Raw genomic sequence first — 57671 nt, 5'->3', positions numbered from 1 at the left:
GGAAAGCCATTCCAGGGCTTAACGGAATTGAAGTAGATGTTGAGGCATCTTATAAAAAGATGAAATCAGAGAAGAGGTTCAATGAAGATAAGCTTGTATTTAAACAAATTGAACCGAAGGTGAAGCTAAAGGACCTCCCTCCGTCACCTGTATATAAAGGCCATCCCGATAAACCGATGGTCAGTTTCATTATCAATGTGGCATGGGGAAATGAATATTTGTCCGGTATGCTGGCAACTTTAAAGGAACATAATGTGTCAGCAAGTTTCTTTCTTGAAGGAAGATGGGTAAAGAATAATCCGGAACTTGCCAGAATGATTATGGATGCAGGACATGAAGTGGGCAACCACTCGTACACTCATCCGGATATGAAGGTGATCTCTTCTGCTAAAACAAGGGAAGAAATCCAAAAGACAAATGATGTGATTGAAGCCACGATGGATGAAAAACTGAGTAAGCCCATTACATGGTTTGCTCCTCCAAGCGGCAGCTATAGAGATGAAACAGTGAAGATTGCTGCTGAGAAGAACCTCGGCACTGTTATGTGGACTGTTGATACAGTGGATTGGAAAAAGCCATCCCCGGATGTGCTGATAAATAGGGTGTTATCAAAGGTTCATAATGGAGCACTGATTCTGATGCACCCTACTGACTCCACCGAAAAAGCACTCGATAGACTTATTACGGGGCTTAAGCAAAAGAACCTTCAGATTGGAACTGTATCCGAATTGTTAAGCGAGAAGAGAATCCAGAATCGGGAAAATAATAATCAGGATTTTGGAAAAAATAACAATAATAATATAAACTAATGGACGTATGTCTTTGGGTTTCAGAACAGGAGGAATTTACTTGATCAAGAAATATACATGCCAAAACGGAGTAAGAGTCGTACTAGAAAACATTCCAACCGTCCGTTCTGTTGCGATCGGAGTATGGATCGGAACAGGTTCACGAAACGAGATTCCCGAAAATAATGGAATCTCTCATTTCCTCGAGCACATGTTTTTTAAGGGAACGAAAACAAGATCAGCCCGGGAAATTGCCGAGAGCTTTGATAGCATTGGCGGCCAGGTGAACGCATTCACCTCAAAAGAATATACATGTTATTACGCAAAAGTACTCGATACCCATTCTGACTTTGCTCTTGAAGTCCTTTCTGATATGTTTTTTAACTCCACGTTTGTGGATGAGGAACTGAACAAAGAAAAGAATGTTGTTTATGAAGAAATCAAAATGTATGAAGACACGCCTGATGATATTGTACATGATCTTTTGAGTAAGGCAATCTATGAGAACCACTCTCTTGGCTATCCGATCCTTGGCACTGAGGGAACGCTAGCCACGTTTAATGGTGAAACATTAAAGCAGTATATGCATGAAACCTATACACCTGAAAACGTTGTGATTTCCATTGCCGGAAATATCGATGAGTCTTTCATCAAAGAAGTAGAAAAATATTTTGGATCCTATGAAGGCGGAAATAGAGAACGCCCAGAGCAGAAGCCAGAATTCCATTCAAACCATCTTGCCCGTAAAAAGGATACCGAGCAGGCACATCTTTGCTTGGGGTTCGAGGGGCTGCAGGTAGGGCATGAGGATATATACAATCTGATTGTTTTAAATAATATTTTGGGCGGAAGCATGAGCAGCCGCTTATTCCAGGATGTCAGGGAACAAAAAGGATTGGCATATTCTGTTTTCTCTTATCATTCTGCCTTCCAGGATAGCGGTATAGTGACGCTATACGGCGGAACAGGCGCTAAACAGCTGGATGTACTGTTTGATACGATTCAGGAAACTCTTGCCACTCTTAAAAAAGAAGGCATCACAGATAAAGAGCTGAATAACAGCAAAGAACAGCTTAAAGGAAGCTTGATGCTTAGCCTTGAAAGTACAAACAGCAGAATGAGCCGCAATGGCAAAAACGAACTTCTGCTGGGCCGCCATCGTTCTATGGATGAAATTGTAGAAGAAATCGATGCAGTTTCCATGCAAGGCGTGAATGACATGGCGAATTCCATTTTCACAGAGCATTACTCTGTGGCTTTAATCAGCCCGGAGGGAGAACTTCCGAAAAACCTTTAATAAATTTGATGTGTCCCGATTGCAAAACCGGAAATCAACATGAGAGAAACAGCCTGTATTCTGCAGGCTGTTTTCTTTTGTCTTGGACTTCTAAAACTTCTCCCAGAACGATAAAAATATAGAGAAAGAGAAAAGAGGAGGGCAGAGGATGAGATTAAGTGAGCTGAGCGGAAAGGAAATCGTGGATGTGAAGCGTGCGGAACGGCTTGGGGTGCTTGGGCAGACAGATCTTGAAATAAATGAAAAAAGTGGACAGATCCAGGCATTGCTCATTCCTTCATTAAAGTGGTTCGGCTTCAAGCGGCAAGGAGACGAAATTCGGGTATCATGGCAGCATATAAGAAAGATAGGCAATGACATGATCATTATTGATATTCCGGAAAATGATGGTCAGCAGGAATAATCTTGAAAGAAGGGCCGATTAGGTCCTTTTTGTTTTTTGGAATCTCATCTCCTTAATGTCTAAAAATTTCTTTCCACGCTGATCCATTTTCTTTTAAATGGAAAACTCACCTATTGCCCCCTTCATACATAAGATGTTGAAGTAGTTCAATACAACAATTCCCTTATGGTTATTAGATGAATTGCCGGCCAAAAAAACGCCACATTTCGTTTAAGATAAATCTGCTTGTGCAATTGCTGTCTCGTGCCGCAGCTGTTGTATAGTGGCGATGCCGGTGCGAGGATATTTTTTACCAGGAGTCATGCGGTCATTGGCTTCAAAAATAAATGCTTTCTTAAAAAGAAAGAAAAAAGAAGGTGAGTGTTGCATGCTGACAGGAACCCAAATAGCAGTCATCGGCGGTGATGCAAGGCAGCTCGAAATCATCCGGAAACTGACTGAGCTTGATGCAAAGCTCTCATTAATCGGATTTGAGCAGCTGGATCATGCGTTCTCTGGTGCGGTAAAAGAAAAAATAGATGAAGTGGATTTTTCCCATATAGACGCGATTATTTTGCCTGTTCCCGGCACGGGCCTTGAGGGGCAGATTGAAACAATTTTTTCCAATGAAAAGGTGACTCTTGAAGAGGAAATTCTCTCGCAGACTCCAGCACACTGTACAGTTTATTCCGGCATAACCAACTCGTATTTAACAGGAGTTACCAAGTCGGCAGACCGCCGTCTTGTTCAATTATTTGAAAGAGATGATGTAGCCATTTACAATTCAATTCCAACAGTAGAAGGAACTATCATGATGGCGATCCAGCATACTGATTTCACCATTCATGGATCTAATATAGCCGTAATCGGCCTTGGCAGAGTTGGAATGAGTGTAGCAAGAACCTTTCGTGCACTGGGTGCAAAAGTAAAAGTAGGCGCGAGAAAAAGTGAACACATTGCCCGGATAACAGAAATGGGTCTTACCCCATTCAACCTGAAAGAGATTGAAGATGCTGTAAAAGATGTTGATATTTGCATAAATACTGCTCCTCATTTAGTTGTAACAGCGTCCGTCATTTCGAAAATGCCTACACATACGCTTATCATTGACCTGGCTTCAAAGCCCGGAGGAACCGATTTTCGCTATGCGGAAAAACGGGGAGTGAAAGCGCTGCTCGCACCAGGCCTGCCTGGAATCGTTGCTCCGAAAACAGCGGGGCAGATACTGGCGAATGTTCTTTCTCAATTGATTATGGAAGATTTGCAAAAGAGAAAGGGGAATACAAAATGAGTTTGAAAGGAAAAAGAATCGGATTTGGTTTAACAGGATCACATTGCACATACGATGCAGTGTTTCCGGAAATAGAAAGGCTCGTTCTTGCAGGGGCTGAAGTGCTTCCGGTTGTAACCTTTACGGTAAAGAGCACTGAGACTAGATTCGGGAAAGGGGAAGACTGGGTTCAAAGAATTGAAGATCTGACTGGAAATAAAGTGATCGATTCAATTGTGAAAGCGGAACCGCTGGGACCTAAGATACCTCTAGATTGTATGGTGATTGCCCCGCTAACTGGAAATACCATGAGCAAATTTGCCAATGCCATGACCGATTCGCCCGTCCTGATGGCAGCAAAGGCAACTTTAAGAAACGGCAAACCAGTTGTGCTCGGAATATCCACCAATGATGCATTGGGTTTAAACGGGGTAAACTTAATGAGACTAATGGCTACGAAAAATATTTATTTTATTCCATATGGCCAGGACGATCCTGTAAAGAAGCCAAATTCAATGGTGGCAAGAATGACAGCATTATCTGATACAGTGATTCATGCCATGGAAGGCAAGCAGCTGCAGCCTGTTTTAGTGGAAAGATATAAAGACGAAAGTTAGCCCCCTATTTTTTCTAGCAAAAATTTTTAGTCCTTTAGTGAACGAATATGTTAGAATAAAGGTTATTAAGATAACCAACCTCCAAGCTGTGTTTAATTTAATATTAACACCTTGGAGTAATGACAATATGCTGATAATATAAATGGAAGCCTGCCATCTTCAAAATCAGGCAGGAAAACGGCTGCCAATTGTATTTGGCTGCCGTTCTATTGAATTTTGGGCATATTGCTTTTTCACTAAAAAACTAATTTTGCTAGAAAAATATAATGGTACTGGAAGGGGAAAAGAAATTTGGAACAGAAAAAAGGATTTCATGTCGCGGTAGTTGGAGCAACTGGTGCAGTTGGTCAGCAAATGATTCAAACACTTGAAAATAGAGAATTTCCAATCTCTGAATTAACACTTTTATCATCAGCCCGTTCTGCAGGCTCGAAGGTAACATTCAATGGACAGGAGTATACGGTTCAGGAAGCAAAGCCAGAGAGCTTTAAAGGCGTGGACATCGCATTATTCAGTGCCGGCGGAAGCGTATCCAAGGAACTTGCTCCACATGCGGTTGAACATGGTGCCATTGTGGTAGACAACACAAGTGCATTCCGTATGGATCCAAATGTGCCTCTTGTCGTACCTGAAGTAAATGAAGACGACCTTCATACACATAATGGCATTATCGCCAATCCAAACTGTTCTACGATTCAAATGGTTGTAGCACTAAAGCCGGTTAAAGAAAAATACGGTTTGAAAAAAGTGATTGTTTCTACTTACCAGGCTGTTTCAGGTTCAGGAGCAGCTGCAGTTCAAGAGCTGAATGAGCAGACAAAAGCCATTATAAATAATGAAGAGTATGAGCCTGCAATTCTTCCTGTTAAGAGCGATAAAAAACACTATCAGATTGCTTTCAATGCGATTCCGCAAATTGATAAGTTTCAGGATAATGGCTACACTTTTGAAGAAATGAAAATGATCAATGAGACAAAGAAAATCATGCATATGCCAGGGCTGCAAGTGGCTGCTACATGTGTGCGTCTCCCGGTGGCAACCGGACACTCAGAGTCCCTTTATTTTGAAGTGGATACAGACGGCGTTGCTGCAAATGAAATAAAGAGCCTTCTTGAAAGTGCACCAGGTGTTGTCCTGCAGGATGATCCGGATAATCAGATTTACCCAATGCCTGCTGATTGTGTCGGTAAAAATGATGTGTTTGTCGGCCGTATCCGCAAAGATTTGGATGAGGATAAAGGCTTCCATATGTGGGTGGTTTCTGATAATCTTCTTAAAGGGGCTGCATGGAATTCCGTGCAGATCGCCGAAAGCTTAATTAAACTTGGAATAGTGAAATAGTTAACGTATTCTCTTTATGTTGAGAGGTTAGAGGTGTTTTAATGAATATCATCGTTCAAAAATATGGAGGCACATCAGTTCGCGATGAAAATAGCCGCGAACATGCGCTTAAGCACATAAAAAAAGCGCTGGCTGACGGATATAAGGTTGTTGTTGTTGTTTCAGCGATGGGCAGAAAAGGCGATCCTTATGCAACAGACACACTGCTTTCGCTTGTAGAAGGCAATAACAGCAAGATCAGCAAACGCGAAACGGATCTGCTTTTATCCTGCGGTGAAGTCATCTCAAGTGTCGTTTTTTCAAACATGCTGAATGAACATGGAATCACAGCAGCAGCTTTAACAGGGGCACAGGCAGGATTTAGAACAAATAATGATCATACAAATGCAAAAATTATCGATATGAAGTGCGACAGACTATTGAAAGAGCTTGAGAATCAAGATGTCATCGTCGTTGCAGGTTTTCAGGGTTCTTCTAAAACCGGTGATGTCACAACGATCGGAAGGGGCGGCAGTGATACCTCCGCAGCGGCTATTGGCGCAGCCCTAAATGCCGAGTGGATTGATATCTTTACTGATGTGGAAGGCATCATGACTGCTGATCCGCGCATAGCCGAAAATGCACGCCCATTATCAGTTGTCACTTATACGGAAGTCTGCAATATGGCGTATCAGGGTGCTAAGGTTATTCACCCTCGTGCTGTCGAAATTGCCATGCAGGCCAAGATTCCGATCAGAATCCGCTCAACATACTCCGATAGTCTCGGAACACTTGTCACAACTTTGAATAAGAACAGGCGCGGGACAGATATTAAAGAGCGCTCCGTAACAGGAATTGCCCACGTATCCAATGTGACTCAAATAAAGGTTCTTGCGAAGAAAGATCAATATGATCTTCAGTCTGAGGTCTTTAAAGCGATGGCAAACCAGGGGATCAGCGTCGACTTTATCAATATATATCCAAATGGCGTCAACTACACGGTTACGGAAGAAATGACTGATAAAGCGATTAGTATTCTAAAGGGCCTGGGTCACGATCCACTGGTTGAAAGAGAGTGCGCAAAGGTTTCGGTTGTAGGTGCAGGAATGCAGGGTGTTCCTGGTGTGGCTTCACGAATTGTGACAGCATTGTCCGAGCAGGGAATTCGTATCTTGCAATCTGCAGACAGCCATACAACAATATGGGTTCTGGTGAAGCAGGCAGATTTGATAAAGTCTGTTAATGCATTGCACGATGCTTTTCGCCTGGAAGAAGATTTGGCAGAATATGAGAGAACAGACATTTAATCTAAGAAAAATATCATGTTTAAAAAGGGGAAGAAAGCCCTTCAGCGGTTAACGACGGATTTGCATCCTATTCGGCAGATCCGCCCGTTTCTTCCGGTCTTTTAAACATCTGCAAGGAGTGTAAACATGGTTCTATTTGGCCGAGTATCAACAGCAATGGTAACGCCATTCGATCATAAGGGACATATTGATTTCCCTAAAACAACACAGCTTATCAATCATCTTATTGAAAACGGTACAGATTCATTGGTTATTGCCGGAACTACCGGCGAGTCGCCAACATTGACCAAAGAGGAAAAGCTGGCATTATTCAAACACGCAGTGAAAGTGGCTGACAAACGTGTGCCTGTAATTGCAGGCACTGGGAGCAATAATACGTACGAATCCATTGAATTAACGAAAAAAGCAGAGCAAATTGGTGTAGATGCCATCATGATCGTTGCACCTTATTACAATAAGCCAAATCAGGAAGGGCTTTATCAGCATTTCAAGGCAATTGCAGAAAACACGAGCCTCCCAGTAATGGTTTACAATATTCCTGGACGCTCTTCGGTCAATATTCTGCCTGAAACGATCATCCGCCTTTCGGAAATTCCAAACATTGCTGCAGTTAAAGAAGCAAGCGGAGATCTGAATGCTATGGCAAAAATCATTGCCAATACGGATGAGGACTTTATGCTTTATAGCGGTGATGACGGCCTTACTCTTCCATGCATGGCAATTGGGGGAACTGGAATCGTGTCTGTGGCTTCCCATGTGATTGGCAATGAAATGCAGGAAATGATCACAGCTTACCTGAATGGTGAAAATGAAAAGGCTGCAAAAATCCATCAGAAAATTCTTCCGATCATGGAAGGCCTTTTTGCTGCCCCAAGCCCAGTGCCTGTAAAAACAGCGCTGCAGCTTAGAGGGCTGGATGTCGGATCCGTCCGTCTTCCTATGGTTCCGTTAACAGAACAGGAACGCAGCGCAGTTGCTGCCCTATTTAAATAATTCCGTGCTTGCCAACCAGTGTTTTGCTGGTTGGTTTTTATTTTTGTTAATAAGCCGTCTTTCGAGCTTCCATGAAACCAGAAATATAATGCCTTGAGATGAATGGCCATGGAGCCCGCATGAAGCCCAAAATCAAAAGCTGAAAGTGGAAATGGTCGTCATGGGTCTTCCAAGTACCCTAAACCAGAGCCAACATTTTTCTACAATGAAACTCTTTAAGTTTATGAGAAGGCAAAAGTATCTTGCCCGCCCTATTAAGCCCTATGTATAAATTTGGTTGTCATGGTTTTATGACTTCAAGTATAATATGGATAACTGATCTTGATCGGCTGAACATGCATGGGAGGATACGTACATTGAAAAAGAGACAGAATGAAAGCATCAAGCTAGCAGCACTCGGAGGAGTCGGAGAACTTGGGAAGAATATGTATTTGGCAGAGGTGGACGAGGACATATATGTAATCGATGCCGGATTAATGTTCCCTGAAAATGAAATGCTCGGAATTGACATCGTGATACCGGATATTACATATTTAGTTCAAAACAAGGAAAGAGTGAAAGGAATTTTTCTGACACATGGGCATGAGGATCATATTGGCGGCCTGTCTTATGTGCTGACAAAGGTCAATGTTCCTGTTTATGGGACAAAGCTAACTCTGGCGCTGGCCAAAGCCAAAATGAAGGAACAGGAATACAGAGGCAAAGCAAAGTTTATTGAAATAAATTCAGATACCAAGGTTGAATTTGATTCGGCAGATGTAACTTTTTTCAGGACTGGCCATAGCATACCGGATAGTGTCGGAGTGGCTATCCATACTTCCGAAGGTGCGATTGTATATACAGGAGACTTCAAATTTGATCAGGCAGCGACTGCCTTATACAAACCTGAAATCGGCAAAATGGCGCGCTTAGGGGAAGAGGGGGTTCTTTGCCTGCTATCTGACAGTACAGAAGCAGAAAAGCCGGGGTACACCAACTCAGAATCGAAAGTGGCCAGAGAGATGACAGCTGCATTCTATGCTGCTAAGGGGAGAGTCATTGCAGCTTCCTTTGCTTCTGACTTAATCCGCATACAGCATATTTTTGATGCGGCCATGGAAACGGGCAGAAAAGTGGCAGTGGTCGGGAGAAGTCTGCAAAAGATCTTTGATATTGCCATGCAGCTTGGATATTTGCAGGTCGGAGAAGATGTGATAATACCTGTCGCTGAAATCAGCAAATACAGTGATGACCAGATCGTTGTTCTTACCACAGGTAATCAGGGGGAGCCGATTGAAGCCCTTCAAAAAATGGCGAAGCAGTCTCATAGACAGGTGAATATCAAAAAGGATGATACCGTTTTACTGGCCGCATCTCCATTAAGGGGAACAGAGGTATTAATTTTTAAAACGATTGATATGCTGTATAGAGCTGGTGCTGAAGTCATCCCTGGAAAGGGAACTTTTAATACCTCCAGCCATGGCAGCCAGGAAGAACTTAAATTTATGATAAATCTGATGAGTCCGAAATTCTTCATTCCAGTTCATGGGGAATACCGTATGCTGAAAGCGCATGCTAAAATTGCCAGGGACTGCGGAATATCAAGCGGACAAATTTTCATCCCTGATAAAGGCGATGTAGCAGAAATTAAAGATGGTGTAATCGTTCCCGGAGGAAAAATCCCTTCAGGAAATGTGCTGATTGATGGAATCGGTGTCGGCGACGTCGGAAATATCGTATTAAGGGATCGAAAGCTGCTTTCGCAGGATGGAATCTTATTAGTGGTGGTCACTCTTAATAAAAAGGAAAAGAAAATATCAGCTGGCCCTGAAATCATTACAAGAGGTTTTGTATATGTCAGGGAATCAGAAAAGCTTCTGGAGGAAGCTGTAAAAATAGTAAAGGAAGCGGTAGAGCAAAACCTTGCCAGAGAATCCTTTGACTGGTCCGGCATTAAGCAGGATATGCGTGACAGCCTGAATCAGTATCTGTATGAAAAAACAAAACGAAGACCAATGATCCTTCCAATTCTGATGGAGGGATAACAAATAAAACACAGCCTGGAATTCAATGCCAGGCTGTGTTTTTTGCCTTCTGTCTTCAGCAATAAAACGCATGAAAAAGAATCCCGCGTTCATACTAACAATATATTGCTTGAAGGGAGAAATAAGGATGGAAAACGATATGAAAAATAACCGCAATGAGGGCGGGGAAGGGCAAGAACAGCCAAAAGAGGATAAACCATCTGCTCTTATGGAGAAGATTCAGCAGCTTGGACAAACGAATGTGCCTCAGCTGTCTCAGGATTCCAAAATTCATTGCCTGACCATTGTCGGACAAGTAGAAGGACATCTTCAGCTTCCGCCGCAAAATAAAACAACAAAATATGAACACTTAATTCCTCAAATTGTAGCGATTGAGCAAAACCCAAAGATAGAAGGTCTTTTGGTCATTTTGAATACAGTAGGCGGTGATGTGGAAGCCGGACTGGCAATATCAGAAATGCTGGCATCTTTATCAAAGCCAACCGTCTCCATTGTCCTTGGAGGAGGCCATTCCATTGGTGTGCCTATTGCTGTTTCATGCGATTATTCATTTATTGCAGAGACGGCTACGATGACCATCCACCCTATAAGACTGACCGGCCTGGTAATCGGTGTGCCGCAAACTTTTGAGTATATGGATAAAATGCAGGATCGGGTTATTAATTTTGTAACAAAGCATTCAAATATTTCCGAACAGAAATTTAAAGACCTGATGTTTGATAAAGGCAACCTAACCAGGGATATTGGGACAAACGTGGTCGGCAGGGATGCTGTTGAATATGGCCTGATTGATGAAGTTGGCGGGGTAGGGCCTGCGCTGGCAAAGCTGAATGAGCTGATAGATATGAATAAACCTAAAGAAGAAGTGATGGTTCAATGATCATTTATACAATGATGCCCCAAGAGCTTATTTACCAAAATGAGCAGGATGATTTTGGCAAACAGAAAATTGTGTCTTATGAAGGAATCCCGCTCTTAGTTGAAATGAACTCAGGACAGGAATGCCGAATCTTAAGAATCATGAGCAGCGACCCCTCCCATTATATGGATGAAAGATATACTCCCGGGTCCATGATCACCTTGACGCAGTTAAGCTGAGAAATACATTCAAAAAACAACTTAATTAAGAATTGATATGATATAATAAAAGTAACTTTAGAAGCAGCCAAAAAATGGCTGCTTCTTCTTTCATAGCAGACATGATGTATTACATAATGGATTTTTGATGATGCTGTTAATAAGAACAATGATAAGGTGATAAAATGGCCAAAAGAAAGAAAAGAAAATCTAAAAAGAGCGAAACACTGAAACGGACAATGAAATTTGAACTTATTGCGCTGATCATACTGGCACTTGCTGTAATATCAATTGCTAAACTGGGAGCGGTCGGCAAAGCAACCGTGCTTTTTTTCCGTTTCTTTATGGGAGAATGGTACATGCTCAGCCTGATAGGATTAGTCATATTTTCAGGTTACCTGATGTGGAAGAGATCTCTTCCCTATCTATTCCACACAAAATTAATTGGCATTTATCTCATTATCAGCTCCCTGCTGCTGTTAAGCCATGTCACATTATTTCAGCTTCTCTCAAATGGCGGGAAGTTTGATGATCCAAGTGTGATAGCCAATACATGGGAACTATTCCGGATGGAGGTCCGGGGAGAAACAAGCACAACCGATTTAGGCGGCGGAATGCTGGGGGCAATTTTTTTCGCACTGTTTTATTATCTTTTTGATGAAGCAGGTTCAAAGATTGTGGCCTTTTTATTAATTATTATCGGTTTCGTTCTCATTACAGGAAAAACGTTCGGAGATGCTGCCGGAAAAATGATGGCCGCAATGCTGAATTTCTGTAAAAACCAATGGGCAGCTTTTATAGATGATATGAAAGAATGGAAACAAAAAAGCAGGGCAAGACGAGAAGAAAGACAGTCAAGAAGAGAAGAAGAACAGCAGGCTCTCCAGCACGAAGAAGAACCAGAGACTGTTATTACCATCAATAATACTGCTGAACCGGCGCCAGAACCGATTATTTCAAGCTTTGCCGAAAGAGCTTATCAGGAGGATCCTCAGGAAGCGGCTTCTAATCAGGTTCAGGAAGCAGCAGAGACTGAACCGGAGGATGAGAATGCGCCGCCAATTACGTTTACTGAAGTGGAAAACAAAGACTATGAGCTGCCGCCAATCAGACTATTGAAATTGCCAAGGCAGACGGATCAAAGTGGTGAGTATGAGCTTATCCATGCGAATGCTGCTAAGCTCGAAAGAACATTTCAGAGTTTTGGGGTAAAAGCGAGAGTGACACAGGTTCATTTAGGACCCGCTGTTACAAAATATGAGGTTCATCCCGATGTTGGGGTAAAGGTAAGCAAAATCGTTAGTCTGAATGATGATTTGGCACTGGCACTGGCAGCCAAGGATATCCGGATAGAAGCACCAATTCCCGGAAAATCCGCCATAGGAATAGAAGTTCCTAACTCTGAAGTAGCCATGGTTTCTCTTAGGGAAGTTATTGAATCCAAGCAAAATGACAAACCGGACTCGAAGCTATTAATCGGGCTTGGCCGTGATATTACCGGAGAGGCTGTCCTTGCAGAACTCAACAAAATGCCCCATCTTCTTGTTGCCGGTGCAACAGGAAGCGGGAAGAGTGTGTGCATTAACGGAATCATTACCAGCATTTTGATGAGGGCAAAACCGCATGAAGTAAAATTAATGATGATCGATCCAAAAATGGTGGAATTGAATGTATATAACGGGGTGCCGCATTTGCTGGCGCCGGTAGTGACAAATCCGAAAAAAGCAGCTCAGGCGCTGCAAAAAGTCGTCAATGAGATGGAAAGGCGCTATGAGCTTTTCTCCCATACTGGGACAAGAAATATCGAAGGCTACAATGAGTATGTAAAAAAGCATAATGCCGAAGAGGAAGCACAGCAGCCCCTTCTGCCGTACATTGTAGTTATAGTGGACGAGCTTGCAGATTTAATGATGGTAGCGTCTTCCGATGTCGAAGATGCCATCACGCGCCTTGCTCAAATGGCAAGGGCAGCGGGCATCCATTTAATCATCGCAACCCAGCGTCCGTCAGTAGATGTTATCACAGGTGTGATCAAAGCGAATATACCATCAAGGATTGCATTTGCCGTTTCATCCATGACGGATTCCAGAACCATTTTAGATATGGGCGGTGCTGAAAAACTTCTGGGAAGAGGAGATATGCTCTTCCTGCCTGTAGGTGCTTCCAAGCCAGTCCGTGTACAGGGTGCCTTCCTGTCTGATGAAGAAGTAGAAGAGATCGTGGATTTCGTCATCGGTCAGCAGAAGGCACAATATCAGGAAGAGATGATTCCAGAGGATATCCCTGAAGCGTCAGGAGAAGTGGATGATGATCTTTATGAAGAAGCTGTTGAATTGATTCTGGAAATGCAGACTGCTTCTGTTTCCATGCTTCAAAGGAGATTCAGGATCGGCTATACCAGAGCTGCAAGGCTGATTGATGAAATGGAAGCAAGGGGCATTGTCGGTCCATATGAAGGCAGCAAGCCAAGAGCTGTGCTGCAGGGCAAGCCTTCGGAAGAAGCAAGTTCCTAAATGTTATAAGAATGACACATTAAAAAATGGCCAGTCTTCGGACGGCCATTTTTTAATGTATTTGAAAGATATAGGGCAAAAAAATGACGTCAATAAAAAAAGGTATGGGAATATGCCATACTACTAAAAACGCTTACATAAAATGAAGAGGTATGGTACTTTCAACTCATCACAAAATAGGATTCATTGTCAGTTACTTTTTCAGCAGAAATCTTGAATGTAATCGTTTTCAAAGTAGTATTATACCAGAAAAAAGGAATTGGTACAGAGGGATTCACAAACATTTTGTTCTTTTCACCTTTTTTCGACAAATTGATAAATTTCTATTTCTTTATTGGGTAAAAAGTGTTATAGTATTTTCGATTAGTAGGAATGATTGAACATCAGAGGTCTGATGTCTTGAGAACTGAAGTTGGAGGAACCCTGCATGTCTATTAAGTCAGATAACCGGCATTTATATTTGCAAGTCATCGATCGATTAAAACAAGACATTGAAGATGGAGTTTATAAAGAAAAAGAAAAACTTCCGTCTGAATTTGATCTTGCCAAACAGCTTGGTGTTAGCAGAGCTACACTGAGGGAGGCATTGCGCATTCTTGAAGAAGAAAACGTAATTATCCGCCGTCATGGTGTAGGCACCTTTGTCAATGCAAAGCCGCTTTTCACATCAGGCATCGAACAGCTTAATAGTGTCACAAATATGATTTTGCAGGCAGGGATGAAGCCGGGAACCGTTTTCTTAAGTTCTGTAACTATGGGACCGACTGAAGATGATATCCGCAGATTCTCATGTTCGTTAGACCAGGAGATTGCCGTGATTGAGCGTGTGAGAACTGCAAATGGTGAACCGGTCGTTTATTGTGTGGATAAAGTTCCTGAGGATATTCTCCCGGACACATTTTCCCACGAACAAGAGTCGCTCCTCAACATGCTTGAAGAAGAGGCAAACCGGAAAATCACCTATGCTGTTGCCCAAATCGAGCCTATTGGCTATCACGAGAAAATTTCACCTATTCTGGAATGTGACCCTGAAACTGCATTGCTGGTATTAAAGCAGATGCATTTCGATGAAGCGGATACACCGATTCTCTATTCGGTCAATTATTTCAGAGCTGATAAGTTCAGTTTCCATGTCCTCAGAAAGAGAATCTAGCTTTTGGGGGATATACGAAAACACAATTATTCCGCTAATGCAAAAACAATTTCTTAGGGGGTACCAACCTTGAAAAAGCGTAAATTCGGATTGGCGCTATCTTTAGTTCTTGCTGCTGGAACGATTCTGGGTGCTTGCGGCAAAAGTGAAGAAAAAGGCGGAGAAACAGCTGGCGGAGACGAAAAAGAAAAAGCATTCTCTGTAGCGATGGTAACAGATGTCGGCGGTGTAGATGATAAATCATTTAACCAATCTGCCTGGGAAGGATTACAGGCATTTGGTGAAGAGAATGAACTTGAAAAAGGAAAAGGCGGATTTGACTATCTTCAATCACAGTCAGATGCTGACTATTCTACAAACCTTAATACATTAGCTCGTCAAGATTTTGATCTTGTTTTCGGTATCGGATTCTTAATGGAAGGTGCAATCAATGAGATTGCCCAGCAGCAAAAGGATGCGCATTTCGGAATCGTTGACGCGGTTGTTGATCAGCCAAACGTAGCAAGCATCATGTTCAAAGAGCAGGAAGCTGCATTCCTTGCAGGTGTTGCTGCAGCAAAAGCAACTAAAGAAAACAAAATTGGTTTCATCGGCGGAATGGAGATTCCGGTTATCGAGCGATTCGAATCTGGATTCCTTGCTGGTGTTCAAGCGGTAAACCCTGATATTAAAGTAGAAGTTCAATATGCTGGAGCATTTGATAAAGCTGAATTAGGTCAGACAATTGCTTCTAAAATGTACTCTTCTGGCGTAGACGTAATCTTCCACGCTGCTGGCGGAACAGGCAACGGTCTATTCAAGGAAGCTCGTGACCTTAAAAAGAAAGACCCGGCAAGAGAACTTTGGGCAATTGGTGTAGACTCAGACCAGACAGCTGAAGGTGTAGTTGAAATCGATGGCAAAGAGCACAATGTAATCCTTACATCTGCACTTAAGCGTGTAGACAATGCTGTTAAGGACCTTTCTACAAAGGCAAAAGACGGCAGCTTCCCTGGCGGAGAAACGACTACTTACGGATTGGCTGAAGACGGTGTAGGCCTTGCTACTATCAATCCGGAAGTATCTACTAAAGCAGAAATCGAAGGTGCAGTTAAAGAATGGCAGGAAAAGATCAAGAATGGTGACCTGACTGTTCCATCTACAAAAGATGAACTGGCTTCTTTTTCAGCTGAATAATTAACTTACAAGGAATAAGCAGGTTGCACTGCGGCCTCTTATTCCTTTTTTAAAAATTAAAAGTTTAATTGAAGGACAGAAAAAATTCTGTATTTCACTTAGATTTTTAATGCAATAATCATATTTTTCTATTCATTAAGATGAGCTTGGCATTTTGGCCAGGTTTTTCTAAGAATTGCCAAGGTCTGACCTCTTACTACTAATGATTTCCATATATTTTGAGCAAGGAGTGAAACAAATGGATTATGTAATTGAAATGCTCAACATCCGCAAGGAGTTTCCTGGAATCGTTGCAAATGATAATATCACGCTTCAGCTGAAACCAGGTGAAATTCATGCGCTGCTTGGCGAAAATGGTGCGGGCAAATCAACATTAATGAACGTCCTTTTTGGCTTATATCAGCCTGAAAAGGGTGAAATAAAAGTTAAAGGAAAGCCGGTGCGCATCACCGATCCAAATATAGCAAACGACTTGGGCATCGGGATGGTCCACCAGCATTTCATGCTAGTAGACCGTTTCACCGTCACTGAAAATATTATTCTAGGAAAAGAAACGACTAAAGGCGGAAAAATAGATATTAAAAAGGCTGAGAAGGAAGTCAGGGAAATTTCTGAGCGATATGGACTTGCTGTTGACCCGCAGGCGAAAATTTCAGATATTTCTGTAGGAATGCAGCAGAGGGTAGAGATTTTAAAGACCCTTTATCGGGGAGCAGAAATCCTTATTTTTGATGAGCCTACTGCAGTTCTTACTCCACAGGAAATTAAAGAGCTTATTCAGATCATGAAAACCTTAATCCAGGAAGGCAAATCTATTATTTTAATCACCCACAAGCTGAAGGAAATAATGGAAGTTTGTGATCGAGTAACGGTCATCCGCAAAGGGGTCGGCATCGGTACGGTTAATGTCAGCGAGACGAATCCTAATGAACTTGCCAGTTTAATGGTGGGAAGGGAAGTTACTTTTAAAACGGATAAAACAGTATCGAAGCCACAGGAGCAAGTGCTTGAAATTCAGGATTTAAATGTAAAAGATTCCCGGGGGCTTGGCGTGGTTAATAAGCTTAACCTTAATGTACGGGCCGGGGAAATTGTCGGTATTGCCGGTGTAGATGGAAATGGACAGTCTGAGTTAATAGAAGCTATTACAGGTTTGAGGAAGTCTGAAAGCGGTTCAATTAAATTGAATGGCAAAGAAATTATTAATATGTCACCGCGGAAAGTAACGGAGACGGGCGTAGGGCATATCCCTCAGGACCGTCATAAGCATGGACTTGTACTTGATTTTCCAATTGGAGAGAATATGGTTCTGCAAACCTATTACAAAGCTCCATTCTCTAAAAAAGGTGTTCTGAACTTTAAAGAAATCTACAGAAAAGCAACAAAGCTGATTAAAGAATTCGACGTCAGAACCCCAAGTGAATATACACTTGCTAGGGCACTTTCCGGAGGTAACCAGCAGAAAGCCATAATCGGACGTGAAATTGACCGCAATCCAGATCTCCTGATCGCTGCTCAGCCGACACGCGGATTGGATGTCGGAGCAATTGAATACATTCACAAGCGTCTGATTGAACAGCGTGACCAGGGGAAAGCTGTGCTGCTTATTTCATTTGAATTGGATGAAATCATGAATGTCAGCGACCGTATTGCTGTTATTTATGAGGGTGAAATTGTAGCAGTAGTTGACCCGAAACAAACAACTGAACAAGAATTAGGTTTATTGATGGCCGGTTCTAAACGGAAGGAAGCGGGTGGCGAAAACCATGTCTAATCGCATGAAGAATATTGTCGTGCCTCTAGTTGCCGTTCTGCTCGGCGTATTAGTAGGTACAATCATAATGATAGCAACAGGGTATAATGCCGGATCTGCATTTAATGCCCTATGGAACGGTGCTTTTGGAGAAATCTACTACACTGGTGAAGTCGTCAGACAGGTCACACCTTATATTCTTGCCGGTTTGGCAGTTGCATTTGCTTTCCGTACAGGCTTATTTAACATCGGTGTTGAAGGGCAGCTGATCGTCGGATGGCTTGCTGCTGTTTGGGTAGGGGTTGCATTTGAACTTCCAAAGTTCATCCATCTGCCGCTGGCAGTTCTTGCAGCTGCAGCAGCGGGTGCACTATGGGCATTTATTCCGGGATTGCTGAAAGCCAAGTTTAAAGTCCATGAAGTAATTGTCACGATCATGATGAACTATGTGGCATTGCATGTAACCAACTATATAATCCGTACGGTCCTTTCAGACAAAAGTGACCGTACTGAGATGATTGCAGACTCTGCATCACTGCGTTCCCCATTTCTTGAGGGCTTAACTGACTATTCCCGTCTGCACTGGGGAATTTTAATTGCTTTAGCTTGTGTGTTTATAATGTGGTTCCTATTAGAAAAAACATCAAAGGGATACGAATTGCGCTCCGTAGGCTTTAACCAGCATGCATCTGAATATGCAGGCATGAGCGTCAGCAAAAACATTATTCTTTCAATGGTAATCTCAGGAGCATTTGCTGGTCTTGCAGGTGCGATGGAAGCTTTGGGTACATTCGGATACGCAGCCATCAAAGGCGGATTTACCGGAGTAGGGTTTGATGGTATTGCGGTTGCCCTTCTGGGCGGTAACGGTCCAATCGGAATTATTTTTGCAGCATTGCTATTCGGAAGCTTGAAGGTCGGCGCCTTAAACATGCCGCTTGAAGCTGGAGTTCCAAATGAACTGGTGGATATTATCATTGCTCTTATTGTGTTCTTTGTTGCAGCAAGCTATATGATTCGCATCTTTATTGACCGTATCAGCAAAAAGGGGGTGAAGTAAGTGGGCTTAATGGAGATCCTGTTAATTATTATTCCATCAACATTGCTTTGGGCAGCCCCGCTTATTTTCACTGGTTTGGGCGGAAACTTTTCAGAAAGCTCCGGTGTTGTAAATATTGGTTTAGAAGGCTTGATGGTAATTGGAGCATTCACTGCCATAGTCTTTAACCTTACGTTCGTAGATGTATTTGGCAGCATGACCCCATGGGTAGCATTATTGGCAGCTATGGTTGTAGGAGCACTTTTATCCATCCTGCATGCTGTTGCTTCCATTACGTTTAGAGCAGACCAGGTAGTCTCAGGTGTTGCGATTAACCTTCTGGCAATTGGAGCTGCACTGTTCCTGGTTAAATTCATTTATGGAAAAGGCCAGACGGATATTATTCAAAAAGGGTTCAGCAAGGTGGATATACCATTTTTGAGCGATATACCCGTAATAGGAAAACTGTTTTTCTCAAACACATACTATACTTCATTTGCAGCGATTGCCGTGGCATTTCTTGCCTGGTTTGTGATGTTTAAAACTCCATTCGGGCTAAGGCTGAGAGCGGTTGGTGAACACCCAATGGCTGCAGATACAATGGGTATTAATGTTACCCGAATGAGATACATTGGGGTATTAATCTCCGGTGCCCTAGCAGGAATTGGCGGCGGTGTGTATGCACAATCCATTTCTTCAGATTTCGGCCATGCAACGATCAGCGGCCAGGGCTTTATGGCATTGGCAGCATTGATCTTTGGTAAATGGCATCCGCTTGGTGTTATGGGGGCGGCTCTATTCTTTGGGTTTGCGCAAAGCTTGAGTATCATCGGCTCGAGCCTTCCATTCCTTGAGAATATTCCAAATGTATATCTTCTCATTGCACCATATGTTTTAACGATTCTGGCATTGACTGGTTTCATAGGACGCGCCGATGCTCCAAAAGCATCTGGCACTCCATATATAAAAGGAAAGCGCTAAACAGCAAAGCCTCATTTCATTTAGAAATGGGGCTTTTTTCAGCGCAAATCTTATCCTATTTTAATTTGTGATTCATTGAGGCAAATGTGTTAATATTTTGTTAATTAGATAAGAGATTAGAGGTTTGATTATGCGTTTTTCCTTATATATGGATGATTATGAAACAGAAAAGATTTTTTCCTATTTGCGCTGGCTTTTTTTTGCCGCTGCGGCTTTATTGTTTTATTTGCCGGTATCTTCCGGCACTTTAGGATGGAATAGTGAATCGTTTAGTATCTGTATCAGGCGAAGAATACCGGGAAAAACCAGGTGCATTTTGAATGCGGAAAAGTGATGAAAAATCATGATACTAAACTTAAGTCAGTCTTTGTAAGCTAACCCCTAAAAGGGGTTTTTATTTTGTTCTATAACCTTCCAAGACAGCCAATAACTTGAAATAAAGAAATAGGGCAAGGTATAGTAAGAATATGATTTAATACAAAGGATATTATAGAAGATAGCAGCAAAGTGTTTACATATAGGTGTTGATCCCTATTCTTAATACTGACCGTACTTTGGACTCATCAACCGACAGGAGGAAAAGAAATGGCTGTAATCTCTGAATCCGTAAAAGCCATGAATGGCTTTAAGCTTCATGTAGTTAAAACAGAGAAATATAAAACCAATACACTGGTCTGGAAAATGAAAGCTCCGCTTGAAAAGGATACTGTTACATTAAGATCTTTATTGCCGCATGTCCTGCAAAGCAGCAGTTCGTCATACCCTGCAACCGGAAAGCTGCGCTCTTATCTAGATGAATTATATGGTGCAACTCTTTTTGTCGATTTGGCGAAAAAGGGTGAGTATCATGTCATTACCATTTCTGTTGAAATTGCAAATGAGAAGTTTCTTTCAGACCCAACGCCTCTATTGAAAAAAGCGTTCCAATTTTTATCGGAGATCCTGACTAAGCCAAATGTGCAAGGTGGAGCTTTTGACCAGGATACGGTTGAAAAAGAAAAAAGGACGCTGAAACAGCGGATTCAATCCGTTTATGATGATAAAATGCGCTATTCCAATTTTCGGCTGGTACAGGAAATGTGCAAGGATGAGCCTTATGCGCTCCATGTGCATGGCGAGAAAGAAGATGTGGATAAAATTACGCCTGAAAGTTTATATGAATATTATCAGCAGGCAATGGCGCAGGATGAACTTGATTTATATGTAATAGGTGATGTGGATGAGGCAGATGCCGAATCCTACGCAAGGGAGCTTTTATCTTTAGAGGAAAGAACCCCGCAGGCAGCGCCGGCATCTGGAGGAAGTATCAGAGAATCTGTTAACGAAGTCAGGGAAGAACAGGATGTGAAGCAGGGGAAACTAAATATCGGCTATCGGACAAAAGTCGTTTACGGTGATTCTGATTATTATGCCCTGCAGGTATTCAATGGAATTTTTGGAGGCTTTTCACACTCAAAATTGTTCTTGAATGTCCGCGAAAAAGCCAGTCTCGCATACTATGTAGCCAGCCGCCTTGAAAGCCATAAAGGCTTAATGATGGTTATGTCGGGGATCGATAATAGTAATTATGACCAGGCAGTTAATATTATTAAAGAACAGCTGGAAGCCATGAAAAACGGGGACTTTACGGAACAGGAAATGGAGCAGACCAAAGCTGTCATAAAAAATCAGCTTTTGGAGACTGTTGATACAGCCCGCGGGATTGTCGAAGTCCTCTATCATAATGTTGTGTCAGGCAAAGAAATTACGCTTCAAACCTGGATGGATGAAATGGATAAGGTAACTAAAGAGGAAATTGCCGAAACAGCTAAGAAGGTCAGTTTGGATACAGTGTATTTCCTGACAGGAAAGGAGGCGGGCAAGTAATGGAAAAAATCACTTTTGACCAGCTTCAGGAAGAGCTGTATTATGAAAACCTTGAAAATGGGCTGGATGTATATGTTTTGCCGAAAAAGGGATTTAACAAGACCTATGCCACGTTTACAACGAAATATGGTTCGATCGACAATCATTTCCTGCCCCCCGGGAAAGATGATTTTGTAAATGTTCCTGATGGGATTGCCCATTTTTTGGAGCACAAGCTTTTTGAAAAAGAAGACGGAGATGTATTCCAGCAATTCAGCAAGCAGGGAGCATCAGCCAATGCATTTACTTCTTTTACGAGGACTGCTTATTTATTCTCCAGCACATCGAACGTAGAGTTGAACCTTGAGACGCTGATTGATTTTGTGCAGGCCCCTTATTTTACAGAAAAGACTGTTGAAAAAGAGAAAGGCATCATCGGCCAGGAAATCACCATGTATGATGACAATCCTGACTGGCGCTTATATTTTGGACTGATCGAAAATATGTATAAAAACCACCCGGTTAAAATCGATATAGCAGGTACGATCGAGTCCATTTCCCATATTACAAAAGATATGCTGTATGAATGCTATGAAACCTTCTACCACCCAAGCAACATGCTGCTGTTCATCGTTGGACCCGTTGATCCGGATCAGATTATGTCTCAGGTTCGAACGAATCAAAGCAAGAAGGATTATAAAGAGATGCCGGAAATTAAACGCCAATTCGAAGAAGAGCCTGCTGAAGCGGCCGAAAAGAAAAAGGTTCTTGAGATGAATGTTCAGACCTCAAAGTGTCTTGTTGGGATAAAGAGCAGTAATGCAAATCAGTCCGGCAAAGAAATGCTCAAAAATGAACTGAGTCTGAATGTGCTGCTGGATATCTTATTCGGTAAAAGCTCTGAGCACTACAGCTCACTGTATAATGAAGGGTTAATTGATGACACATTCTCCTTTGATTATACACAGGAACAGGGCTTTGGATTTGCCATGGTCGGCGGGGACACAAATGATCCTGACCGTTTAGCTGATACATTGCAAAAGATGCTGCTGGATGCAAGGGAAAAGGGAGCTATTTCACAGGAAACACTTGATCGGACAAAAAAGAAGAAAATAGGTGCATTCCTGCGTGCTGTCAATTCACCTGAGTATATAGCCAATCAATTTACCCGGTATGCTTTTAATGAGATGGATTTGTTTGATGTTGTGCCGACGCTTGAAAGCATCACACTTGAGGATGTGGAAAATGCGGCTGGTCATTTGATTAGCGAAGAACGATTTACGGTTTGTCAGGTTGTGCCTAAAAAATAAAAAGCTGTTTCAGCAGAGCGCCATAAAAGGCGCTTTGCTTTTTTCGGGAGTGTATGAAATGAGGAAATTTGCGTTAATAACTGGAGCCAGCGGAGGAATCGGCCAGGAAATCAGCATTAAACTGGCGGAGGAAGGCTATTCGCTCTATTTGCATTACAATCAAAATAAGCGAAGTATAAACAGTCTGCTGGACCGCCTGCAGGCCTTTGATGGAGAATATATTCCAATCCAGGCAGACCTGTCTGTACAAGGCGGCTATAAAAAAATTATACCAAATATCTTTTCGCTTGATGCCATTATCCATAATAGCGGGTCAGCACAATACGGACTTCTGACGGAATTGCCGGAAGCGGAAACTGAGGCGCTGATGAACCTTCATGTGACCTCACCTCTTCTGCTGACCAAAGAGCTTCTGCCAAAACTTATTTCAAAGGGCAGCGGGAATGTCATAGTTATTTCCTCTATATGGGGCCAGACGGGTGCTGCTTGTGAAGTTGCTTACTCGGCAGCTAAGGGCGCCCAAATTGCTTTTGCAAAAGCTTTAAGCAAGGAAGTTGCCCTAAGCGGAGTGAGGGTTAATGCGGTTGCCCCAGGTGCAGTCGAGACAGCTATGCTGAATGATTTTACTGAAGAGGAGCTGGATGCCGTAAAAAGCGATATTCCTATGGGCAGGCTTGCCTTGCCTGCTGACATTGCCAACTCCGTTTCCTTCCTTCTTTCAGAAAGGGCCTCGTATATTACCGGACAGGTCTTGGCTGTAAATGGCGGCTGGTATACGTAACTGCCTATCGTTCATTGAAGTTTCACATATTTTTTGTTCATGTGTATTAGTGCATGCATATTTTATTCAGCCCCTAAGCACAATATAATTGTACAACATTTAAAGGAGGCAATAATTATGTCTGTACTAGATAACTGGCAGCAGTGGAAAGACTTCCTTGGAGATCGTCTTCATCAGGGACAGAACCAGGGAATGAATAAGGAAACTGTAAATGACCTTGCTTACCAAATCGGCGATTATTTAGCCAAGCAAGTGGAGCCGAAGAATGACCAGGAAAAAATCCTGGCTGATCTTTGGTCTGTAGCAAGCCCGGATGAGCAGCATGCCATTGCAAATATGATGGTAAAGCTTGTTCAAAACGACGGCTCTCAATAAGAATTTAATGTAAATCAGCGAAAAGAGAGGAAATCCTCTCTTTTCGTTTTCCCCAAAAAGAATTTCCTCCACAGCCAGACGGGTTTTTCCTTTCATATTGGTAAAAAATCATATATTATAGAATCTAGATGAAAATTCAGGGTAGGTTTAATAAAAATTTACATTAATAAAAGATATACATATACATATAAAATGCGCAATGAGCCGCGCATCATGCAGGAGGAGGTTTTCCGGTGGAGAAAACAGAATGGTATTTGGAATATGAAATCCAAAAGAATCGTCCCGGCTTGCTTGGTGACATTTCTTCCCTGCTGGGTATGCTTTCCATAAATATCGTTACCATCAATGGTGTGGATGAAGGCCGAAGAGGATTGCTGATTCTGGCTAAAGACCACGAACAGATTGAACGCTTAAAATCGATTTTAAATACTATGGATACAATTAAAGTGATTAAGCTCCGGGAGCCTAAACTTAGAGACCGTCTTGCTGTGCGCCATGGAAGATACATTCAAAGGGATGCCGACGACAAGAAAACGTTCAGGTTCGTCAGGGACGAGCTTGGTTTATTAGTCGACTTCATGGCGGAATTATTTAAACAGGAAGGGCACAAGCTTATAGGGATCAGGGGAATGCCAAGGGTTGGAAAAACTGAATCCATTGTGGCCTCAAGTGTTTGTGCCAACAAACGATGGCTATTTGTTTCATCCACTCTGCTAAAGCAGACGATACGTAACCAGCTGATCGAGGATGAATATAATGAAAACAATTTGTTCATAATAGACGGAATTGTCTCAACCCGACGTGCAAATGAACGTCACTGGCAGCTTGTGCGGGAAATTATGCGCCTTCCTGCAGTAAAGGTAGTAGAGCATCCGGATATCTTTGTGCAAAACACTGAATACTCCCTTAATGATTTCGATTATATTATTGAGCTCCGACACGATCCTGAGGAAGAGATTACTTATGATGTAGTAGAGAAAAACAGTATGTTCTCAGAATCTGATTTTGGAGGCTTTGATTTTTAGTAAGTTGGAAGGTGTTGTAAATTGACAGAACTAGGAAATCGTTTAAAAGAAGCGCGGCTGGCTAAGGATATGAGCCTTGACGATCTGCAAAAGGTCACAAAAATACAAAAGCGCTATTTGATGGGTATTGAAGAGGGCGATTATAGCATGATGCCCGGGAAGTTTTATGTCAGGGCATTTATAAAGCAGTATGCTGAAGCGGTGGGAATTGAGCCTGAAGAAATTTTCGAGCAGTATAAAAATGACATTCCGGCACAGATGAATGATGATATTCCGGAAAAGCTATCCCGTGTTCAATCCAGAAAAGATCTTTCTGGCAGGACTTCAAAGGTATTCGATATTCTCCCAAAGGTACTTATTGGTGTCTTTATAATTGGTCTCATCGCAGTCCTTTATAATTTCCTGGGTGCCAAAGATCAGGCGGATAATGAAGAGCAGCCATCTGATCGGACAGATGGGCAGACGGTCATAGAAGAGTCTGAAAACCTTTCAGATAGTAAAAAAGATGAAAATGATAAAGATGAATCAGTAGGAGAGAAAGAAGAATCTGCTGACAAAGACTCTGCTGAGGAAACTGCCAAGGATCAAGAAGCCGAGGAAGCGCCAAAGCAGGAGGTTGCTGTGGTGCAATCCAGCGGAAATGGAACGGTTTATGAATTGAAAAATGCGGACAAGTTTGAACTGGAAGTTGTGTCTACAGGAGAAACTTGGGTGAATATCAAAAACGGCAAAGGAAATTCCTTCTACCAGGGAATGCTGACAGCTGATGGCACGAAAAGCCAGAAGGTAGACTTTTCAAAGGAAACGGAAGCTTCTATTGTAGTCGGAAATTCGACTCAAACTGAAATCTATGTAAACGGCGAAAAAATTGAGTATAAGGTGCCGCCTTCACAATCCGTCAAGCAGGATATAACCATTAAGTACGCGCCGAAGACCGAATAGTCATCTTCTTTAGATGACTATTTTCGCTTTTTATGTAAAAATTATCATTAAAAGGTTTGCAGCGAATGTCTGACACCTTTTTCTGCAAGAAGCTTCATTTACTATACTTGGAGGTAAAACATGAATCTGCCAAATAAAATTACAGTGTCACGTATCATGATGATACCCGTATTTCTGCTCGTAATGCTTGTTCCTTTTTCGTGGGGAAATATAGAATTCCTTGGAGCGGAAATGCCGGTAACCCACCTGATTGGAGCTCTTATCTTTATCATTGCTTCAGTTACCGATTGGGTTGATGGCTATTTTGCCCGCAAATACAATCTGGTTACAAATTTAGGTAAGTTTCTTGATCCGCTTGCAGACAAGCTCCTTGTCTCTGCAGCATTGATTGTCCTTGTTGATCTTAAGCTGGCTCCATCCTGGATTGTGATTATTATCATTAGCCGTGAATTTGCCGTAACAGGTTTAAGGCTTGTTCTGGCGGGGGAAGGAGAAGTAGTCGCAGCGAATCAGCTAGGCAAAATCAAAACATGGGCTCAAATTGTGGCCATTTCTTCACTGCTTTTACATAATATTATTTTTGAAATGGTTTCAATTCCGTTTGATCTGATTGCCCTTTGGGTTGCGATGTTCTTTACCATCTGGTCCGGCTGGGACTATTTTGCAAAAAACAAGCAGGCCTTCATTAACTCAAAATAATTTTTTTAGCCAGAAAGGGGCTTTTGAATGAATGCAGAAATTATAGCTGTCGGGTCTGAGCTTTTACTTGGACAAATCGTTAATACAAATGCCCGCTTTCTTTCCCGGCAGCTTGCTGAACTGGGCATTAATGTTTTTTACCATTCAGTGGTTGGCGATAACCCTGAGCGCCTGAAGTCTGTGATCAAAATTGCGGAAGATCGATCAGATCTGATCGTTTTCACTGGCGGGCTGGGGCCGACAAAGGATGATTTGACGAAAGAAACGATTGCCCGCCATCTAGGCAAAAAGCTTGTCATGGATGAGCAGGCGCTTGAATCCATACAGATGTATTTTAAACGGACCAACAGAGAGATGACTGAGAATAATAAAAAACAGGCACTTGTACTTGAGGATGCACAAGTACTTCCTAACGAGCATGGAATGGCTCCTGGAATGATTTCCGATAATGGCGGGCATGTTTTTATGCTACTTCCGGGACCTCCAAATGAAATGGAGCCTATGTTCCTGAAACATGCTTTTCCGGCCCTGCAATCCAAGCTGGGCACAGATGATGTGATTGTTTCCCGGGTATTGCACTTTTTCGGGATTGGAGAAGCCATGCTTGAAACTGAGATTGAAGATATTATCGATGCGCAGAGTAATCCAACAATTGCTCCGCTTGCCTCTGATGGAGAAGTCACGCTAAGGCTTACGGCAAAGCATAGCCAGCCTAACACGGCAATGATGCTGATGGATGAAACTGAAGCTAAAATCCTCGGCCGTGTCGGCGAATTCTTCTATGGCTACGATGACACTTCCTTGATGCATGAGCTCACCAAGCTGATCAAGGAAAACAATATGACTATTTCCGCTGCTGAGAGTTTAACAGGCGGCATGTTTCAGCAGGAGTTTACATCCATTCCGGGAGCAGGCGGTCTTCTAAAAGGCGGAGTGGTTTGCTATACAAACGAAGTTAAGGCTGAGGTTTTAAAAGTTCGCAAAGAAACGATTGATAACTACGGGGTCGTCAGTGCTCAGTGTGCAGCAGAGCTTGCTGAGAATGTCGCCAGTCTGACTAACTCAGATATCGGAATCAGCTTCACAGGTGTTGCTGGTCCTGACGAACTGGAAGGCAACCCGGTGGGAACCGTATATATAGGCATCTGGATAAAAGGTAAGCCTGTCCAGACTGAAAAGCTGAACCTTGGGGGAACCAGGGCGGCAAACCGTGTCCGTACGGTAAAATATGGCTGCCATTTTCTTATAAAAGCATTAAAAGAATGTCAGAGCGCCTGAAAAGCGTTCTGATTTTTTAATAGCCTGAAAAATAGACAGAATTCTTATCGAAATGCCATTTCTTCTATTGATTCACATCTGAAAATTACATTTTCCACAGCATGAATTGATATTTTCGGGCAAAATGTCCAGGTGAAAAAAATCGAATGGATGTTCGACTTTTTGCTCGACAAATGCATTGAAAAGGTTTATAGTAGAGTTAGGTTTTGAGATGAGACAAAACGAATCTAATCAAAAGATAGATTCGTCTATATAAAAGGAGGAACTATTAGTGAGTGATCGTCAAGCAGCTCTTGAAATGGCGTTAAAACAAATAGAAAAGCAATTTGGTAAAGGTTCTATTATGAAGCTTGGTGAACAGACTGACCGCAAAATTTCCACTGCACCAAGCGGATCCCTTGCCCTTGATGCAGCTCTTGGGGTAGGGGGCTATCCAAGAGGACGCATTATTGAAATTTATGGACCTGAGAGCTCAGGTAAAACAACTGTAGCCCTGCATGCAATTGCAGAGGTTCAGGCAAGCGGCGGACAAGCTGCTTTTATCGATGCTGAACATGCTCTAGACCCTGTTTATGCACAAAATCTTGGTGTGAATATTGATGAGCTTTTACTTTCCCAGCCGGATACAGGAGAGCAGGCACTTGAAATTGCAGAAGCACTTGTTCGAAGCGGAGCTGTTGATATTCTGGTAATTGACTCTGTTGCAGCCCTTGTGCCAAAGGCTGAAATTGAAGGGGAAATGGGTGATTCCCATGTTGGTTTGCAGGCCCGCCTTATGTCCCAGGCACTTCGTAAACTATCAGGCGCAATCAACAAATCTAAAACCATTGCGATTTTCATTAACCAGATCCGTGAAAAAGTCGGAGTTATGTTCGGAAACCCTGAAACCACTCCTGGCGGACGCGCTTTGAAATTCTACTCTTCTGTCCGTCTTGAAGTGCGCCGTGCAGAAACTCTTAAGCAGGGCAATGAAATGGTTGGTAATAAGACAAAGATCAAAGTTGTCAAAAACAAAGTCGCACCTCCATTCAGAGTGGCGGAAGTAGATATCATGTACGGTGAAGGAATCTCTAAGGAAGGCGAAATTATCGATCTTGGCTCTGAACTGGATATTGTCCAAAAGAGCGGCTCATGGTACTCATACAATGAAGAGCGCCTTGGCCAAGGCCGTGAAAACGCCAAAGTATTCCTAAAAGAAAACCCTGAAATCCGCCTCACTATCCAAAAACAAATCCGTGAACACTATGGACTTGATGGAGATAAAGTAATCAGCGGAGACGAAGAGCAGGAAGAATTCGAGCTGATCGATTAATACAAAGCAAAAGCAAAGCCCGGGCGGCTTTGCTTTTCTTATAGGTATGAAATTATGTAAACGGGAAGGTTACATGTGGATTTGAGCTCATGGTACGACAGTTCATCAGTAGTATTGAAAATATCCTTTGAAATATCGGTTTAAGGGTTTTGATAACTAAAAATTACTTAATTAGTACATGCTGATTGTAGTGGGAGGCGCGAGATCCTCGAAAATGCTAACGCATTTTCTTCGTGCGGTGTTTAACAGAGGAGCTTACTCGATGTCCTGCGGGAGTGCGGTAAACGGGAGATCCCGTTGGCGCGAATGCGCTGAGGAGGCTCCCGGACCGCCCTCGGCCGCTGAGTGAATGCATCAGAAATCAACACCCATATTCAACGGACGCTAAACAAAATCTTAATTGTAACCAGTTGTAATCTTAAGATATAAAAAAATGAATTGACTAAATGATCAAAAGTGTTCAAACCAATCGAAATATTAAGAAAAGCCTATAGGACAAACCCTTGACAATGAAATTCCACAGCTTTACAATTAAAAATGTATATTTTACATTTTATATGTAAAGAAATTCTTACTGAGTTAGACTTTGTCTTTCTCCAGGCTCCATTGGCTATTCATACGTTAATATTATGCCAGCCCTCAAATGGATGCCCAGTGCTTTATTGAGATTGAAACGTTTAAAAGCCTTAGTGCTGTATGTTGAATTGGACAATGTACATGCCGACACTTTAAAAAACGTAACACAAACAAGTTCATAGCAAGAGGAGGTGAAATGATGGATCTAGTAACAGCAATCATCTCCATTTTGCTTGGCCTAATCGTCGGTGCTATTGTTGGCTATTTTGTTCGCAAATCTATTGCCGAAGCAAAAATTGCAGGAGCTAAAGATGCTGCTGAGCAGATTTTGGAAGACGCAAAGCGAGAAGCTGAGGCTACGAAGAAAGAAGCCCTGCTTGAAGCGAAAGATGAAATTCACAAGCTTCGCACAGATGCGGAAAGTGAAATTCGTGATCGAAGAAATGAACTGCAAAAACAAGAAAATCGCTTAATGCAAAAAGAAGAGAACCTTGATCGCAAAGATGAAACGTTAGATAAACGTGAAGCGCTTTTAGAAAAGAGGGACGATTCTCTTAGCAAAAGACAACAGCATATTGAAGAGATGGAAAGCAAAGTGGACGAGATGATTAAAGAGCAGCAAGCTGAGCTGGAACGCATCTCAGGCTTGACTCGTGAAGAGGCAAAGTCCATCATTTTAGAGCGCACGGAGCAGGAAGTGGCTCACGATGTCGCTATTATGGTAAAAGAGAGCGAGACTAGAGCGAAAGAGGATGCAGATAAGAAAGCGAAGGAAATCTTGTCACTGGCTATCCAAAGATGTGCAGCTGATCATGTAGCAGAAACTACAGTATCAGTTGTCAACCTGCCAAATGATGAGATGAAAGGGCGCATTATTGGCCGTGAAGGCCGTAATATCCGTACTCTTGAAACTCTGACTGGAATTGATCTCATAATCGATGATACGCCGGAAGCGGTTATTTTATCCGGTTTTGATCCGATTCGCCGTGAGACTGCACGCTTAGCTTTAGACAAACTGGTTCAGGACGGACGCATCCATCCAGCTCGGATTGAGGAGATGGTTGATAAGGCCCGCCGTGAAGTGGATGAACACATCCGCGAAATTGGTGAACAAACTACTTTCGAGGTTGGTGTTCACGGTCTGCATCCAGATTTAATCAAAATTCTTGGCCGTTTAAAATTCCGTACAAGCTACGGTCAGAATGTGTTAAAGCATTCAATGGAAGTGGCTCAGCTTTCAGGTTTGCTGGCGGCCGAATTAGGACAGGACGAAACATTGGCACGCCGTGCTGGATTGCTTCATGATATTGGAAAAGCAATCGACCATGAGGTGGAAGGAAGCCATGTTGAAATCGGTGTGGAACTTGCCACTAAGTATAAGGAGCATCCTGTTGTCATCAACAGTATTGCTTCCCACCATGGTGACACAGAGCCTACTTCGATCATTGCCGTGCTTGTCGCTGCAGCTGATGCTTTATCAGCAGCAAGACCTGGAGCAAGAAGAGAGACTCTTGAGAATTATATTCGACGTCTGGAAAAGCTTGAAGAGATTTCAGAATCCTATGATGGTGTTGAAAAATCATTTGCCATTCAGGCAGGACGGGAAATTCGCATTATGGTTAAGCCTGAACAAATTGATGACCTTGAATCTCATCGTTTGGCAAGGGATATCCGTAAGAAGATTGAAGAGGAACTTGATTACCCGGGCCACATCAAGGTCACGGTTATCCGTGAAACGAGGGCCGTTGAATATGCAAAATAAAGCGATGCACATGCATCGCTTTATTTCTTTTTCGGGGTGTGCTTTATATTGATGCAGGAAACTGTGTTAAACTAATAAAAAAGACTGGAAAAGCATACATATATCTTTAAAAACAGAAAGGGATATGACATGAATATATTGTTTGTCGGAGATGTAGTGGGATCCCAGGGGCGTGATATGATCACTGAATATGTACCGAAGCTAAAAGAAAAATACCGCCCGCATATCACGATTATTAATGGGGAAAATGCAGCAGGGGGAAAGGGAATAACAGAAAAGATATACCGGGGATTTCTGGAGGCCGGTGCTCAGGCGGTAACGCTCGGTAATCATACATGGGATAACCGGGAGATTTTTGAATTCATTGACCGCGCTAAATACATGGTCCGTCCGGCCAATTTTCCTTCAAATAATCCTGGCAAAGGCATGGTGTTTTTAAAATTCAATACAGAGGAAGTAGCGGTTATCAGCCTTCAGGGCAGGACTTTTATGAATACAAGTGATTGTCCTTTCCAAAAGGCGGATGAACTGATAAAGGAAGCCCGTGAAAGGACTCCGTTCATTTTTGTTGATTTTCATGCGGAAGCAACAAGTGAAAAACAGGCAATGGGCTGGTATTTGGATGGAAAAGTATCAGCAGTAGTAGGTACGCATACGCACGTGCAGACAGCCGATAACCGTGTTTTGCCTGGCGGGACAGCTTTTATGTCTGATGTAGGAATGACAGGCCCTTATGACGGTATCCTTGGTGTTGAAAAAGAAGCTGTGATCAAAAGGTTTTTGACTGGATTACCGGTTCGATTTGAGGTTCCGAAAGAAGGCAGGACCCAATTAAGTGCAGCATTCATTGAGCTGAACCCAAAAACGGGGCTCGCAAAAAAAATTGACCGGATCTTAATTAACGATGACCACCCTTTTTACACATAAACAGATAAAAAACTGCATTCGGATGTCCGAATGCAGTTTTTAGTTTTTTTCATGAAAATCAGCCTGAAACCCTGCTTTTTTTGTCCAAGCCGGAATATGTGAATTCCAAGCTGAATATAGTAGCAATGGAATGATATATAGACCTGGTGCTAAATTCCATCAAAGCAGTATGACATGAACGGAAAGTAATTGCCTCTCTGAAGGCATTCGGCCTTTGCAGAAGGCGAATCAGCGCTTTGAGCAATGCATACAGGAGGGGTAAAACGAGGAGGAGCTAGGAATGGAAATATTAAAAGTTTCAGCAAAATCTAATCCTAATTCTGTAGCTGGTGCGCTTGCTGGAGTTCTTCGCGAAAGAGGAAATGCAGAAATCCAGGCAATTGGTGCGGGTGCATTGAACCAGGCTGTTAAGGCAGTAGCGATCGCAAGAGGATTCGTAGCGCCTAGCGGAGTGGATTTAATTTGTATCCCTGCATTCACGGATATTCTGATTGACGGCGAAGAGCGGACTGCCATTAAGCTGATTGTGGAGCCGCGTTAGCCAAAAGCTTCAGAATGGGAAATCATCCATTGTCATATGCATAAGTCAGCAAAATATAAATTCGTGAAAAAATATTAAAACCTGTTTGCATCATAGGCAAACAGGTTCTTTTTTTAATAAGATGAAGCTATACAGAAAAAGGGAGGAAGACAGCGTGAAAATATTTGATGCACATTGTGATGTCCTATATAAAATGTTTTTGAACAGAGAGGTTGATTTTAAAAATTCAGGAAGTCTTCAGGTAAACATGGAAGGTCTGCAGGCCTCCCGTTTCAAAGTTCAGTGCTTTGCCATATATGTTCCTGAAACTGTACATCCGGAAATGAAGTTCAACGCGGCCCTATATATGGCCGATCTGTTTTACGACAAAGTGCTTAAGCCCAGCCCTCAATTAAAGCTCATTAGAAGCAGCCGGGACATCGACCTGCTGCAGGATGATGAAATAGGGGCAGTGCTGACACTGGAGGGATGTGATGCCGTTGGCTGCGATCTGCTTAAATTAAAGACGCTTCTCAGGCTGGGGGTGTCTTCAGTGGGACTGACCTGGAATTATGCAAACTGTGCTGCTGATGGAGTGCTTGAAGAGAGGGGGGCAGGGCTTTCCTCGTTTGGCAAACAAGTGGTTTATGAATTAAATGCCAGCAAAGCATGGTGCGATGTATCCCATCTCTCTGAACGCGGGTTCTGGGATGTGATGGAATGGGCGGATTATCCTTTTGCCTCTCACTCGAACTGCTATTCGCTGTGCCCAAATCCCCGCAATTTATCAAACGAACAGATTGAAGCCCTGATTGACCGGGACAGTGTTATGGGCATTACATTTGTGACGGAGTTTTTATCAGGAAAACAATCAGCCACAATTACTGATATCCTAAGACATCTTGAACATGTTTGTTCACTTGGAGGAGAAAATCATGTTGGATTTGGTTCGGATTTTGACGGCACCGATGGAAGAGTTACAGGTTTGGAGGATGCAAGAAAATACGACAGCCTGATAAATGAACTAATAAAATATTATTCTGATATACAAGCTGAAAATTTTCTATTTCGGAATTTTTATAGCAGATTTCCAAGGTGAAAATGGTGAAAAAACTGTATATCAAGGGTTGTTAGAGACCTATTGAATCCAAAATAGAATGATCTTTTTAGTATTTTTCAAAAAATAAAAAAATATTCATCTTTTAGCCAATAAATATTCAGAAAGGGTTGCTTTTTTAGACGCATAGGTCTAGAATTGAAAGCGTTTAGTACCCATCCATCTTCCAAAAATATAGCCTTAAAGGCATGTTGAATGACCGGTTTGACTGGACAAGTACTACACTTATATTAAATAAACGTTTTTACATAATTTCTTAACGTATCTAAAGGGGTGTAAGACATGATCAATCAACTTTCATGGAAAGTTGGAGGACAGCAAGGGGAAGGTATTGAAAGTACCGGGGAGATTTTTTCCATTGCGCTAAATCGTTTAGGCTACTACCTGTACGGTTACCGCCACTTTTCATCACGTATTAAGGGCGGGCACACGAACAACAAGATTCGCGTCAGCACGTCACAAATTCGTTCTATTTCGGACGATTTAGATATTCTGGTAGCTTTTGACCAGGAAACAATCGATTTAAACTACAAAGAACTACACGATAAAGGGATCATGATTGCAGATGCAAAGTTTGATCCTAAACAGCCAGAAGATACGAATGCAGCTTTGTTTGCAGTCCCTTTTACAGAGATTGCTACAGAGCTTGGAACATCCCTGATGAAAAACATGGTTGCTGTTGGTGCGACATGTGCGGTTCTAAATTTAGATATTAAAGTATTTGAAGAAGTAGTTCAAGAGATTTTTGGGCGAAAAGGACAGCAGGTTGTCGATAAGAACATGGAAGCCATTCAGGCTGGCTTTGATTTCATGAAAGAAAAGCTTAGTGATGATGTGGAATTAATGGAGCTTGAAAAAGCTGACGGGCTGAAGCGTTTATTCATGATCGGAAACGATGCAATCGCTCTTGGTGCGCTGGCAGGCGGATGCCGCTTCATGGCCGCTTACCCAATAACACCTGCATCCGAAATCATGGAATATCTGATTAAAAAGCTTCCGGCACTTGGCGGATCTGTCATCCAGACAGAAGATGAAATTGCCGCAGTTACTATGGCAATAGGTGCAAACTACGCAGGTGTCCGCTCACTTACAGCATCTGCTGGTCCGGGACTTTCCCTTAAAATGGAAGCGATAGGCCTTTCAGGGATTACTGAAACACCGCTTGTTATCGTTGATACGCAGCGTGGCGGCCCTTCTACAGGACTTCCGACAAAGCAGGAGCAATCTGACTTAATGGCAATGATTTACGGAACTCATGGCGAAATTCCAAAAATCGTGCTTGCTCCAAGTACGGTACAGGAAGCATTCTATGATACGGCTGAAGCTTTCAACCTTGCGGAAGAATATCAGTGCCCGGTTATTGTTCTCTCAGATTTGCAGCTTTCCCTTGGAAAGCAGACAGTGGAGCCGCTTGATTTCAGCAAAGTGGAAATCCGCCGTGGAAAGCTTGTTACAGAAGATCTTCCTGAAATTGAAAACAAAGGCTACTTCAAGCGCTTTGAGGTTACAGAAGATGGAGTTTCACCTCGCGTAATCCCAGGTATGAAGAACGGAATTCACCATGTGACAGGTGTGGAACATGATGAAACTGGAAAACCTTCAGAATCAGCTGCAAACCGGAATGCGCAAATGGATAAGCGTTTCCGCAAGATTGAAAATATTAAATTCAATACACCTGTTCACAAGCATGCTCCTCATGAAGAAGCAGACTTGCTGATTGTCGGCTTCAACTCAACACGCGGTGCAATTGAGGAGTCAATGAGCAGACTGGAACAGGACGGTATTAAAGTGAACCATGCACAAGTTCGCCTGATTCATCCTTTCCCAACTGATGAGTTATTGCCGCTTGTGAAATCAGCTAAGAAAATCGCTGTAGTTGAAAACAACGCTACAGGACAATTAGCGAACATCATGAAGATGAACGTCGGACATGCTGAGAAAGTACATAAGCTATTAAAGTACGACGGAAATCCATTCTTGCCGCATGAAATTCACACAAAATGCAAGGAGTTGTTCTAAATGGCCACATTTAAAGATTTTCGTAATAATGTAAAACCAAACTGGTGCCCAGGTTGTGGAGACTTCTCCGTGCAGGCTGCGATTCAGCGTGCGGCAGCAAATGTTGGTTTAGAGCCTGAGAACTTAGCTGTTGTATCAGGCATCGGATGTTCCGGACGTATTTCCGGCTATATCAATTCTTACGGTTTCCACGGCATTCATGGGCGTTCACTTCCAATCGCCCAGGGTGTGAAAATGGCAAACCGCGATTTAACAGTTATCGCATCCGGTGGTGACGGAGATGGATTCGCGATCGGTATGGGCCATACGATCCATGCGATCCGCCGTAATGTGAACATCACTTATATCGTCATGGATAACCAAATCTATGGTTTAACAAAAGGACAGACTTCACCGCGTTCTGCGGCTGGCTTCAAAACTAAGTCCACTCCTCAAGGTTCTATTGAGCAGGCGATTTCTCCAATGGAAATGGCATTAACTGCTGGTGCGACTTTCGTGGCACAAAGCTTCTCAACTGACCTTAAAGATCTGACTGCGTTAATCGAAGCTGGCATTAAGCATGATGGCTTCTCTTTAATTAATGTGTTCAGCCCATGTGTTACATACAATAAAGTAAACACATATGACTGGTTTAAAGAAAATCTGACAAAGCTTAGCGATGTGGAAGGCTATGATAATTCAAGCCGTGAAATGGCCATGCAGACTCTTATGAAGCACAGCGGCCTTGTAACTGGATTAATCTATCAGGACACAGAGCGGAAGTCTTATCAGGAATTGCTTTCAGGTTACTCTGAAACTCCTTTATCACAAGCAGATCTTGAACTAGATCAAGCTCACTTTGATAAACTTGCAGCTGAATTTATGTAATGGAAAGAAGCTCGGGGCTCCCGGGCTTCTTTTTTTGAGGCAGATACGGCTATTGTGAATTTGGCGAATAATATGTAAAAACTGGGGATATGAAAGCAGGATTGAAGTAGCAATCAGAAAAATAGGGAAAGTTTAGAGTAATCCGGGATAAAAATCTGCAAAATGGGGAAAGCATTCCACCAGAGACGAAGCTTAGGGAGATTGAATATAATGTGACACTTATCACACACAAAATGTTAATTTTAGTCTAGTATTAGTGGTTGTGAAGGGTTAAAACTTTACCAGAACGTACATACAAGTAATAGCTGCTGATAAGAGGCTGAGTGCGGTTTTCTATTGTTTTAACTATAAGAAAGCCTTATACTATAATAATGTGCACATATATAAAATGCACACCAATAATAGCTGAAAAATGAGTTTAAATGATAGATGCTGCTCAGGAGAAAGAGAAAGGGGATACATGATGAACGAAAAACAGCGTTTAGAAAGCCAGCAAGTGCAAACAGCAAATCCTTCGGACAAAAAATCCGTCAAGGATTACAGCAAATACTTTGAAACTGTTTATACTGCACCTTCCTTAAAGGAAGCGAAAAAACGCGGTAAAGAAGAAGTGAAATATCATAAAGACTTTAACATTCCAGAAGAATTTCATGGAATGGGGAATGGCCGCAAATTCTATATCCGCACTTACGGCTGCCAGATGAATGAGCATGATACCGAAGTTATGGCTGGTATTTTCCTTGGTCTTGGCTATGAGCATACAGAATCAGTGGAAGATGCAAATGTCATTTTGCTTAATACATGTGCCATCCGTGAAAATGCGGAGAATAAAGTATTTGGCGAACTTGGCCATCTTAAACATTTAAAAAAGGAAAATCCCGATCTTCTAATTGGTGTCTGCGGATGTATGTCACAGGAAGAATCTGTTGTTAACAAGATTCTTAAAACATATAACCAGGTAGATATGATATTTGGAACACACAACATCCACCGTCTTCCTAACATTCTTCAAGAAGCGTATATGTCGAAGGAAATGGTTATAGAAGTATGGTCTAAGGAAGGGGATGTTATTGAAAACCTTCCAAAAGTGCGCCGCGGCAATATTAAAGCATGGGTCAACATTATGTATGGCTGTGATAAGTTCTGTACGTACTGCATCGTACCTTATACACGAGGAAAAGAGCGGAGCAGACGTCCTGAGGATATCATTCAGGAAGTGCGCCAGTTAGCGGCACAGGGCTACCAGGAAATTACCCTGCTTGGGCAAAACGTAAACGCGTATGGAAAAGACTTTGAGGATATGAATTACGGTCTTGGCGATTTAATGGATGAAATGCGCAAAATAGACATTCCGCGAGTCCGCTTTACAACAAGTCATCCGCGCGACTTTGATGATCATCTGATTGAAGTGCTGGCCAAAGGCGGCAATCTGGTAGAGCATATTCACCTTCCAGTTCAATCGGGTTCAACAGATGTACTGAAAATCATGGCCCGTAAATATACAAGGGAACAATACTTGGAACTTGTTCGCAAGATTAAAGCGGCTATTCCAGAGGCTACTTTCACAACTGATATCATCGTCGGCTATCCTAATGAGACAGAAGAGCAATTCGAAGAAACAATATCCCTGTATCGGGAGGTAGGCTTTGAAGCTGCTTATACATTCATTTACTCACCTCGTGAAGGCACACCAGCGGCCAAAATGGTGGATAATGTGCCAATGGAAGTGAAGAAAGAACGTCTTCAGCGCCTGAATGCAGTTGTTAATGAATTATCGGCAGAAGCAATGAAAAAATATAAAGGCCAGACTGTCGAAGTTCTTGTGGAAGGGGAAAGCAAGAACAATCCTGAAATTCTTGCAGGGTACACAAGAAAGAACAAGCTGGTAAACTTTAAGGGACCGAAAACAGCGATCGGCAAAATTGTGAATGTCAAAGTAACTGATGCGAAGACTTGGTCCCTAAACGGAGAAATGGTAGAAGAACTAGACGCGGTTGAGGTGAAGCAGTAATGGCTAAATACACAAAAGATGAGATTGTAGAACGTGCTAAGGAATTGGCACGCATGATTGCAGAGACAGAAGAAGTGGATTTCTTCAAGCGTGCTGAAGCACAGATTAATGAAAACGATAAGGTTAGTGCTACCATTACAACAATCAAAGGCTTGCAAAAGCAGGCTGTGAATCTTCAGCACTATGGTAAAGCTGAAGCATTAAAGAAAACGGAAGAAAAAATTGCCCAATTGGAACAGCAGCTGGATGAAATCCCGGTTGTTCAGGAATTCAAGCAATCCCAGGTGGATGTTAATGAATTGCTGCAGATTGTGGCTAATACGATTTCCAACACTGTAACAGACGAAGTCATTACTTCTACAGGCGGAAATCTCCTGAGCGGCGAAACAGGATCAAAAATCAGCAACAGCAGCTGTACACATTAATAAACAGATAGTGAAACACCCTGCACCAATTGGTGCAGGGTGTTTTTACGTTCTATATTTAAGGGAGGAATTGGTATTGGCCATGGGTTGTGGGGGGCCTTTTATTGGTTTCGCAATAGTTCTACTGCCTTTAAAAATTCTTTTCTGTACTCCTGCTGTTCGATGATTGCTGCATTTAACGTTGACAGCAGGGATTGATTCAGCATTTTAGTCCCTGCATCATCAGATTTTTTGTCCAAAAAGTTGAGGAGAAAAGTATACACAAGAAGCAATGTCGAGTAATTATCCACATATGTGAGATTGATGGCCCGTCCGCCCTTTCCGCCGGCAGCATGGTTATTAATCGACGGTATTCCGGCTTCTGCAGCCATATCAATAAACTCCTTTGGAATACCCAGCTGCTTGAGGACTTCCGGATCCAGATCCAGCTTTTGCATATTTTGACTTAGCATGGTACTCCCTCCCTTCTTTTTGGACATTTTTAGACTCTGCATAGAAAGAATTGCTTTATCTTTAATTACGCTTTGTTGCTTTGCTGCTGAGTTGTAGTGTTCACAGAAATGGCTGTGGAGTCTCCTCCATTTGCAATATTGTATTGGGCTGAAAGAATTGGAATGTTGATCAGTGCAGCGTTAACAGCAAATCCTCCACCAGAAATCGGCAATTGGCCGTTTAGGTTTGTTTGAGGAAGGTTTGCTTGTGCAGCGAAAGTAAAAGCTTCCGCTTCATTGCCGCTGTCTGCTCCATTTACTGCTCCGCCGCTCGGCAATACGCCATTGTCTTTTTCGTAATCATCATAGCATCTTGATAGCATATTTTTTCACCTCCTTCAATTGATTGAAGTGGCTGTTTTCCAGATTATGAGTCTTTCTTCATCATGTCTGAAAGATCCAGATCCAGAAGTTTCTTACCGTTTACAGATAGTTTCACCTGTTTATAATCCTCGGATGTTTCCACAACAGGCAGCAGATTTTTTAATGCAGGAATCATATTCCCGATCCCGGAGGAATTTTTTGTGAAGAGCCCTTCTAAGTTTCTCAACGGCTTAAGAGATTCCATAAGATTTCCTTTTAACTCTTCAGACTGAATTTTTTCTAATCCTTTTGTATAGAATCCGCCCAATGTTTCCGTAAACTTGGCCACCATTTCTTCTGCATATTGTTTTGCTTCTTCCCCTGTCATCTCTTTGCCATTGATTGAAACTTTATAGTTGGAGTTCTCCTTGTCTGCCATTCCTGTTCACCTCCTTATCGATAGTTTATTATATTGATTCAAGAGCCAAGCTGTCTCCGCAAATGCAGTAGGACAAACGTGCATTTTTCAATTACATACCTATTAGTGAGTTTTAAGTCCTTACCATAGGCAGGCAGTTTCCTTATTTATATAGAGAATTCTCCTGCTGGATTTGTTCAGACCGGAACATTCGCCCGCTCCCGGCATACTATAAATCATGCCAATACTTTTGCCTAACATTCATAAAAATTATCGCACACTAGTCTAATATCCCGCATAGGATGAATTGAAAATGAATGAGGAGGGTTCGCTCGCAATGGGAGATTACAGAGAGATTATAACGAAAGCGGTCGTTGCGAAAGGACGTAAATTCACACAGTCCAATCATACGATCTGCCCGTCACACCATCCGTCAAGCATACTTGGCTGCTGGATCATAAACCATACGTACGAGGCGAAAAAAGCTGGAAAAACAGTGGAAATCTGCGGCCATTATGACATTAACGTTTGGTACTCTTTCAACAATAATACAAAAACCGAAGTTGTTACCGAACGGGTTGAGTATAAAGATGTCATTAAATTGAAGTACCGTGATCCGGACTGTTTGGATGATCATGATGTCATCGCCCGTGTTCTGCAGCAGCCGAGCTGCTGTGAAGCAGTCATTTCTCCAAATGGCAACAAAATCATCGTCACTGTGGAAAGAGAGTTCATGGTCGAGGTGATCGGCGAAACAAAAGTTTGTGTAGCTGTTCATCCAGACAAGTGCGAGTGCGATGATGACGCTTGGGGACTTGATGTGGAGGATGAAGAATTCGAGGATTTAAATCCGGATTTCTTGGTGGGAACTGAAGAAGAGTAATGACAAACTAGGAGGTTTTGCTTCCTAGTTTTTCTTTTTATATTTTCATAATGTCAGCCAAATTCAAGCGAATTAATGACAGCACCTTCCGCCTTTAGTCTGAATGCATCTGCAGAGCCTTACCTTAGAATGGAGGTATAAGATGTAAAGGGGAGAGGCGAGGATGAAAATATTTCAATTGAATTTGAAGTGCCATGATTTAGACAGGATGAAAGAATTTTATACAAATGTGCTGGAGATGGAACTGTTGACGGAGACTCAGAGTTATTTTACGATTATGGCCGGTTCAACAAAGATTCTTTTTGAGAAAGATGCAGCAATCCCCTTTTATCATGTGTGTTTCCGGACTAATGCTGAATACTTTGAACATATGTATCAGAAATTAGGTGCTGAAAGTGTGCTGCTGCCAAATGAGAGCGGCGAGTACAGTATGTTTTGGAAAGGAAAGCAGGCATATTTTATCGATCCGGACGGAAATATTATGGAGATGCTCGAGCGGCCTTTGGATGGTGTGAAAAAGGATGGTCTCCGCTGGCATGATGTTGGGGAAGTTGGCTTGCCAGTCAATGATGTAGCTGCAATGGAGCAGGAATTAGATCAGTATCTGTACAATGAACAGATGGATTCCAGTGAGACGTTTGCTTTTTACGGAGACAGGAAAGGGGTTTTTGTGCTTGTAAAGGAAGGGCGGAACTGGTATCCAACAGAAAGGGCTTCCGTTATTTCACCAATTAAAGTATTTGCATCAGGACCAAGGGATGTTATGTTTCAGCATCAGGAATATCCTTATGAAGTGATTGTGAGGAAGGAATGGGAAGGGAGCATCCCGGCTGTGCAATTTCGCATTGCACGTCCGACAAACCAGCTTGATAAACTCATTTCCTTTTATGAAAAAGGACTGGGTCTGAAGAGAGTTGGCGAGTTTTGGAATCATGAAGGCTATGATGGTATTATGATTGGTCTGCCTGATAGCCAATACCATCTTGAATTTACTCAATCTAAGGAAAAAATGGAGCTTCCGCAGCCGACAAAGGAGCATCTATTAGTTTTTTATGTGGGAGACCGCCTGGAGCGTGATAACATTGCCGAAAGGCTTGCTGCTTATGGGTATATGGAAACAGAACCGGAAAATCCATATTGGGGCAGAGGCGGAGTGACAATAGAAGATCCAGATGGATGGCCGATTGTATTAATGAATACGCCAGGAATATGAAGCTTCCGGTTTGCCGGGAGCTTTTCCAGCGTAAATTTTTAATTGAATAAGCCATCGTTTTCCTAAATATGTTAAAATAGCAAAGTAGTAAAATGAATGCAGAAAGGTTGAGGGGTTATGTTTAAAAAGGTTGCCTCTGATGTGCTGGGATTAAGCGATGTGGGAAGCGTCATCCAGCCGGCTGACTATGACAAAGTTGATGCTGACGATTACGTCCTTCACGAAGATAATGAGAAAATTTACTTCCTGATTAAGTCCAAATCGGATGAATACTGCTTTACGAATAAGGCGCTAATTCATCTGGATGGTACAAGTGCTGTCAGCAAAAAACGAACTCTAAAGCGCTACAGCTACCGCGAATACAGCATTTCAAATGTGATGCTGGAAACAGCTGGTACAGTCGATTTGGATGTGGAAATCAAATTCGTGATTGGATCTCAGGCATTCTCTATTGACGTACATAAAAAGCATATCGAAGAATTGAAAGATTTATATAAAGCACTGATCCGCATTTCCGAAATCTGCCGCGAAAATGAAGTGTCCATGGAGTATGCTGAAAAAAGCCTGAATTTGGCATCAAGCACTCTTGGACGTTCAGTGTCCAATCAGGACGCCAATGTGGTGGACAATTTCCGTGTACTAAATGAAACAGCCTTCAACTGGCTGATGAACAGCCGCAAGAAATATAATGTGAAAGACTTCGGATATGTGTTTGAAAAATACATAAATAACTAAGAAATCCTGGCAGCTCTCCATTTGGGGGCTGCTGTTTTTTTTGTGGCAAGACTTTCTACTGCTCATTAAACGCAAGTATAGTTTAACCACTGCTTTGATCGCAGCGGAGGATATTTGACTCAAGCGGGAGGAGAGGGAAGTGAAAGACCCCGCAGGCAAAGCCAAGGAGGCTCGGGAACCTACCCGCGGAAAGCAAGTGTCCCGTGCTGAAATCAACGGCATAATATATAAGCCTATCAATATAAGAGAATAGCCAAGGCAAATATTGCACCTCTGAGTCAGCCGATAATCTATGATATAATGAAAAAGACGTTTTTAGAGGAAATCTCTAAAACAGGATTATAAAATAATAGATTATGGATCGTTGGAGGAAGTTATGGCAGCAGCATACACGCCTATGATACAGCAATATTTAAGGGTAAAGGCAGAATATCAGGATGCCTTTTTATTTTTTCGCCTTGGAGACTTTTACGAAATGTTTTTCGATGATGCACTTAAAGCATCACAGGAGCTTGAAATCACATTAACCAGCCGCGAGGGAGGCACGGAAGAAAGGATTCCCATGTGCGGGGTGCCGTATCATTCAGCACCGGTTTATATTGAACAATTGATTGAAAAAGGATACAAAGTCGCAATCTGCGAGCAAACAGAAGATCCGAAACAGGCAAAAGGAGTTGTGAAGCGGGAAGTCGTTCAGCTTATCACACCTGGAACAATGATGGAAGGCAAAGGCCTTCAGGAAAAAGAAAACAACTATATTGCATCGATTTCGGTCTTTGAAGATGAAACCTTTGGATTTGCCACCAATGATTTATCAACAGGTGAGACGAAGGTAACGATGTTAAGCAGCGGGTTTGATGAGGTCTTAAACGAGCTGTCTATGTCAGGTGCAAAGGAAGTAGTCATCTCTTCCGACTTTGATGGAGAATGGCAGAGGAGAATGAAAGAACGCTCCGTCATGGCGATTTCATTCGAGGATGATTGCGGAGTCCGGGACTCTTTCGAGGGACTTCTGGCTGATTTAAATCAGGACAAGCTCAGGACAACTTCTTGCAGACTGATTAATTACCTGTACCGTACGCAGAAGAGGAGCCTGGATCACCTTCAAAAGGTGGCTACTTATCAGATTAATCAATACATGAAAATCGATTATTTTTCTAAAAAGAATCTTGAGCTGACAGAAACCATCCGCAGCAAAGGCAAGAAGGGCTCGCTGTTATGGCTCCTGGATGAAACGAAGACTGCCATGGGCGGCAGGCTTTTAAAGCAATGGATCGACAGGCCGCTTATTGATGAACAGGAAATCAAACGCCGCCATTCGCTGGTTGAAACGCTTATTCACTCTTTCTTTGAACGGGAAGAAATCCGAGAAAAACTGAAGGAAGTCTATGATCTGGAACGCCTTGCAGGAAGAGTGGCGTTTGGAAATGTAAATGCCCGCGACCTTGTGCAGCTTAAGAAATCTCTTCAGCAGATACCTGTTCTAAAAGAAATGGTCTCAAATCTGCCGAATGAGGAAGCAGTGAGGCTTGCTGAGCGCCTGGATGCGTGTGAAGAAGTCACGGATACTTTGGAAAGCGCGATAATGGAAAATCCGCCGCTGTCATTGAAGGATGGAAACATCATTCAGGACGGCTATCATGAAGAGCTGGATAAATACCGTGATGCCAGCCGCAACGGGAAAACCTGGATTGCCCAGCTTGAGAAGCAGGAACGTGAAAAAACAGGCATTAAATCATTGAAAATCGGTTTTAACCGTGTGTTTGGCTATTATATTGAAGTTACTCGCGCTAACCTTCATCTTCTAAAAGAAGGGCAATATGAGCGCAAACAGACCCTGACCAATGCCGAACGATTTATTACGCCTGAATTAAAGGAAAAAGAATCACTCATACTGGAAGCACAGGAAAAGTGTGTGGAGCTCGAGTATGAATTATTTACGAATGTCCGCGAACATGTAAAAGAATTTATTCCGAGATTGCAAAAGCTGGCGAAAACGGTAAGTGAGCTGGATGTTCTTCAGTGCTTCTCCGCTGTCAGCGAGCAAAGGCATTATATAAAGCCAAGTTTTTCAAATGAAAGACGGGTTTATATCAAAGACGGCCGCCATCCAGTCGTTGAAAAAGTGCTGAACGCACAAGAATATGTGCCGAATGACTGTTATATGGATGCGGACCGGGAAGTGCTGCTGATTACAGGGCCGAATATGTCCGGTAAAAGTACGTATATGCGGCAAATCGCCCTGACTGCGATTTTAGCCCAAATCGGCTGCTATGTACCTGCTTCTGAAGCCGTGCTGCCGATTTTTGACCAGGTATTTACGAGAATCGGAGCCGCCGATGACCTTATTTCCGGCCAGAGTACATTCATGGTCGAGATGCTTGAAGCGCGAAATGCTATTGTGAATGCCACTCAAAACAGTTTGATTCTGTTCGATGAAATCGGGCGCGGAACATCCACCTATGATGGGATGGCATTGGCGCAGGCAATCATTGAGTATATTCACAACCGGATTGGTGCGAAGACTTTATTTTCCACGCACTATCATGAATTGACGGTGCTTGAAGAAGAACTGCAGAAGGTGAAAAACATCCATGTCAGCGCAGTCGAGCAAAATGGACGGGTTGTGTTCCTTCATAAAATTAAGGAAGGAGCGGCAGATAAGAGTTACGGAATCCATGTTGCCCAGCTTGCAGAGCTCCCTAATGAACTAATTGTAAGGGCAAATGAAATTTTAACGGGACTGGAATCGAACGATCCCGCTCCTGTGAAAAAAGAGATTCCTGCCGCAGAAAAAATGGCAGAGCCTGCTGCCCAATTATCTTTCTTTGAGGATTCTGAAGATGTGAAGAAACCTTCAATAAGCTCTAAGGAAAAAAAGATTATTGATAAAGTCAAAGCGCTCGATATCCTTGATATGACGCCAATGCAGGCATTAAATACATTATATGAACTGCACAGAAAATTGAAGAATCAATAAACAGGGGGTGACGAGATGGGGAAAATCATTCAGCTGGATGATGCGCTTTCTAATAAAATTGCTGCCGGCGAGGTGGTGGAGCGGCCAGCATCGGTGGTAAAAGAATTGATGGAGAATTCGATCGATGCCGGAAGTACTATTATTGAAATTGAAGCGGAAGAAGCCGGCCTGGCCAAAATCCGCATTATCGATAATGGCGATGGCATTGAGGAAGATGATGTCCTGAATGCCTTTCATCGCCATGCCACCAGTAAAATTAAAGACGAAAATGACCTTTTCCGCATCCGCACGCTCGGATTCCGCGGCGAGGCATTGCCAAGTATTGCGTCGGTATCGAGGATTGAAATGAAAACCTCAACTGGGGATGACGGCACACGTGTTGTCATAGAAGGCGGAAAAGTGGAAGTGATGGAAAAGGCACCCGGCAGAAAAGGGACTGACCTGACAGTGACGGATTTATTTTTCAACACGCCGGCAAGGCTTAAGTATATGAAGACGATTCACACAGAACTTGGCAATATTACAGATGTGGTTAACAGGCTGGCGCTCGCCCATCCGGAGGTCGCCATCCGCCTGATCCATAATGAGCGAAAGCTCCTGCAGACGAACGGAAACGGGGATGTCCGGCAGGTGCTTGCAGCTATTTATGGGCTCAATATTGTGAAAAAGATGGTTCGGATTGAAGCAAGCTCACTTGATTTTAAAATCAGCGGATATGCAGCAATGCCGGAGATTACAAGAGCATCAAGAAACTACATTTCTACCATGATCAACGGCCGCTTCATCAAGAATTATTCTTTGGCCAAAGCCATTCAGGAGGGGTATCATACTCTGCTGCCAATCGGCCGCTACCCGATTGTGCTCCTGAACATTGAAATGGATCCGCTCCTTGTCGATGTGAACGTCCATCCGTCGAAAATGGAGGTACGCTTAAGCAAGGAACATGAATTGAATGAGCTTGTATCAGATGCTTTGAAGGCTGCATTTAAAAAAGAGGAACTGATCCCATCCGGATTTACACAGCCGAAGACCATGAAGCCTAAGTCAGAACAGACGGCTCTTGAACTGGATCATTTGCCTGAGCATCGGGAGCATGTGCCTTCTTTTGTTCGTGAAGCGAGGGAGGATGCTATCCGGCAGTACCCGAATGGGGCAGATCCGCAAAGCCCGCAAAGTCTACCAGGTGAACCGGCAGCAGCTGAATATCCTGATTTGCAGGATGCTCCTCTCATAGATTTAAGCCCCTCAGCTGAAGAATTGCCTGAAGCTGATCAGCACATATTCCAGCCCGAAGAGCCGAGAGCTGCAGGACTGGAACAGTTTTTGGCAGAGACCGCCACAGTGGATGAGCCATCCCGGGTGCCGCCGCTCTATCCGATTGGGCAAATGCATGGGACATATATTTTTGCCCAAAATGACCGGGGCCTTTATATCATTGATCAGCACGCCGCCCAGGAGCGGATCAAGTACGAGTATTTCAGGGAGAAAGTCGGCCAGGTTGAAAGTGAATTGCAGGAAATGCTTATACCGCTGACATTTGAATACTCAACGGATGATTATATTAAAATTGATGAATACAAAGGCGAGCTTGAAAAAGTGGGGGTATTTCTGGAGCAGTTCGGACATAACAGCTTTATTGTCCGTTCTCATCCGCAATGGCTGCCTAAAGGCGAGGAACAGGAAATTATTGAGGATATGATTGAACAGCTCTTAGCCATGAAGAGAGTCGATATTAAAAAGCTGCGTGAGGAAGCTGCCATTATGATGAGCTGTAAAGCTTCCATTAAAGCGAATCACCATCTCCGCAATGATGAAATCCAGGCGCTGCTTGATGAATTGCGGAGGTCTTCCGATCCGTTCACATGCCCGCATGGACGGCCGATCATCATACATTACTCCACTTATGAGATGGAGAAAATGTTTAAGAGGGTAATGTAGAAAAGAACGACGCTGAACCAGAGTGGTTCGGCGTTTTTTTATTCATAGACGACGATAATTCTATTATGTAAACTAAGTGGTGTTTGGTCCATAATTTTTTCTTTTTTCGCTCATAAAACTTTATTTCGCTCAAAAGGACAATATACAAAACAAAAAAGCATCCATTTCGCGGAATGGATGCTTTTCTTATAGCTTATCTCACTGCCGTATGCAGCTTATCAATAAATTGCAGGGCTTTTCCTGTTCCAACCGCTACAGATTCAAGCGGGCTTGGTGCAAGGTGTACAGGGACTACAATTTCCTGTGAAAGCCATTCCTGCATGCCGTTTAAAAGGGCACCGCCGCCGGAAAGGATCACACCGCGGTCTACGATGTCTCCGCTGAGTTCAGCCGGACTGTCTTCTAATGTTGCGCGGATTGCTTCAAGAATGTGAAGCAATGATTCTTTGATTGCATCACGGATTTCATAGGAAGTTAGAGTAATCGTCTTAGGCAGGCCGGTAACAAGGTCGCGGCCGCGCACTTCCATTGTCAGTTCTTCATGGTCAACCAGCGCGTAGCCGATTTCCATTTTAATATGTTCGGCTGTTCTCTCTCCGATCAGAACGTTGTATTCTTTACGTACATATTGAATAATATCATCGTCAAGTCTGTCGCCGCCAATCCGGATGGAATTGCAGGCTACCACTCCGCCGAAAGAGATGATGGCTACTTCTGTTGAGCCCCCGCCAATGTCAACAACCACGTTCGCGACAGGCTCATCGACAGGCATGCCTGAACCAATTGCTGCTGCCACAGGCTCTTCGATCAGATGTACTTTCTTCGCCCCCGCATTGCGGACAGCATCATGGATGGCTCTTCTTTCAACACTTGTCGAACCAGATGGCGTACAAACAACGACATTCGGCTTTCTGATTGCAAATCCTACTTTTTTCGATGCTTTTCGCATAACCTGGCGAAGCATTTCAGTAGTGGTGTCATAATCGGCAATAACCCCGTCTTTGAGCGGACGGATGGCAACGATGCGGCCTGGTGTTTTCCCGATCATTTCCTTTGCTTCTTTACCAACAGCTAACACTTTTTTCGTTTCTGTATCAATTGCTACTACAGAAGGTTCATTAAGGATGATGCCTTTTGTTTTGCTGTATACAAGTATATTAGCAGTTCCTAAGTCAATTCCAATTTCAGATGTATTTAACATGAATTCTTCACCCAATTTCAAATTTATATTGTAACAATATAACCTTCTAATAAATTAACATGATTTTGGGGGTTACCCTTTGTTTGTTATGGAATCGTTAATAAAATGTAATTTTATAAGAAAATTTTAGGAAACTTGTCGAATAGGAAAGGTGAAACTTGTTCATAATGCATAAATGTTCTGTTTTTATAAAAAGAATGGTAAGATGATACCTGAAAAATTTTCCTGCTATATGGTAGGATAATAATTAGAATGGCAGTAAAGGCAGTGAACAGATGAGTGAAAAAGAAAAGCTTGCAGTGCTGATTGGCCCTACAGCTGTAGGAAAAACAAAATTAAGCATTCTTCTGGCGAAAAGTTTTAATGCTGAGATCATCAGCGGAGATTCTATGCAAATATATAAAAGCATGGATATCGGCACGGCGAAAATTAAAGAAGAAGAAATGGAAGGAATTCCGCATCATCTAATTGACATCAAAAATCCTGAAGATCCCTTTTCGGCAGCTGAATTTCAGGAACTGGTCCGCAGCAAAATCACAGAGATCACTTCAAGAGGCAAACTTCCAATGATCGTTGGAGGCACTGGATTGTATATTCAATCCGTTATTTATGATTACCAATTTTCTGATGCCCCTTCAGATGAAGAATTCAGAAAAACTTTGGAGGAACGCGCCGAAAGGGAAGGGAACGATGCCCTTTTCAAGGAGCTTTTGGCCATAGACCCTGAAAGTGCGGAAAAAATTCACCCCAATAACATTCGAAGAGTGGTCAGGGCATTGGAAATTTACCATTGCACAGGGAAAACGATGTCTCAGTATCAGGAGAATCAGGATCCAGCACTTCTTTATGATACGGCGCTGATTGGGTTGACCATGGACCGGGATACCTTATATGAACGCATCAATCTCCGGGTTGAGATCATGATGAAGGAAGGCTTGCTTGAAGAGGTGAGAGCCCTGTATGATCTGGGATTAAAGGATTGCCAGTCCATACAGGCCATCGGATATAAAGAACTGTATGAATACTTTAATGGACGTGTATCACTGGAGGATGCCGTTGGAAATCTGAAGCAAAATTCAAGAAGATATGCAAAAAGGCAGCTAACATGGTTTCGAAACAAGATGAATGTGGAATGGTTTGATATGTCCGGTACAGCCGACCCTCATGAGTTTGAAAAAAAATTCGCTGAAATTTCTGCTCATATTGAAGGAAAGCTGAAAATAAAATCGAATACATAATGATAGAGATAAAAGAGGAGGATTATAATGAAATCAGCAATCAATATTCAGGATCAGGTTCTTAATCAGCTACGCAAGGATAATATTAATTGTACTGTATTTTTGTTAAATGGATTCCAAATTAGAGGCCAAATCAAAGGCTTTGATAATTTCACGGTATTATTCGAGTCAGAAGGCAAGCAGCAGCTCGTTTATAAGCATGCCATTTCTACCTTCGTTCCACAGCGCAATGTTCAGCTGGATATGGAAAACCAGCAATAATATAAAAGTTGCACATGCACAAGAAAAGCCCGCTTTGATTGAAGCGGGCTATTTTCTTATGCAAAGACAGCACAAATATTTTTAATGAAATGGAGGTTGGCTGAATACATATAGATATGAGAATTTATTGTAGATATGAGGGAGCCTGACTGCAGGGCTTGTTTCCCATGAACAGGCAGTATGCTCCCAGGTATCAGCAGCATCTTAAAGCGGAGGACAGCCCGAAGAGGTGAAAATTTCACCTTATTTCTCGGGAAACCGCATGAACCGACACTCCTGCATCAGTGATTGCAGAAATGCGCGGGAATATGTCGGATTTTAGCCTAATAACCGTAAACTCGCGGATGCATATAGGCTTTTGTCACAACGATTACTTCTATGCGTATACTGTGCTAAGAATGTGAGGTGATAGCTTTTGGACCAGCCGATTCGCCTGAAGAATAACGGACAGATCAGCATCGTGCTCAATTCACAAAAGAGAAAAACATACACAAAAGAGCTTCCCGAATCCCAAGCGGCTCCAAAAGCCATTCCGCCTGAGCATACAGCTCTGAAAGAAATTGAAGAAGAACTTGGCGCTCTTGTGGGAATGGAAGAGATGAAGAAAATGATCAAGGAGATCTATGCGTGGATTTATGTGAATAAAAAGCGGGAGGAAGCCGGTCTCAAAGCTGGAAAGCAGGCATTGCATATGATGTTCAAAGGCAATCCCGGCACCGGTAAAACAACGGTTGCCCGATTAATAGGCAAGCTTTTTCAAAAAATGAATGTACTGTCAAAAGGCCATCTGATTGAAGCTGAGCGGGCTGATCTTGTTGGTGAATATATTGGTCATACTGCCCAGAAGACAAGGGATCTGGTGAAAAAAGCGATAGGCGGGATCCTGTTCATCGATGAAGCATACTCTTTAGGAAGAGGCGGAGAAAAAGACTTTGGCAAGGAAGCCATTGACACTCTCGTAAAGCATATGGAAGACCGCCAGCATGAATTTATTCTGATACTGGCGGGCTACTCAAGAGAAATGAATCACTTCCTGACGCTGAATCCTGGTCTTCATTCCCGGTTCCCCCTGGTTGTTGACTTCCCTGATTACTCGATTGAGCAGCTGATGGAAATCGGCGAGCGGATGCTGAAGGAACGGGAATATACATTAAGCCACGAATCTGAAAAGAAGCTGAGAGAGCACTTACATTTTGTGAAAAATAATCTCAGCCCAAACAGTTTTTCGAATGGGCGCTATATCCGGAATATCATTGAAAAATCTATACGGGCACAGGCCATGCGCCTATTAATGCAAAACAGCTATGACAAACATGATCTGATGACCATCAGAAGCAATGATTTGTTGTTTGAAGAAGCCGATTAAGGGGATATTGATATTGTAATAAAAAAGACAGTGTCAAAGAACATTGGCATTGTCTTTTTACTGAAGGAGGAATATAAAATGAATAATATTACGGTTTATACGACCAATACATGTCCTTACTGTACGATGGTGAAGAATTTTCTGGATGAGAAAGGGCTGGAGTATAAAGAGGTTAATGTGCAGAATGACCAGCGAGAGGCACAAAAACTGGTTGCAACCACTGGACAAATGGGAGTGCCGCAGATCAATGTGAATGGCAATTGGGTCATTGGCTTTGATCCAAATACGATTATGGCAAATGTGAAGCAATAATATAGAGGGGACCTGCTCGTGGATTGAGCAGGTCTTTTTTTTTGAATTGTGAACTCTGCAAATAAAATTGCATACTAGCAAAAAAAGCAGCTGTATTCGCAAATAAATAGGAAATTTTGCAATGAAAGTACATGAACTTGCAAACAAACAGCTTAAACCGGCAAATAAATATCTATGTATAAGTTTAAAAATATATCAGGATAATCTGATGTTTTTGATTTTAAAGAAAGAATTTTCTAAAAACATTGACCGAACTTCCCGGGGGTGTTTTAATAATTATAGTGGTTGGGTCACCTAACCATTTATTTTGGAAGGAGCTTGAGAAAATGAAAATCCTAATTACTGAATTAATCTGGAAAGAAGGAATTGAAGAGTTAATAAACAATGGCTTCCAAGTGGATTATGACGAGAATCTATGGAGTAACCGTGAAGAATTATTAAGAAAAATCAGCAATTACGATGGTTTAATTGTAAGAAATCAAACAATTGCAGATCAGGAATTAATGGCAGCTGGTCCTCAATTAAAGGTTATAGGCAGGCTTGGAGTTGGACTTGATAATATAGACACAGCATCAGCAAAGAAAATGGGAATCCCAGTGGTTTATGCTAAAAATGCCAATGCTACTTCGGTGGCCGAGTATGTGATGATGGCCATGTTAAGTGTTTCCCGGCCTCTTCATCTTGCTGATTATGATGTCAGGAACGGCAATTGGGATAGAAAAACATACACCGGCATGGAACTTGCGGGTAAAACGCTGGGCCTTATAGGATTAGGGGAAATCTCTCATCGCGTTGCTAAAAGAGCAATATCGTTTGGAATGAAAGTGGCTGGTTATGATCCCTTTATTGCGGATTATGATCACATTGTTTCTGAAACAGGGGTTCAAATAATAGAATCATTAGCAGATCTGCTTGCTGAATCTGATTTTATTTCCTTGCATGTTCCGCTTACACCTTCAACCAAGTATTTAATCTCCGAGTCAGAACTTCATTCAATGAAGGTTTCTTCCTATATTATTAATACCTCCCGAGGCGGTATTATAAATGAACGTGATCTTGCAGCTGCTTTAACCAATGGTGCGATTGCAGGAGCGTTTCTGGATGTGCTTGAGACAGAACCAATCCTTCCGTCGAACAAACTATTGACATGCTCGAATGCTGTTATTACTCCGCACATTGCTGGTTTAACTGAAGAATCACAAATTAGAACTTCCTTATTGGTGGCAAAGGAAGTAGCAAAGGTTATGAAAAATCAGCCGTCATTATGTGTAATTTAAAAAAGTTTCCGAAAATTTAAATAAATAATTGACTTTAACATTTGGGAGTGGTTTAATTAACCTATAAATAGTGGTTGGGTCACCCAACCAAATACAAAAGGAGGCAATTGAATGAGTAATAACAGTCAATCTACAACTCTGGCAGACACGCATTCTCCTGAGTCTAAAGAGGTTAGCACACATAAGTTTTTAATTCATCATAAGGGAGATCATGTAGGGGTAGCGACTAGTCCAATAAAAGAAGGAGAACAGGTTATCGGAATCTTTATGGATGATAATTCTGAGGTGTCTGTAAAGTCTCGCGGGGATATTCCTTTAGGGCATAAAATTTCATTAGTAGACTTAAAGAGTAATCAGCCAGTCTTAAAATACGGAATTCAAATTGGCTTAACTACAACAGAATGGGCTGTAGGAGATTATGTCCATACTCATAATATTAAAACGGCGAGGTGGTAGAAATGAATAATACACTAATGGGTTACCGCAGAGAAAATGGAAAAGTTGGAATACGCAATCATGTCATCATTTTGCCTGTTGATGATATCTCAAATGCTGCCTGTGAGGCTGTTGCAAGACAAGTTCAAGGAACGATGGCACTTCCACACGCATATGGAAGACTCCAGTATGGACCGGACCTTGATCTTCATTTCAGAACAATGATAGGAACCGGCTCAAATCCAAATGTGGCAGCGGTTATTGTCATCGGCATTGAAGAAAACTGGTCCAAGAAGATCGCGGAAGGTATTGCAGAAACTGGCAAACCTGTATCCTATTTTTCTATCGAGGGAAATGGCGACTTTGAAACCATCCGTCAAGCATCATGGAAAGCAAAAGAGTATGTTCAATGGGCATCTGAACTGCAGAGAGAACCGATTGAACTAAAAGATTTAACGATCAGCATTAAGTGCGGGGAATCGGATACGACTACAGGACTGGGATCATGCCCAACAGTATCTCAGGCAGTTGACCGCCTGGTTGATGCCGGTGCGACGGTATTCTTTGGGGAAACATCTGAATTGACTGGTGGGGAGCATCTAATCGCACAAAGAATGGCAACTCCTGAACTTCATGAAAAGTTTATGGCTATTTATGAAGATTATGTTGGCGAAATCGAATCCAAAGGAGTAGATTTGCTAGGTTCACAGCCAACACAGGGAAATATTGCAGGAGGCCTATCAACTATAGAAGAAAAGGCTCTTGGTAATATCGCCAAAACAGGTACAAAGGAAGTAATTGGGGTCCTTGATCCGGCAGAAAATCCAGATAATGGAAGTGGATTGTATTTTATGGATACTTCTTCTGCAGCCGCAGAATGCATTACGTTAATGGCAGCTGGCGGAGCAGTACTCCATCTTTTCCCAACAGGGCAGGGGAACATTATCGGAAATCCAATTGAGCCTGTTGTGAAAATTACCGCAAATCCCATAACTGCAGGAACAATGAGCGAGCATATTGATGTAGATGTACAGGGATTATTGTCCCGTCAGATTTCCCTGGAAGAAGCAGGCGACAAATTAATGGAAGTTATTTGCCGCACGGTAAATGGCCGCTTGACCAGTGCTGAAGCTTTGGGACATCGTGAATTTGTCATGACAAAACTATACCGAAGCGCCTGATTCAATTTCTCCCTGCACATTTTTGAGCAGGGAGAATCCTTTTTTAAAGAGAGTACAAAAAAAGGAGTTTAGACATGAACACATATAATGAGTCGGATCTAAAGGAATTCTGTGAAAAAGTTCTTGAAAAAATGGGAATGCGGAAAGATTATTCGGAAGTTGTCGCAGATTCACTGGTAAAAGCAAACCTAGAAGGCACGGATAGCCACGGGATCAGCAGACTTCCCATTTATGCCAAACGATTTATGGATAAAAGAATAAATGTGAATCCGGATATTAAAGTAACAAAAAAAGCCCCATCCGTGCTCCAGATTGATGGCGATAATGGCCTGGGCCATGTAGTCAGCTGGAAGGCAATTAGAGAAGGCATAGAAGCTGCAAAAGAAAATGGCACAGCAGCAATCGCGATTCGTAATAGCAATCATTTTGGGACTGCTTCGTATTTTTGCCAAATGGCATGCGAGCAGAATCTCGCATGTATAGGCTTTACTAATTCCCCGCCAGGGATCGCACCCTGGGGAGGGAAGGAAGCTTTCTTTGGCACCAACCCAATCGCCTTTGGCTTTCCAACTGGCAACGAACAGCCTGTAATTATTGATTTATCAACCAGTATAGTGGCCAGAGGGAAAATCATATTGGCCGCAAAGCAGGGGAATGAAATACCTGGTGACTGGGCAATTGATGAAGATGGGAATTCCACCAAGGATCCGGCGGCTGCCTTAAAAGGGTCTGTATTACCGCTTGGAGGAGCAAAAGGGGCTGCACTCGCGCTTGCTGTTGAGATATTAACTGGTGTACTTTCAGGAGCAGCATTTGGCCCCCATGTGAAAAATCTTTATGATGACAATGAAACAGAGAATGCGAATGTTGGACACTTCTTTTTGTTATTAGATATTAAAAAATTTATGGATTTAACATTGTTCTTTACCTCTATTCAAAATCTGCTGCAGGAAATGAAAGAAGTTCCTAAGAAACCAGATGTAAGTGAAATACGCTATCCGGGAGAAAGAAGAAAAAGAGAAAGTGCCAGCAGGCTATTAACAGGTATTGAATTATCAGGCAATGTTGAACAGGAATTAAAAGATTTGGGGGAGAAGTTCAATATCCCGTTTCCTGAGGCAAGGTCACTTGATCATTCCAGTAAAAGCCTTTCTCTTTAATAAAAGCTGTATGGTGATTATTGACCCATCCAATTGGATGAGGCATATAAACACCATAACAGCTTTTTTTAGCTGGATAATGTATTTTGAGAAATCGAACATTCTACACTTTCAATATGGTCAATCATACGTTCCTGAGCCAACTCAATGTTGTTCTGTTTTATTGCCTCAAGAATCCTTTCGTGCTCCTGGACAGATTTTAAAGCACGGCCCGGAATGTTAATTGATTTTGTACGTGACTCTGACAGAAGATCGATTAAAAAGTGCATAATCCTTACTAGAACCACATTATTTGAATGATCAGCAAGCGTCATATGAAATTTATGGTCCAACTCAGCCAGACGGTCAAAATCCTGGTCACCGCTTACAATTTCGTTTGCTTCCTTTAGGATTTGATCTAATTGCTGAATAAGATCCGGGCTTGAATTCTCTATGGACCATTTTACTGTCCATTCCTCAAGAATTTTTCTGACGGAGAAGAAATCCTTAAATTGATCAGAGGATACAAAAAAAGCTTCAGTCATTTTTTGTATCTGCTGCTCAGGAGAAGCGACGAAGACCCCTGTTCCATGTTTGGCGGTTAAATAACCATATGCTTCGAGTATTTTATAGGCTTCCCTTACTGTATTTCTGCTGACAGAAAGCTCCATCCCCATTTCTCTTTCGCCGGGGATTTTTTCACCTGCTCTGTATTCGCCATTGTGGATCTTTTTCTTTATACTATCGGCTACCTGCTCCGAAATTCCTTTTCTATTAATGTCCAAATATACCCCTCCATGCAAATTTACTGATGGGCTT

53 protein-coding genes and 1 pseudogene (1 of these 54 cut by a window edge) are annotated in these 57671 nt (G+C 42.4%); 48 read left to right on the top strand and 6 right to left on the bottom strand.

From position 1 onward, the window contains the following. The 3 genes from NR125_RS02290 to NR125_RS02280 form a co-directional block, all read left to right on the top strand. A protein-coding gene (locus NR125_RS02290; protein ID WP_251175175.1) for a polysaccharide deacetylase family protein crosses the window boundary here: on the top strand, positions 1 to 809 show its 3' portion. 208 nt of this gene lie to the left of the window's left edge; only the last 809 of its 1017 coding nucleotides appear in the window; the start codon falls outside the window, past its left edge; it ends in the stop codon at positions 807 to 809. Between the two features lie 40 nt (positions 810 to 849). Beyond that, positions 850 to 2085 carry a M16 family metallopeptidase gene (locus NR125_RS02285; protein ID WP_251175176.1) on the top strand — a complete coding sequence of 412 codons (1236 nt, stop codon included), beginning with the start codon at positions 850 to 852 and terminating at the stop codon, positions 2083 to 2085. A 148-nt stretch (positions 2086 to 2233) separates the two neighbouring features. Further along, positions 2234 to 2488 (top strand): YlmC/YmxH family sporulation protein, encoded by a 255-nt coding sequence (locus NR125_RS02280; RefSeq protein WP_009330694.1) that lies wholly within the window; start codon positions 2234 to 2236, stop codon positions 2486 to 2488. A gap of 210 nt (positions 2489 to 2698) precedes the next feature. Here NR125_RS02280 and NR125_RS02275 read toward each other — a convergent pair whose 3' ends face one another. Further along, the gene (locus tag NR125_RS02275) at positions 2699 to 2884 is read right to left on the bottom strand and encodes a hypothetical protein (RefSeq protein WP_251264128.1); all 186 of its coding nucleotides are present in this window, start codon (positions 2882 to 2884) and stop codon (positions 2699 to 2701) included. On the opposite strand from NR125_RS02275, the gene dpaA reads away from it, so the two are divergent. The 31 genes from dpaA (at position 2856) to NR125_RS02120 (ending at position 39481) form a co-directional block, all read left to right on the top strand. Next, positions 2856 to 3758 (top strand): dipicolinic acid synthetase subunit A, encoded by a 903-nt coding sequence (gene dpaA / locus NR125_RS02270; RefSeq protein ID WP_009330693.1) that lies wholly within the window; start codon positions 2856 to 2858, stop codon positions 3756 to 3758. The two genes, NR125_RS02275 and dpaA, sit on opposite strands and share 29 nt — an antisense overlap. Next, positions 3755 to 4354: a dipicolinate synthase subunit B gene (dpaB, locus tag NR125_RS02265; protein ID WP_019381787.1), complete on the top strand. Its 600-nt coding sequence runs from the start codon at positions 3755 to 3757 to the stop codon at positions 4352 to 4354. The genes dpaA and dpaB overlap by 4 nt, the downstream gene beginning before the upstream one ends. 291 nt (positions 4355 to 4645) lie before the next feature. Continuing rightward, the gene (gene asd / locus NR125_RS02260) at positions 4646 to 5695 is read left to right on the top strand and encodes an aspartate-semialdehyde dehydrogenase (protein WP_019381789.1); all 1050 of its coding nucleotides are present in this window, start codon (positions 4646 to 4648) and stop codon (positions 5693 to 5695) included. A 41-nt stretch (positions 5696 to 5736) separates the two neighbouring features. Next, positions 5737 to 6981 carry an aspartate kinase gene (gene dapG / locus NR125_RS02255; RefSeq protein WP_256814684.1) on the top strand — a complete coding sequence of 415 codons (1245 nt, stop codon included), beginning with the start codon at positions 5737 to 5739 and terminating at the stop codon, positions 6979 to 6981. Positions 6982 to 7107: 126 nt separating this feature from the next. Beyond that, complete coding sequence (gene dapA / locus NR125_RS02250; RefSeq protein ID WP_009330688.1) at positions 7108 to 7974, top strand: 4-hydroxy-tetrahydrodipicolinate synthase; 867 nt, start codon at positions 7108 to 7110, stop codon at positions 7972 to 7974. Positions 7975 to 8330: 356 nt separating this feature from the next. After that, complete coding sequence (locus NR125_RS02245; protein ID WP_256814683.1) at positions 8331 to 9998, top strand: ribonuclease J; 1668 nt, start codon at positions 8331 to 8333, stop codon at positions 9996 to 9998. A gap of 127 nt (positions 9999 to 10125) precedes the next feature. Further along, a complete protein-coding gene (locus tag NR125_RS02240; RefSeq protein ID WP_019381791.1) occupies positions 10126 to 10878 on the top strand; it encodes a ClpP family protease in 753 nt (250 codons plus the stop codon). Then, on the top strand, positions 10875 to 11096 hold the full coding sequence (locus NR125_RS02235) for a YlzJ-like family protein (RefSeq protein WP_019381792.1): 222 nt from the start codon (positions 10875 to 10877) through the stop codon (positions 11094 to 11096). Before NR125_RS02240 ends, NR125_RS02235 begins: the two co-directional genes overlap by 4 nt. Positions 11097 to 11260: 164 nt before the next feature. After that, a complete protein-coding gene (locus tag NR125_RS02230; protein ID WP_256814682.1) occupies positions 11261 to 13588 on the top strand; it encodes a DNA translocase FtsK in 2328 nt (775 codons plus the stop codon). Between the two features lie 427 nt (positions 13589 to 14015). Beyond that, positions 14016 to 14741 carry a GntR family transcriptional regulator gene (locus NR125_RS02225; protein WP_009330683.1) on the top strand — a complete coding sequence of 242 codons (726 nt, stop codon included), beginning with the start codon at positions 14016 to 14018 and terminating at the stop codon, positions 14739 to 14741. Between the two features lie 69 nt (positions 14742 to 14810). After that, on the top strand, positions 14811 to 15917 hold the full coding sequence (locus NR125_RS02220) for a BMP family lipoprotein (protein ID WP_256814681.1): 1107 nt from the start codon (positions 14811 to 14813) through the stop codon (positions 15915 to 15917). 238 nt (positions 15918 to 16155) lie between these two features. Further along, positions 16156 to 17691 (top strand): ABC transporter ATP-binding protein, encoded by a 1536-nt coding sequence (locus tag NR125_RS02215; RefSeq protein ID WP_251175177.1) that lies wholly within the window; start codon positions 16156 to 16158, stop codon positions 17689 to 17691. Then, entirely contained in the window at positions 17684 to 18730 is a 1047-nt protein-coding gene (locus NR125_RS02210; RefSeq protein ID WP_019381794.1) for an ABC transporter permease, read from the top strand. Before NR125_RS02215 ends, NR125_RS02210 begins: the two co-directional genes overlap by 8 nt. Continuing rightward, complete coding sequence (locus tag NR125_RS02205; RefSeq protein WP_009330679.1) at positions 18731 to 19690, top strand: ABC transporter permease; 960 nt, start codon at positions 18731 to 18733, stop codon at positions 19688 to 19690. It abuts the gene before it with no gap. A 585-nt stretch (positions 19691 to 20275) separates the two neighbouring features. Further along, a complete protein-coding gene (gene yfmF / locus NR125_RS02200; RefSeq protein WP_256814679.1) occupies positions 20276 to 21556 on the top strand; it encodes an EF-P 5-aminopentanol modification-associated protein YfmF in 1281 nt (426 codons plus the stop codon). Then, positions 21556 to 22845 carry an EF-P 5-aminopentanol modification-associated protein YfmH gene (gene yfmH / locus NR125_RS02195; protein WP_071156596.1) on the top strand — a complete coding sequence of 430 codons (1290 nt, stop codon included), beginning with the start codon at positions 21556 to 21558 and terminating at the stop codon, positions 22843 to 22845. Before yfmF ends, yfmH begins: the two co-directional genes overlap by 1 nt. Before the next feature lie 58 nt (positions 22846 to 22903). Beyond that, positions 22904 to 23626: an elongation factor P 5-aminopentanone reductase gene (ymfI, locus tag NR125_RS02190; RefSeq protein ID WP_019381797.1), complete on the top strand. Its 723-nt coding sequence runs from the start codon at positions 22904 to 22906 to the stop codon at positions 23624 to 23626. Positions 23627 to 23743: 117 nt separating this feature from the next. Continuing rightward, on the top strand, positions 23744 to 24001 hold the full coding sequence (locus tag NR125_RS02185; RefSeq protein WP_009330675.1) for a DUF3243 domain-containing protein: 258 nt from the start codon (positions 23744 to 23746) through the stop codon (positions 23999 to 24001). Between the two features lie 233 nt (positions 24002 to 24234). Continuing rightward, on the top strand, positions 24235 to 25026 hold the full coding sequence (locus NR125_RS02180; protein ID WP_009330674.1) for a YmfK family protein: 792 nt from the start codon (positions 24235 to 24237) through the stop codon (positions 25024 to 25026). A 21-nt stretch (positions 25027 to 25047) separates the two neighbouring features. After that, positions 25048 to 25968 (top strand): helix-turn-helix domain-containing protein, encoded by a 921-nt coding sequence (locus NR125_RS02175; protein ID WP_071156594.1) that lies wholly within the window; start codon positions 25048 to 25050, stop codon positions 25966 to 25968. 120 nt (positions 25969 to 26088) lie between these two features. Further along, positions 26089 to 26667, top strand: coding sequence for a CDP-diacylglycerol--glycerol-3-phosphate 3-phosphatidyltransferase (gene pgsA, locus NR125_RS02170; RefSeq protein ID WP_071156592.1), 579 nt, complete (start codon positions 26089 to 26091; stop codon positions 26665 to 26667). 27 nt (positions 26668 to 26694) lie between these two features. Continuing rightward, complete coding sequence (locus NR125_RS02165; RefSeq protein ID WP_192908440.1) at positions 26695 to 27945, top strand: competence/damage-inducible protein A; 1251 nt, start codon at positions 26695 to 26697, stop codon at positions 27943 to 27945. A gap of 271 nt (positions 27946 to 28216) precedes the next feature. Continuing rightward, the gene (gene recA, locus NR125_RS02160; RefSeq protein WP_009330669.1) at positions 28217 to 29257 is read left to right on the top strand and encodes a recombinase RecA; all 1041 of its coding nucleotides are present in this window, start codon (positions 28217 to 28219) and stop codon (positions 29255 to 29257) included. 775 nt (positions 29258 to 30032) lie between these two features. Further along, positions 30033 to 31595 carry a ribonuclease Y gene (gene rny / locus NR125_RS02155; RefSeq protein WP_019381799.1) on the top strand — a complete coding sequence of 521 codons (1563 nt, stop codon included), beginning with the start codon at positions 30033 to 30035 and terminating at the stop codon, positions 31593 to 31595. Between the two features lie 129 nt (positions 31596 to 31724). Then, positions 31725 to 32522, top strand: coding sequence for a TIGR00282 family metallophosphoesterase (locus NR125_RS02150; protein WP_009330667.1), 798 nt, complete (start codon positions 31725 to 31727; stop codon positions 32520 to 32522). Positions 32523 to 32802: 280 nt separating this feature from the next. Next, a complete protein-coding gene (gene spoVS, locus NR125_RS02145) occupies positions 32803 to 33063 on the top strand; it encodes a stage V sporulation protein SpoVS (RefSeq protein ID WP_009330666.1) in 261 nt (86 codons plus the stop codon). Between the two features lie 121 nt (positions 33064 to 33184). Next, the gene (locus NR125_RS02140; RefSeq protein ID WP_051005555.1) at positions 33185 to 34141 is read left to right on the top strand and encodes a dipeptidase; all 957 of its coding nucleotides are present in this window, start codon (positions 33185 to 33187) and stop codon (positions 34139 to 34141) included. Positions 34142 to 34441: 300 nt separating this feature from the next. Next, positions 34442 to 36178: a 2-oxoacid:acceptor oxidoreductase subunit alpha gene (locus tag NR125_RS02135; protein WP_019381801.1), complete on the top strand. Its 1737-nt coding sequence runs from the start codon at positions 34442 to 34444 to the stop codon at positions 36176 to 36178. Beyond that, complete coding sequence (locus NR125_RS02130) at positions 36179 to 37045, top strand: 2-oxoacid:ferredoxin oxidoreductase subunit beta (protein ID WP_009330663.1); 867 nt, start codon at positions 36179 to 36181, stop codon at positions 37043 to 37045. Between the two features lie 460 nt (positions 37046 to 37505). After that, positions 37506 to 39056, top strand: a complete 1551-nt coding sequence (gene miaB / locus NR125_RS02125; RefSeq protein ID WP_180321087.1) for a tRNA (N6-isopentenyl adenosine(37)-C2)-methylthiotransferase MiaB — start codon at positions 37506 to 37508, stop codon at positions 39054 to 39056. Beyond that, positions 39056 to 39481, top strand: coding sequence for a YlbF/YmcA family competence regulator (locus NR125_RS02120; protein ID WP_009330661.1), 426 nt, complete (start codon positions 39056 to 39058; stop codon positions 39479 to 39481). The genes miaB and NR125_RS02120 overlap by 1 nt, the downstream gene beginning before the upstream one ends. Before the next feature lie 101 nt (positions 39482 to 39582). Here the strand turns inward: NR125_RS02120 and NR125_RS02115 are convergent, their stop codons facing one another. The 3 genes from NR125_RS02115 to NR125_RS02105 all read right to left on the bottom strand — a co-directional run bounded on the left by NR125_RS02115 (position 39583) and on the right by NR125_RS02105 (position 40714). Beyond that, on the bottom strand, positions 39583 to 39933 hold the full coding sequence (locus tag NR125_RS02115; RefSeq protein WP_009330660.1) for a hypothetical protein: 351 nt from the start codon (positions 39931 to 39933) through the stop codon (positions 39583 to 39585). Positions 39934 to 39998: 65 nt separating this feature from the next. Continuing rightward, positions 39999 to 40295, bottom strand: coding sequence for a hypothetical protein (locus NR125_RS02110; protein WP_009330659.1), 297 nt, complete (start codon positions 40293 to 40295; stop codon positions 39999 to 40001). Between the two features lie 44 nt (positions 40296 to 40339). Continuing rightward, positions 40340 to 40714 (bottom strand): hypothetical protein, encoded by a 375-nt coding sequence (locus NR125_RS02105; RefSeq protein ID WP_009330658.1) that lies wholly within the window; start codon positions 40712 to 40714, stop codon positions 40340 to 40342. A gap of 316 nt (positions 40715 to 41030) precedes the next feature. Here NR125_RS02105 and NR125_RS02100 point away from each other — a divergent pair, with 316 nt between their 5' ends. The 6 genes and pseudogenes from NR125_RS02100 to mutL all read left to right on the top strand — a co-directional run bounded on the left by NR125_RS02100 (position 41031) and on the right by mutL (position 48442). After that, positions 41031 to 41576, top strand: coding sequence for an outer spore coat protein CotE (locus NR125_RS02100; RefSeq protein ID WP_019381802.1), 546 nt, complete (start codon positions 41031 to 41033; stop codon positions 41574 to 41576). Positions 41577 to 41739: 163 nt separating this feature from the next. After that, positions 41740 to 42051: pseudogene (locus tag NR125_RS29875) on the top strand (VOC family protein); the annotation flags it as partial. A gap of 288 nt (positions 42052 to 42339) precedes the next feature. Next, complete coding sequence (locus NR125_RS02095) at positions 42340 to 42789, top strand: VOC family protein (protein WP_372675451.1); 450 nt, start codon at positions 42340 to 42342, stop codon at positions 42787 to 42789. A 117-nt stretch (positions 42790 to 42906) separates the two neighbouring features. Further along, entirely contained in the window at positions 42907 to 43524 is a 618-nt protein-coding gene (locus tag NR125_RS02090) for a PH domain-containing protein (RefSeq protein WP_009330655.1), read from the top strand. Positions 43525 to 43900: 376 nt separating this feature from the next. Further along, positions 43901 to 46504, top strand: coding sequence for a DNA mismatch repair protein MutS (mutS, locus tag NR125_RS02085; RefSeq protein WP_009330654.1), 2604 nt, complete (start codon positions 43901 to 43903; stop codon positions 46502 to 46504). A gap of 15 nt (positions 46505 to 46519) precedes the next feature. Further along, positions 46520 to 48442 carry a DNA mismatch repair endonuclease MutL gene (gene mutL, locus NR125_RS02080; RefSeq protein WP_009330653.1) on the top strand — a complete coding sequence of 641 codons (1923 nt, stop codon included), beginning with the start codon at positions 46520 to 46522 and terminating at the stop codon, positions 48440 to 48442. A gap of 193 nt (positions 48443 to 48635) precedes the next feature. On the opposite strand, the gene mreBH is transcribed toward mutL, so the two are convergent. Continuing rightward, on the bottom strand, positions 48636 to 49643 hold the full coding sequence (mreBH, locus tag NR125_RS02075) for a rod-share determining protein MreBH (RefSeq protein ID WP_009330587.1): 1008 nt from the start codon (positions 49641 to 49643) through the stop codon (positions 48636 to 48638). A gap of 275 nt (positions 49644 to 49918) precedes the next feature. On the opposite strand from mreBH, the gene miaA reads away from it, so the two are divergent. The 8 genes from miaA (at position 49919) to NR125_RS02035 (ending at position 56873) form a co-directional block, all read left to right on the top strand. Beyond that, complete coding sequence (gene miaA, locus NR125_RS02070) at positions 49919 to 50881, top strand: tRNA (adenosine(37)-N6)-dimethylallyltransferase MiaA (RefSeq protein ID WP_071156586.1); 963 nt, start codon at positions 49919 to 49921, stop codon at positions 50879 to 50881. A 27-nt stretch (positions 50882 to 50908) separates the two neighbouring features. After that, on the top strand, positions 50909 to 51142 hold the full coding sequence (gene hfq / locus NR125_RS02065; protein WP_009330585.1) for an RNA chaperone Hfq: 234 nt from the start codon (positions 50909 to 50911) through the stop codon (positions 51140 to 51142). 415 nt (positions 51143 to 51557) lie between these two features. Continuing rightward, entirely contained in the window at positions 51558 to 52508 is a 951-nt protein-coding gene (spoVK, locus tag NR125_RS02060; protein ID WP_009330584.1) for a stage V sporulation protein K, read from the top strand. A gap of 78 nt (positions 52509 to 52586) precedes the next feature. After that, positions 52587 to 52820, top strand: coding sequence for a glutaredoxin family protein (locus NR125_RS02055; protein WP_009330583.1), 234 nt, complete (start codon positions 52587 to 52589; stop codon positions 52818 to 52820). A 326-nt stretch (positions 52821 to 53146) separates the two neighbouring features. Further along, a complete protein-coding gene (locus tag NR125_RS02050; RefSeq protein ID WP_019381819.1) occupies positions 53147 to 54097 on the top strand; it encodes a hydroxyacid dehydrogenase in 951 nt (316 codons plus the stop codon). 111 nt (positions 54098 to 54208) lie between these two features. Continuing rightward, positions 54209 to 54553 (top strand): UxaA family hydrolase, encoded by a 345-nt coding sequence (locus NR125_RS02045; protein WP_019381820.1) that lies wholly within the window; start codon positions 54209 to 54211, stop codon positions 54551 to 54553. A 2-nt stretch (positions 54554 to 54555) separates the two neighbouring features. Then, the gene (locus NR125_RS02040) at positions 54556 to 55713 is read left to right on the top strand and encodes a UxaA family hydrolase (RefSeq protein ID WP_019381821.1); all 1158 of its coding nucleotides are present in this window, start codon (positions 54556 to 54558) and stop codon (positions 55711 to 55713) included. A gap of 74 nt (positions 55714 to 55787) precedes the next feature. Further along, positions 55788 to 56873: an Ldh family oxidoreductase gene (locus tag NR125_RS02035; protein ID WP_071156584.1), complete on the top strand. Its 1086-nt coding sequence runs from the start codon at positions 55788 to 55790 to the stop codon at positions 56871 to 56873. 68 nt (positions 56874 to 56941) lie between these two features. Here NR125_RS02035 and NR125_RS02030 read toward each other — a convergent pair whose 3' ends face one another. Next, the gene (locus tag NR125_RS02030) at positions 56942 to 57637 is read right to left on the bottom strand and encodes a FadR/GntR family transcriptional regulator (RefSeq protein WP_009330577.1); all 696 of its coding nucleotides are present in this window, start codon (positions 57635 to 57637) and stop codon (positions 56942 to 56944) included. Positions 57638 to 57671 lie beyond the last annotated feature (34 nt).

Origin of the sequence: Cytobacillus sp. Bac17, assembly GCF_024519925.1 — a bacterium.
Taxonomy (GTDB): Bacteria; Bacillota; Bacilli; order Bacillales; family Cytobacillaceae; genus Cytobacillus; species Cytobacillus pseudoceanisediminis.
This window is presented reverse-complemented; position numbering and strand designations above follow the sequence as displayed.

What these genes read in the sequence shown, in the direction of transcription:
- ymfI (WP_019381797.1), top strand. Translation starts at nt 22,904, where the DNA reads ATGAGGAAATTTGCGTTAATAACTGGAGCCAGCGGAGGAATCGGCCAG.
- NR125_RS02105 (WP_009330658.1), bottom strand. Translation starts at nt 40,714, where the DNA reads ATGGCAGACAAGGAGAACTCCAACTATAAAGTTTCAATCAATGGCAAA.
- NR125_RS02230 (WP_256814682.1), top strand. Translation starts at nt 11,261, where the DNA reads ATGGCCAAAAGAAAGAAAAGAAAATCTAAAAAGAGCGAAACACTGAAA.
- mutS (WP_009330654.1), top strand. Translation starts at nt 43,901, where the DNA reads ATGGCAGCAGCATACACGCCTATGATACAGCAATATTTAAGGGTAAAG.
- NR125_RS02185 (WP_009330675.1), top strand. Translation starts at nt 23,744, where the DNA reads ATGTCTGTACTAGATAACTGGCAGCAGTGGAAAGACTTCCTTGGAGAT.
- hfq (WP_009330585.1), top strand. Translation starts at nt 50,909, where the DNA reads ATGAAATCAGCAATCAATATTCAGGATCAGGTTCTTAATCAGCTACGC.
- NR125_RS02165 (WP_192908440.1), top strand. Translation starts at nt 26,695, where the DNA reads ATGAATGCAGAAATTATAGCTGTCGGGTCTGAGCTTTTACTTGGACAA.
- NR125_RS02130 (WP_009330663.1), top strand. Translation starts at nt 36,179, where the DNA reads ATGGCCACATTTAAAGATTTTCGTAATAATGTAAAACCAAACTGGTGC.
- mreBH (WP_009330587.1), bottom strand. Translation starts at nt 49,643, where the DNA reads ATGTTAAATACATCTGAAATTGGAATTGACTTAGGAACTGCTAATATA.
- NR125_RS02090 (WP_009330655.1), top strand. Translation starts at nt 42,907, where the DNA reads ATGTTTAAAAAGGTTGCCTCTGATGTGCTGGGATTAAGCGATGTGGGA.
- NR125_RS02045 (WP_019381820.1), top strand. Translation starts at nt 54,209, where the DNA reads ATGAGTAATAACAGTCAATCTACAACTCTGGCAGACACGCATTCTCCT.
- NR125_RS02280 (WP_009330694.1), top strand. Translation starts at nt 2,234, where the DNA reads ATGAGATTAAGTGAGCTGAGCGGAAAGGAAATCGTGGATGTGAAGCGT.
- NR125_RS02240 (WP_019381791.1), top strand. Translation starts at nt 10,126, where the DNA reads ATGGAAAACGATATGAAAAATAACCGCAATGAGGGCGGGGAAGGGCAA.
- yfmH (WP_071156596.1), top strand. Translation starts at nt 21,556, where the DNA reads ATGGAAAAAATCACTTTTGACCAGCTTCAGGAAGAGCTGTATTATGAA.
- NR125_RS02135 (WP_019381801.1), top strand. Translation starts at nt 34,442, where the DNA reads ATGATCAATCAACTTTCATGGAAAGTTGGAGGACAGCAAGGGGAAGGT.
- NR125_RS02040 (WP_019381821.1), top strand. Translation starts at nt 54,556, where the DNA reads ATGAATAATACACTAATGGGTTACCGCAGAGAAAATGGAAAAGTTGGA.
- dapG (WP_256814684.1), top strand. Translation starts at nt 5,737, where the DNA reads ATGAATATCATCGTTCAAAAATATGGAGGCACATCAGTTCGCGATGAA.
- NR125_RS02115 (WP_009330660.1), bottom strand. Translation starts at nt 39,933, where the DNA reads ATGCTAAGTCAAAATATGCAAAAGCTGGATCTGGATCCGGAAGTCCTC.
- dpaB (WP_019381787.1), top strand. Translation starts at nt 3,755, where the DNA reads ATGAGTTTGAAAGGAAAAAGAATCGGATTTGGTTTAACAGGATCACAT.
- NR125_RS02140 (WP_051005555.1), top strand. Translation starts at nt 33,185, where the DNA reads ATGAAGCTATACAGAAAAAGGGAGGAAGACAGCGTGAAAATATTTGAT.
- NR125_RS02095 (WP_372675451.1), top strand. Translation starts at nt 42,340, where the DNA reads ATGTTTCAGCATCAGGAATATCCTTATGAAGTGATTGTGAGGAAGGAA.
- miaB (WP_180321087.1), top strand. Translation starts at nt 37,506, where the DNA reads ATGATGAACGAAAAACAGCGTTTAGAAAGCCAGCAAGTGCAAACAGCA.
- NR125_RS02035 (WP_071156584.1), top strand. Translation starts at nt 55,788, where the DNA reads ATGAACACATATAATGAGTCGGATCTAAAGGAATTCTGTGAAAAAGTT.
- NR125_RS02100 (WP_019381802.1), top strand. Translation starts at nt 41,031, where the DNA reads ATGGGAGATTACAGAGAGATTATAACGAAAGCGGTCGTTGCGAAAGGA.
- mutL (WP_009330653.1), top strand. Translation starts at nt 46,520, where the DNA reads ATGGGGAAAATCATTCAGCTGGATGATGCGCTTTCTAATAAAATTGCT.
- NR125_RS02050 (WP_019381819.1), top strand. Translation starts at nt 53,147, where the DNA reads ATGAAAATCCTAATTACTGAATTAATCTGGAAAGAAGGAATTGAAGAG.
- NR125_RS02275 (WP_251264128.1), bottom strand. Translation starts at nt 2,884, where the DNA reads ATGACTGCTATTTGGGTTCCTGTCAGCATGCAACACTCACCTTCTTTT.
- NR125_RS02215 (WP_251175177.1), top strand. Translation starts at nt 16,156, where the DNA reads ATGGATTATGTAATTGAAATGCTCAACATCCGCAAGGAGTTTCCTGGA.
- dpaA (WP_009330693.1), top strand. Translation starts at nt 2,856, where the DNA reads ATGCTGACAGGAACCCAAATAGCAGTCATCGGCGGTGATGCAAGGCAG.
- NR125_RS02235 (WP_019381792.1), top strand. Translation starts at nt 10,875, where the DNA reads ATGATCATTTATACAATGATGCCCCAAGAGCTTATTTACCAAAATGAG.
- yfmF (WP_256814679.1), top strand. Translation starts at nt 20,276, where the DNA reads ATGGCTGTAATCTCTGAATCCGTAAAAGCCATGAATGGCTTTAAGCTT.
- NR125_RS02210 (WP_019381794.1), top strand. Translation starts at nt 17,684, where the DNA reads ATGTCTAATCGCATGAAGAATATTGTCGTGCCTCTAGTTGCCGTTCTG.
- NR125_RS02120 (WP_009330661.1), top strand. Translation starts at nt 39,056, where the DNA reads ATGGCTAAATACACAAAAGATGAGATTGTAGAACGTGCTAAGGAATTG.
- dapA (WP_009330688.1), top strand. Translation starts at nt 7,108, where the DNA reads ATGGTTCTATTTGGCCGAGTATCAACAGCAATGGTAACGCCATTCGAT.
- spoVS (WP_009330666.1), top strand. Translation starts at nt 32,803, where the DNA reads ATGGAAATATTAAAAGTTTCAGCAAAATCTAATCCTAATTCTGTAGCT.
- NR125_RS02055 (WP_009330583.1), top strand. Translation starts at nt 52,587, where the DNA reads ATGAATAATATTACGGTTTATACGACCAATACATGTCCTTACTGTACG.
- miaA (WP_071156586.1), top strand. Translation starts at nt 49,919, where the DNA reads ATGAGTGAAAAAGAAAAGCTTGCAGTGCTGATTGGCCCTACAGCTGTA.
- pgsA (WP_071156592.1), top strand. Translation starts at nt 26,089, where the DNA reads ATGAATCTGCCAAATAAAATTACAGTGTCACGTATCATGATGATACCC.
- NR125_RS02225 (WP_009330683.1), top strand. Translation starts at nt 14,016, where the DNA reads ATGTCTATTAAGTCAGATAACCGGCATTTATATTTGCAAGTCATCGAT.
- NR125_RS02110 (WP_009330659.1), bottom strand. Translation starts at nt 40,295, where the DNA reads ATGCTATCAAGATGCTATGATGATTACGAAAAAGACAATGGCGTATTG.
- NR125_RS02150 (WP_009330667.1), top strand. Translation starts at nt 31,725, where the DNA reads ATGAATATATTGTTTGTCGGAGATGTAGTGGGATCCCAGGGGCGTGAT.
- rny (WP_019381799.1), top strand. Translation starts at nt 30,033, where the DNA reads ATGGATCTAGTAACAGCAATCATCTCCATTTTGCTTGGCCTAATCGTC.